The organism is Alistipes communis (genome assembly GCF_006542665.1).
Lineage (GTDB): Bacteria > Bacteroidota > Bacteroidia > Bacteroidales > Rikenellaceae > Alistipes > Alistipes communis.
Window position 1 is genome coordinate 2,765,716 of sequence record NZ_AP019735.1, and the last position, 57,671, is coordinate 2,823,386.

Annotated in this window: 47 protein-coding genes and 3 tRNA genes (2 of these 50 only partly in view); 28 read left to right on the top strand and 22 right to left on the bottom strand. The window is 58.5% G+C overall.

The window, feature by feature from the left end; all coding sequences use genetic code 11:
* Both FMF02_RS11240 and FMF02_RS11245 read right to left on the bottom strand, forming a co-directional pair.
* Positions 1 to 1,053, bottom strand: the 5' portion of a protein-coding gene (locus tag FMF02_RS11240) for a M56 family metallopeptidase (protein ID WP_141413218.1). 666 nt of this gene lie to the left of the window's left edge; the window shows 1,053 of its 1,719 coding nt (coding positions 1-1,053); the start codon lies at positions 1,051 to 1,053; its stop codon lies off the left edge, out of view.
* 4 nt (positions 1,054 to 1,057) lie between these two features.
* Complete coding sequence (locus FMF02_RS11245) at positions 1,058 to 1,441, bottom strand: BlaI/MecI/CopY family transcriptional regulator (protein ID WP_141413219.1); 384 nt, start codon at positions 1,439 to 1,441, stop codon at positions 1,058 to 1,060.
* Positions 1,442 to 1,733: 292 nt separating this feature from the next.
* Between FMF02_RS11245 and FMF02_RS11250 the strand changes: the two genes are divergently transcribed.
* Together FMF02_RS11250 and mscL are read left to right on the top strand one after the other, a co-directional pair.
* Positions 1,734 to 2,324 (top strand): HAD family hydrolase, encoded by a 591-nt coding sequence (locus FMF02_RS11250; RefSeq protein ID WP_026074750.1) that lies wholly within the window; start codon positions 1,734 to 1,736, stop codon positions 2,322 to 2,324.
* Positions 2,325 to 2,360: 36 nt separating this feature from the next.
* Entirely contained in the window at positions 2,361 to 2,846 is a 486-nt protein-coding gene (gene mscL / locus FMF02_RS11255; RefSeq protein ID WP_019129686.1) for a large-conductance mechanosensitive channel protein MscL, read from the top strand.
* A 74-nt stretch (positions 2,847 to 2,920) separates the two neighbouring features.
* Here mscL and FMF02_RS11260 read toward each other — a convergent pair whose 3' ends face one another.
* The 4 genes from FMF02_RS11260 to FMF02_RS11275 form a co-directional block, all read right to left on the bottom strand.
* Complete coding sequence (locus tag FMF02_RS11260; protein ID WP_141413220.1) at positions 2,921 to 4,099, bottom strand: hypothetical protein; 1,179 nt, start codon at positions 4,097 to 4,099, stop codon at positions 2,921 to 2,923.
* Positions 4,100 to 4,329: 230 nt separating this feature from the next.
* The gene (locus FMF02_RS11265; protein ID WP_141413645.1) at positions 4,330 to 5,706 is read right to left on the bottom strand and encodes an efflux transporter outer membrane subunit; all 1,377 of its coding nucleotides are present in this window, start codon (positions 5,704 to 5,706) and stop codon (positions 4,330 to 4,332) included.
* Positions 5,693 to 8,902, bottom strand: a complete 3,210-nt coding sequence (locus FMF02_RS11270) for an efflux RND transporter permease subunit (RefSeq protein WP_141413221.1) — start codon at positions 8,900 to 8,902, stop codon at positions 5,693 to 5,695. The genes FMF02_RS11265 and FMF02_RS11270 overlap by 14 nt, the downstream gene beginning before the upstream one ends.
* A gap of 3 nt (positions 8,903 to 8,905) precedes the next feature.
* Positions 8,906 to 10,069, bottom strand: coding sequence for an efflux RND transporter periplasmic adaptor subunit (locus tag FMF02_RS11275; protein WP_141413222.1), 1,164 nt, complete (start codon positions 10,067 to 10,069; stop codon positions 8,906 to 8,908).
* Positions 10,070 to 10,226: 157 nt separating this feature from the next.
* Between FMF02_RS11275 and FMF02_RS11280 the strand changes: the two genes are divergently transcribed.
* The 4 genes from FMF02_RS11280 (at position 10,227) to FMF02_RS11295 (ending at position 14,116) form a co-directional block, all read left to right on the top strand.
* On the top strand, positions 10,227 to 11,057 hold the full coding sequence (locus FMF02_RS11280) for a helix-turn-helix domain-containing protein (protein WP_034779388.1): 831 nt from the start codon (positions 10,227 to 10,229) through the stop codon (positions 11,055 to 11,057).
* 100 nt (positions 11,058 to 11,157) lie between these two features.
* Positions 11,158 to 12,429 (top strand): cupin domain-containing carboxymuconolactone decarboxylase family protein, encoded by a 1,272-nt coding sequence (locus FMF02_RS11285; protein WP_443608662.1) that lies wholly within the window; start codon positions 11,158 to 11,160, stop codon positions 12,427 to 12,429.
* A gap of 21 nt (positions 12,430 to 12,450) precedes the next feature.
* On the top strand, positions 12,451 to 13,548 hold the full coding sequence (locus tag FMF02_RS11290) for an MBL fold metallo-hydrolase (RefSeq protein ID WP_179952763.1): 1,098 nt from the start codon (positions 12,451 to 12,453) through the stop codon (positions 13,546 to 13,548).
* A gap of 31 nt (positions 13,549 to 13,579) precedes the next feature.
* Positions 13,580 to 14,116: a flavodoxin family protein gene (locus FMF02_RS11295; RefSeq protein ID WP_141413225.1), complete on the top strand. Its 537-nt coding sequence runs from the start codon at positions 13,580 to 13,582 to the stop codon at positions 14,114 to 14,116.
* A 604-nt stretch (positions 14,117 to 14,720) separates the two neighbouring features.
* Here FMF02_RS11295 and FMF02_RS11305 read toward each other — a convergent pair.
* The 8 genes from FMF02_RS11305 to FMF02_RS11340 form a co-directional block, all read right to left on the bottom strand.
* Positions 14,721 to 16,436, bottom strand: coding sequence for a sensor histidine kinase (locus FMF02_RS11305; protein ID WP_141413226.1), 1,716 nt, complete (start codon positions 16,434 to 16,436; stop codon positions 14,721 to 14,723).
* Between the two features lie 2 nt (positions 16,437 to 16,438).
* A complete protein-coding gene (locus FMF02_RS11310) occupies positions 16,439 to 17,569 on the bottom strand; it encodes a histidine kinase (protein WP_019129676.1) in 1,131 nt (376 codons plus the stop codon).
* Positions 17,570 to 17,574: 5 nt separating this feature from the next.
* Positions 17,575 to 18,264 carry a hypothetical protein gene (locus tag FMF02_RS11315; protein WP_019129675.1) on the bottom strand — a complete coding sequence of 230 codons (690 nt, stop codon included), beginning with the start codon at positions 18,262 to 18,264 and terminating at the stop codon, positions 17,575 to 17,577.
* 293 nt (positions 18,265 to 18,557) lie between these two features.
* Complete coding sequence (locus FMF02_RS11320; protein WP_141413227.1) at positions 18,558 to 19,127, bottom strand: K(+)-transporting ATPase subunit C; 570 nt, start codon at positions 19,125 to 19,127, stop codon at positions 18,558 to 18,560.
* A 15-nt stretch (positions 19,128 to 19,142) separates the two neighbouring features.
* Positions 19,143 to 21,185: a potassium-transporting ATPase subunit KdpB gene (gene kdpB, locus FMF02_RS11325; protein WP_026074745.1), complete on the bottom strand. Its 2,043-nt coding sequence runs from the start codon at positions 21,183 to 21,185 to the stop codon at positions 19,143 to 19,145.
* 14 nt (positions 21,186 to 21,199) lie between these two features.
* A complete protein-coding gene (gene kdpA, locus FMF02_RS11330) occupies positions 21,200 to 22,891 on the bottom strand; it encodes a potassium-transporting ATPase subunit KdpA (RefSeq protein WP_019129672.1) in 1,692 nt (563 codons plus the stop codon).
* A gap of 27 nt (positions 22,892 to 22,918) precedes the next feature.
* Positions 22,919 to 22,999: a potassium-transporting ATPase subunit F gene (locus FMF02_RS14025; RefSeq protein WP_034779383.1), complete on the bottom strand. Its 81-nt coding sequence runs from the start codon at positions 22,997 to 22,999 to the stop codon at positions 22,919 to 22,921.
* A gap of 386 nt (positions 23,000 to 23,385) precedes the next feature.
* The gene (locus FMF02_RS11340; protein WP_141413228.1) at positions 23,386 to 24,714 is read right to left on the bottom strand and encodes a sigma-54-dependent transcriptional regulator; all 1,329 of its coding nucleotides are present in this window, start codon (positions 24,712 to 24,714) and stop codon (positions 23,386 to 23,388) included.
* A gap of 301 nt (positions 24,715 to 25,015) precedes the next feature.
* On the opposite strand from FMF02_RS11340, the gene FMF02_RS11345 reads away from it, so the two are divergent.
* From FMF02_RS11345 to FMF02_RS11380, 9 genes are all read left to right on the top strand, one after another.
* The gene (locus tag FMF02_RS11345) at positions 25,016 to 25,648 is read left to right on the top strand and encodes a TetR/AcrR family transcriptional regulator (RefSeq protein ID WP_141413229.1); all 633 of its coding nucleotides are present in this window, start codon (positions 25,016 to 25,018) and stop codon (positions 25,646 to 25,648) included.
* Entirely contained in the window at positions 25,645 to 26,925 is a 1,281-nt protein-coding gene (locus FMF02_RS11350; RefSeq protein ID WP_141413230.1) for a TolC family protein, read from the top strand. The genes FMF02_RS11345 and FMF02_RS11350 overlap by 4 nt, the downstream gene beginning before the upstream one ends.
* Before the next feature lie 4 nt (positions 26,926 to 26,929).
* Positions 26,930 to 27,817, top strand: a complete 888-nt coding sequence (locus FMF02_RS11355) for an HlyD family secretion protein (RefSeq protein ID WP_141413231.1) — start codon at positions 26,930 to 26,932, stop codon at positions 27,815 to 27,817.
* An 11-nt stretch (positions 27,818 to 27,828) separates the two neighbouring features.
* Positions 27,829 to 28,740 carry an ABC transporter ATP-binding protein gene (locus tag FMF02_RS11360; RefSeq protein WP_141413232.1) on the top strand — a complete coding sequence of 304 codons (912 nt, stop codon included), beginning with the start codon at positions 27,829 to 27,831 and terminating at the stop codon, positions 28,738 to 28,740.
* Positions 28,733 to 29,473, top strand: coding sequence for an ABC transporter ATP-binding protein (locus FMF02_RS11365; RefSeq protein ID WP_019129665.1), 741 nt, complete (start codon positions 28,733 to 28,735; stop codon positions 29,471 to 29,473). The genes FMF02_RS11360 and FMF02_RS11365 overlap by 8 nt, the downstream gene beginning before the upstream one ends.
* Before the next feature lies 1 nt (position 29,474).
* Entirely contained in the window at positions 29,475 to 30,563 is a 1,089-nt protein-coding gene (locus FMF02_RS11370; protein ID WP_141413233.1) for an ABC transporter permease, read from the top strand.
* A 2-nt stretch (positions 30,564 to 30,565) separates the two neighbouring features.
* Positions 30,566 to 31,669 (top strand): ABC transporter permease, encoded by a 1,104-nt coding sequence (locus tag FMF02_RS11375; RefSeq protein ID WP_019129663.1) that lies wholly within the window; start codon positions 30,566 to 30,568, stop codon positions 31,667 to 31,669.
* A 266-nt stretch (positions 31,670 to 31,935) separates the two neighbouring features.
* Positions 31,936 to 32,064: a hypothetical protein gene (locus FMF02_RS13965; RefSeq protein ID WP_019129662.1), complete on the top strand. Its 129-nt coding sequence runs from the start codon at positions 31,936 to 31,938 to the stop codon at positions 32,062 to 32,064.
* Between the two features lie 16 nt (positions 32,065 to 32,080).
* Entirely contained in the window at positions 32,081 to 34,318 is a 2,238-nt protein-coding gene (locus FMF02_RS11380; protein WP_141413234.1) for a fimbrillin family protein, read from the top strand.
* A 460-nt stretch (positions 34,319 to 34,778) separates the two neighbouring features.
* Here the strand turns inward: FMF02_RS11380 and FMF02_RS13920 are convergent, their stop codons facing one another.
* Entirely contained in the window at positions 34,779 to 35,036 is a 258-nt protein-coding gene (locus FMF02_RS13920; RefSeq protein WP_244611573.1) for an Arm DNA-binding domain-containing protein, read from the bottom strand.
* Positions 35,037 to 35,215: 179 nt separating this feature from the next.
* Positions 35,216 to 35,288, bottom strand: a tRNA-Gly gene (locus tag FMF02_RS11390).
* 333 nt (positions 35,289 to 35,621) lie between these two features.
* On the opposite strand from FMF02_RS11390, the gene FMF02_RS11395 reads away from it, so the two are divergent.
* From FMF02_RS11395 to miaA, 3 genes are all read left to right on the top strand, one after another.
* Positions 35,622 to 36,599: an aldehyde dehydrogenase family protein gene (locus FMF02_RS11395; protein ID WP_162852318.1), complete on the top strand. Its 978-nt coding sequence runs from the start codon at positions 35,622 to 35,624 to the stop codon at positions 36,597 to 36,599.
* Positions 36,600 to 36,879: 280 nt separating this feature from the next.
* Positions 36,880 to 37,368 carry an IS1096 element passenger TnpR family protein gene (locus FMF02_RS11400; protein WP_244611574.1) on the top strand — a complete coding sequence of 163 codons (489 nt, stop codon included), beginning with the start codon at positions 36,880 to 36,882 and terminating at the stop codon, positions 37,366 to 37,368.
* The gene (gene miaA, locus FMF02_RS11405; protein ID WP_019129657.1) at positions 37,361 to 38,278 is read left to right on the top strand and encodes a tRNA (adenosine(37)-N6)-dimethylallyltransferase MiaA; all 918 of its coding nucleotides are present in this window, start codon (positions 37,361 to 37,363) and stop codon (positions 38,276 to 38,278) included. The genes FMF02_RS11400 and miaA overlap by 8 nt, the downstream gene beginning before the upstream one ends.
* On the opposite strand, the gene FMF02_RS11410 is transcribed toward miaA, so the two are convergent.
* The 3 genes from FMF02_RS11410 to FMF02_RS11420 form a co-directional block, all read right to left on the bottom strand.
* Entirely contained in the window at positions 38,213 to 39,349 is a 1,137-nt protein-coding gene (locus tag FMF02_RS11410) for a C1 family peptidase (RefSeq protein WP_141413235.1), read from the bottom strand. The two genes, miaA and FMF02_RS11410, sit on opposite strands and share 66 nt — an antisense overlap.
* Before the next feature lie 165 nt (positions 39,350 to 39,514).
* Positions 39,515 to 40,930 carry a BACON domain-containing protein gene (locus FMF02_RS11415; protein ID WP_141413236.1) on the bottom strand — a complete coding sequence of 472 codons (1,416 nt, stop codon included), beginning with the start codon at positions 40,928 to 40,930 and terminating at the stop codon, positions 39,515 to 39,517.
* Between the two features lie 30 nt (positions 40,931 to 40,960).
* Positions 40,961 to 42,520 (bottom strand): Ig-like domain-containing protein, encoded by a 1,560-nt coding sequence (locus tag FMF02_RS11420; RefSeq protein ID WP_227043679.1) that lies wholly within the window; start codon positions 42,518 to 42,520, stop codon positions 40,961 to 40,963.
* An 839-nt stretch (positions 42,521 to 43,359) separates the two neighbouring features.
* Here FMF02_RS11420 and FMF02_RS11425 point away from each other — a divergent pair.
* The 4 genes from FMF02_RS11425 to FMF02_RS11440 all read left to right on the top strand — a co-directional run bounded on the left by FMF02_RS11425 (position 43,360) and on the right by FMF02_RS11440 (position 47,067).
* The gene (locus tag FMF02_RS11425) at positions 43,360 to 43,947 is read left to right on the top strand and encodes a nitroreductase family protein (protein WP_141413238.1); all 588 of its coding nucleotides are present in this window, start codon (positions 43,360 to 43,362) and stop codon (positions 43,945 to 43,947) included.
* A 136-nt stretch (positions 43,948 to 44,083) separates the two neighbouring features.
* Positions 44,084 to 44,169: transfer RNA gene (locus FMF02_RS11430), tRNA-Leu, on the top strand.
* Positions 44,170 to 44,689: 520 nt separating this feature from the next.
* Positions 44,690 to 46,285 (top strand): transcription termination factor Rho, encoded by a 1,596-nt coding sequence (gene rho, locus FMF02_RS11435; protein ID WP_141413239.1) that lies wholly within the window; start codon positions 44,690 to 44,692, stop codon positions 46,283 to 46,285.
* 11 nt (positions 46,286 to 46,296) lie between these two features.
* Positions 46,297 to 47,067, top strand: coding sequence for a S1/P1 nuclease (locus FMF02_RS11440; RefSeq protein ID WP_141413240.1), 771 nt, complete (start codon positions 46,297 to 46,299; stop codon positions 47,065 to 47,067).
* Between the two features lie 70 nt (positions 47,068 to 47,137).
* On the opposite strand, the gene FMF02_RS11445 is transcribed toward FMF02_RS11440, so the two are convergent.
* Positions 47,138 to 48,328: a saccharopine dehydrogenase family protein gene (locus tag FMF02_RS11445; RefSeq protein ID WP_026074743.1), complete on the bottom strand. Its 1,191-nt coding sequence runs from the start codon at positions 48,326 to 48,328 to the stop codon at positions 47,138 to 47,140.
* Between the two features lie 136 nt (positions 48,329 to 48,464).
* On the opposite strand from FMF02_RS11445, the gene FMF02_RS11450 reads away from it, so the two are divergent.
* The 4 genes from FMF02_RS11450 (at position 48,465) to FMF02_RS11465 (ending at position 50,649) form a co-directional block, all read left to right on the top strand.
* Positions 48,465 to 48,537, top strand: a tRNA-Lys gene (locus FMF02_RS11450).
* A 223-nt stretch (positions 48,538 to 48,760) separates the two neighbouring features.
* Complete coding sequence (locus FMF02_RS11455; protein ID WP_229090291.1) at positions 48,761 to 49,426, top strand: hemerythrin domain-containing protein; 666 nt, start codon at positions 48,761 to 48,763, stop codon at positions 49,424 to 49,426.
* Entirely contained in the window at positions 49,423 to 50,028 is a 606-nt protein-coding gene (locus FMF02_RS11460) for a response regulator transcription factor (protein ID WP_141413242.1), read from the top strand. Before FMF02_RS11455 ends, FMF02_RS11460 begins: the two co-directional genes overlap by 4 nt.
* A gap of 141 nt (positions 50,029 to 50,169) precedes the next feature.
* The gene (locus FMF02_RS11465; RefSeq protein WP_141413243.1) at positions 50,170 to 50,649 is read left to right on the top strand and encodes a C-GCAxxG-C-C family protein; all 480 of its coding nucleotides are present in this window, start codon (positions 50,170 to 50,172) and stop codon (positions 50,647 to 50,649) included.
* Positions 50,650 to 50,694: 45 nt separating this feature from the next.
* Here FMF02_RS11465 and FMF02_RS11470 read toward each other — a convergent pair whose 3' ends face one another.
* Together FMF02_RS11470 and FMF02_RS11475 are read right to left on the bottom strand one after the other, a co-directional pair.
* Positions 50,695 to 51,312 (bottom strand): WG repeat-containing protein, encoded by a 618-nt coding sequence (locus FMF02_RS11470; protein WP_141413244.1) that lies wholly within the window; start codon positions 51,310 to 51,312, stop codon positions 50,695 to 50,697.
* A gap of 159 nt (positions 51,313 to 51,471) precedes the next feature.
* Entirely contained in the window at positions 51,472 to 53,328 is a 1,857-nt protein-coding gene (locus FMF02_RS11475) for a biotin/lipoyl-containing protein (protein WP_141413245.1), read from the bottom strand.
* 266 nt (positions 53,329 to 53,594) lie between these two features.
* On the opposite strand from FMF02_RS11475, the gene FMF02_RS11480 reads away from it, so the two are divergent.
* Together FMF02_RS11480 and FMF02_RS11485 are read left to right on the top strand one after the other, a co-directional pair.
* Positions 53,595 to 55,040, top strand: coding sequence for a sodium:solute symporter (locus FMF02_RS11480; RefSeq protein ID WP_141413246.1), 1,446 nt, complete (start codon positions 53,595 to 53,597; stop codon positions 55,038 to 55,040).
* A protein-coding gene (locus tag FMF02_RS11485; RefSeq protein WP_141413247.1) for a golvesin C-terminal-like domain-containing protein crosses the window boundary here: on the top strand, positions 55,040 to 57,671 show its 5' portion. It continues 338 nt past the right edge of the window; the window shows 2,632 of its 2,970 coding nt (coding positions 1-2,632); its start codon is at positions 55,040 to 55,042; the stop codon falls past the right edge of the window. The genes FMF02_RS11480 and FMF02_RS11485 overlap by 1 nt, the downstream gene beginning before the upstream one ends.

The window sequence follows — 57,671 nt, forward strand, 5'->3', positions numbered from 1 at the left end:
TGAAGTCATCGAGACATAGACGCTTCCTTCGGATCCGGTTGTTATGCGGACCTGCTTTCGTTCGGTATCGCCGATTCGGTCGGTGGAGGTGGCGATCGTTTGGATGGCGTTCTGGGGATCGTGGAGAATCGTTCCGTCCTGCGCGAGCAGGATCGTGTCGACGGCGGAGGCGGGTGTTACCCGGATTTCGGTGGCACGGGTAGTGAAGGCGAAGCTCACCAGAAGCAGAAGCAGCAGCGGCGGGATTCCCGCCAGACGCAACAGCGCGCGGCTGTCGCCGGAGTGTTTGGTCATCATCTGGAATCGTTTTTTGGTTAGTGAATCCCGCAACCCGTTGGCTATGTCCGGACTATAACCGAACTGGGTTTTGAAGATCGTGGCGATGTATTCGGACGGATCGTACCCTTGCGTCAGTACGTCACGGTCGGCTTCGTACTCCTCGACTTCGGCCAGACGCCGTGCGGCGATCCGGACGAAAGGATTCCACCAGAGCAGGGCCTTTACGCACTCCATGACGATCCGCTCGGCGGAGTGACGGTGGCGGATATGGCTCAGTTCGTGGGCGACGACGGCCGCCATGTCGCTTTCGGGAATCGCATCGTGCAGATAGACCGTGCGGAAGAACGAGAACGAGGAGATGTCGGCCTGCGTCAGTACGATGTCGCAGTCGGCGCGGCGGATCGTCCGTGCGCCGTGCCGGAGACGGCGGATTCGCACGATCTGGGCGATCATCGCGCCGAACGAGAGCAGCACGCCGAGGGCGTACAGGAACAGCGTGACGGCGACAGGCAGCGACGGAGTACCGGCATCGGTGGCGGCCGGTGTGGCGGTTGGTGCGGCGGCCGCGACGGGATCGGCTGCCATATAGAGTGTTTCGCCTGTCCAGACGGGAATGCTGAGCGCAGGGATGAGGGCGGCCAGCAGCATCGCGCCGATCAGATAGAGCCGGCAGTGGAGGAACGCCGTCCGGCGTTCGAGCAGCACCGAGTAGGCCAGCAGCAATGCCGCGCTGCATACGAGAACTTCGAGTGCGTAGATCAGCAGTTCTTTCATGGCGTCAGCGTTTTTTGCGGATCTGTTGCATGACGGAGAGGATCTCGTCCATCTCCTTCATCGAGATGTTCTCGTGTTTCGAGAAGAAGGTGACCATCTGCGCGAACGATCCGTCGAAATAGGTGCGCAACATCGACTGCATCTGCCTGCCGGCGACCTCTTCGCGTGAGACGAGCGGTGTGAAGACATAGCTCTTTCCCTCGCTGCGATGGGCGACGTAGCCTTTATTTTCCAGAATCTTGATGAAGGTGGCCACCGTGGTGTACTTCGGTTTGGGTTCGGGGATGACGGCGAGGATGTCGTTGACCGTTCCCTCGCCGAGCGACCAGAGCATCTGCATGATGCGTTCTTCGCCGTCGGTAAGCGGTTCGATTGCGGGTATTTTCATGGCGAGGCGTTTTTTTTCGTTACGACAAATTTAGTACTAAATTTTTAGATAAACAAGTGTTTCTACGGTTTTTTTAGTAGGAATAAGCTTTTCGGCGGAATACCTTGATTATTAAGCGGCCTCTTCTATGTTTTCCGCTGTCGAAACCGTGCGGGGTGGAGCTGCGGCAGCCTGCTTTTTGGCATGACGCCTCTGGCCGCCGAAGCGTTCCGTCCCGACCGGCATCCGATTATTCGGGAAAAGCGTCGGGGCAGCATAGGGTATTTCAGACTATTTTATTAATTTTGAGGCGATGAAAAACATAGTTTTCGATTTGGGCGGGGTGGTGTTTCACCGCGATGCGAAAAAGGTGCGCAAGGAGTTGATCGATTTTTTCGCGTTTATTTTCGCGGCGAAGATGCCCCTTTTCTGGGAGGAGTACGATCGGGGGACGCTGACCTTCGACGAGGTGTTGGACGAACTGAGCCGGTCGAAAGGCTGCGACCGCGCCGTGGCCGAAGATTATCTGCGCGAAGCGCTGGATCGTCAGGAGGCGGTTCCGCAGACTGCGGCGTTGATCCGCGACCTGAAACGGGCCGGATACCGGCTTTACGTGCTCTCGAACATGTCGCGGGAGTTCATCGATTTTCTGCGCCGGACCGAGATTTACGGGTGCTTCGACGGAGAGGTGGTTTCATGCGAGGAGGGTGTCGTCAAGCCCGAACCGCGCATCTATGAAATTCTGCTCGACCGTTTCGGTCTCGATCCCGCCGAAACGCTCTTCATCGACGACCGCCGCTCGAATCTCGAAGCCGCCGCGGCATTCGGTATTGCGACGTTCCATTTCCGTGAGCCGGAGTCGAGTTGCACGCAGTTGCGCGAAATGTTGTTGCAGAAGGAGTAATCACTTACCTTAATAATACGCTAAAACACGAACAAGATGGGATTTTTTAAGGAATTCAAGGAGTTTGCCATGAAGGGCAACGTGATGGACATGGCCGTCGGCGTTATCATCGGCGGTGCGTTCGGAAAGATCGTCTCGTCGCTGGTCAACGACATCCTGATGCCGCCGATCGGAGCATTGCTCGGCAATGTGAACTTCACCGACCTGCGGCTCGACATTTCGAAGATCCGCGACATGTCGCAGGCCGTAGGCGAAGTCGTTAACGAGGTGACGCCCGACGGTGTGAACATCGCCGGCAAGGCAGCCGAGACACTGGAACCGGTCTATTGGAACTACGGGGCTTTCATCCAGCAGTGCATCGACTTTACGATTCTGGCTCTCTGCGTTTTCCTGATGGTCAAGCTGATGAACCGTCTGATGAAGAAAAAGGAGGAGGCGCCCCAGCCTGCACCGGAACCCGCTCCGACGAAAGAGGAGCTGTTGCTCGCCGAGATCCGCGACCTGTTGAAGGAGAAGAAGTGACCGGGAGCGCCCGATGAAGAAACGATCCCCGCGACCATCCGGTCGCGGGGATCGTTTCTTCATGTCCGGCGGATTTATTCCACCGGTTCGAAGGCTTTGTCGGGATTGCCCGTCCATTTATAAAGCTGTACGGTACTGCTCTGATTGCCCGTCTGCTTGTCCTTGGCGTTGTGCGAGATGTAGAAATAACCGTCGCCGATGGGGCAGAGTCCCGTCGTACCCCATTTGAAATTCCAACCCCACGTATCGCTTTGCGCATCATGCAGTCCTTCGGGCAGCAGCGAGAGCACCTCTGCCTCGACGGCGGGATCGAACCCTTGCAGCTGCTTGCGCTCGGGAGCCTTGCTGCCGTCGATGACGAAGTAGGAGTAGTTGGGATAGTGCGATTTCTTGCCCTTGTAGACAGCGGCGTGCATGTTGCCCGAGGCCTTGTCGTAGGCGAGGTTCTGGATGCCCCACGAGGTGTTGCCCGTGTAGAGGAAATATTTGTGGAGCGGTTTCTCGGGACCGCTCTTGTGCAGGTTCTCTTGCGTGAGCGGCTGCTCGTACTGCTTCCAGTCCCGGGTGTCGTAGGCCAGAATCACCTGATAGTCGTTGTCGGTGCGCAGCGTGTCGCCGTAGATGCCGTAAGCGACGTAGAGGTACTTCTTGCCGTCGCGGCTCTGGCCGAATGCGGGTGCGAATGTCACGCCGTCGATGCCCGAGCAGCCGAAACGGTGTTCCAGCTCCTGTCCGTTGTTGGAGACTTTGGCGTAGTAGTCGTCGACGGCCTCCTTGATGTAGACGGTCTTCATCACGTCGTCCTTTTCGGCATTCATCCCGATGCGGTCGATGCGGTCGACGTCGAAGACTGCGACGTAGAAACCCGTCTGCTCGTCGTTCCGGACGCCTTCCAGTTTGTTGAGAATGCCCTTTCCGATCGCGTCGTGCTTGTACTCGATCGAAGCGTAGAGCCGTCCGTCGTCGGGATTGAGCGTCATGCAGCCCAAGTGCCCGGTCATGCCTTCGACGCTGCCGAGCAGGTTACCCTGCATGTCGGTTTTCAGGAGCGTGGTGGTGAACGAGAAGTACATGTAGCCGCGGTCGAGATCGACGGCGATGCCTTGTACGTGGAACGGGCCCTGTTCGCCCGAATAGATCTGGCGGGGCAGTTTGGAAACATCGACCGGCATCTTGCCGTTCGGATTTCCCGACGGGCAGGCCGCGAGCAGCGGCACGACCAGCAGAATGGGAATCAGTCTTTTGAGAATCATGTGGTTAACGGGTTAATAGTTATGAATTTGAATTGTGTTTCCTTTGTTTTTCGGATTTTCTTTCTTTTGTTTTCGTGACCGATCGAACAAAAATACGAAATTGCAGGTGATAATCCAACGGTCGGTGTGAAAATCGGAAAATTTTGTCGTTCCCGCCGATGCAGGATACGAAAAAACCGGAAAACCCTGTTCGGATTTTCCGGTCGTAAATATCGGTCGGAGGAAAAACGCTACTGCGCCGTTTCCGTTTCGCGTCCGCCGCCGAGGGCGTGGTAGAGCGTGACCACGCTCTGCAATTCGGTGAAACGGTTGGCGACCTGCTGCAACTGCGCCGAGAGGAGCGACTGCCGTGCGGTCAGCACTTCGAGGTAGGTCGTCGAGCCGTGCTGCATCAGCAGCTCGGTGCTCTCGACGGCACGACGGAGCGATGCGACCTGCTGGTCGTAGAGCGTTGCCGACTCGCGTGCCGTCTGGCAGGCGGTCAGCGCATCGTTGACCTCTTGTCCGGCATTGAGAATCGTCTGCTCGTAGGCGAGCATCGCCTCCTGCTGCTGCGCTTTGGCGATCTTCACGCGCGCACGGTTGGCGCCGGCCTGGAAGATCGGCTGCAACAATTGTCCTGCGGCCGACAGAAGCAGCTTGCCGGGGTTGACGATCTGCGACCCTGCGCTGTTCGTCCAACCGGCCGTACCGCTGAGCGTAATCTGCGGATAGAGCGCCGATCGTGCTTCGGCCGTAGCGTAGTAGGCCGACATGAGCGAGTACTCGGCGCTGCGTACGTCGGGACGGCGCGAGAGCAGTTGCACGGGGACGCCGATGAGCAGGTCGGCGGGCATCCGCTGGCTTTCGAGCGAGCCGCGCTCGATCTTGTGCGGAGTCTGCGCCAACAGCGAACATAGGCTGTTTTCGGTCTCGCTGATCGACTGCGCGAGCTGCTTGACCGACGTCTCGACACTGTAATAGGCCGCTTCGTTCTGTGCGACGGCTGCTTCGGTCGCCATGCCCGCGTCCTTCATCGCACGGATGGCGTCGACTGCTTCACGCCATGCCGAGGCGGTCTCGTTGGCGATGGCGTATTGTTCGTCGAGCATGCAGAGCGTGAAGTAGAGGTTGGCCGTCGTGGCGATCAACTGCGTGCGAACGGCCTGGCGATACTCGATGCTCTGGTAGTAGAGCGCCTTGTTGCGGAGTTTGCCGTTGCGCAGCCGCGAGAAAATATCGATCTCCCAGCTGGCCGTCACGGGAAGGTTGTAAGTCCAAGTCCCCTTCGAATTGTCGAAACTGCTTACGCCGCCCTGGGGTGCGAGCGTGAAGGAGGGGAGCAGCGAGAGCCGTGCAGTGCGGAGCGTCGCTTCGGCCTCCTCGACCTGCAACTGTGCCGTGCGCAGATCGGTGTTGCGTACCAGCACCGTATCGATGAGCTGCTGCAACCGCTCGTCGGGGAAGAGCGCCCGCCAGTCGAGGTCGGCCAGCGAGGCCGTGTCGGTCGGAGTTACGGGCTCGCGGTAGATGCCGTCGGTCGTAACTTCGGGACGCGTGTAGGGTTTGTAGATGCCGCAGCCCGTCATAAGCAGGGCGACGGCTGCGAATAAACTATTTCGTATCATCATCGGTTTTTGCTTCTTCGTCAATAGGTTCTTTTTGATTCTCTTCGATCTCGGCCTGGATGCACCAATCGGGAGAGGTGAACTCCACCGGCTTGATCTTCTCCTGCAAGGTCTGGAAGACGATGAAGAGCGTAGGTACCAGGAACAGCAGCGCCAGCGTACCGACGATCATGCCGCCCACGACGCCCGAACCGAGCGTGGAGTTGCCGTTGGCGCCGACACCGTGCGAGAGCATCAGCGGGATCATACCGAACACGCACGTAAGGACGGTCATCAGAATCGGGCGCAGACGGGCTTTGGCGGCCGATACGGCGGCTTGCGTGAGGCTCATGCCTCCGGCGCGGCGGTCGGCGGCGTACTCGGTGATCAGAATGGCCGTTTTCGACAGCAGACCGATCAGCATGATGATACCCGTTTGGAGATAGATGTTGTTTTCGAGTCCCATCGCCTTGGCCATGAGGAACGAGCCTGTCAGACCGCACGGTACGGCGAGGATGACGGCGAACGGAACGAAGAAACTCTCGTAGAGCGCACTCAGGATGAGGTAGATCAGCAGAATACAGATACCGAAGATAATGGCCGTGTTGCTGCCGGTCTGCGCCTCCTCGCGCGTGATGCCGTCGAACTCGAATCCGTAGCCCTTCGGCAGCACCTCGGCGGCGACTTCGCGGATCGCCTGGATGGCGTCGCCCGACGAATAACCGCTGGCGGCCGTACCGTTCACGGCGATCGAGTTGTAGAGGTTGAAGCGGTTGAGCACTTCGGAACTGTATACGCGCGTCAGGTTCACGAACTGGCTCAGCGGCGCCATTTCGCCGCTGTCCGTGCGGACGTAGACGTTGTTGAGTGACTCCGTGTCGAGACGGTACTTCGGATCAGCCTGCAACGTCACGTAGTACATCTTCGAGAAGCGGTTGATGTTCGAAACGTACTGCCCGCCGTAGTAACCCGCCAGCGTCGAGAGTACCGTGCTCGGCGACACGCCGGCGCGTTTGGCTTTCGCGGCGTCGATGTCGACCAGATACTGCGGGAAGTTGATGTTGAACGTCGAGTAGGCGCGTTCGATTTCGGGACGCTGGTTCAGCGCGCCGATGAATTTCAGGTAGATGTTGTAGAAATCGGTCAGCTCTCCGCCCGCCTTGTCCTGCAAGTTCAGCGAGAAGCCGGTCGAGGTTCCGTAACCCGAAATCATCGGCGGTGCGACGGCGAAGATCTGCGCATCCTTGATATCGGCCGTCCGGGCGTAGATCTGTCCGATGACGGCCTGTACGGCATCCGACTTTTCGGGACGCTCGGCCCAGTCTTTGAGCTTGATGATACACATACCGTAGGACGATCCCTGTCCGGCGATCATGCCGTAACCGGCGACTTGCATGAAGTCGCGGATCTGGGGAATGTCCTCGATGCGGTCCGCAACCTGCTCCATGATCAGGTGCGTCTCGGCGAGTCCGGAACCCGGAGCGGCCGTCACGTTGACCATGATCGTACCCTGGTCTTCATCGGGTACCAGACCCGTCTTGGTGGTATCCATCAGTATGACGAGCGCCACGAGGGCGAGTCCGAGCGTCGACCACATCAGCCACTTGTGCTTGATGAAGAGCAGCACGCCGTGCTTGTACTTGTTGACCATCGTACCGAACGTGGTGTTGAACGCCTTGCGGAAGCGGGCGGCGAAGTTGTCGCGCATCTGTCCGTTCTCGTCCATGTAGGGTTTCAGCAGCAGGGCGCAGAGCGCCGGCGAGAGCGTAAGGGCATTGACAGCCGAGATACCGACGGCCACGGCCATCGTGATACCGAACTGGGTGTAGAAGATACCCGACGTTCCGCCCATCATAGCCACGGGAATGAAGACGGCCATGAAGACCAGCGTCGAGGTGACGATGGCCGACGTGATGCCCGACATGGCGTCGATGGTGGCATGGTAGGAAGACTTGTATCCCACGTCGAATCGCGCCTGCACCGCCTCGACGACGATGATGGCATCGTCGACGACTGTACCGATCGCAAGCACCAGTGCGAAGAGCGTCAGCAGGTTGATCGAGAACCCGGCCACCGACAGGAATGCGAAGGTTCCAACGAGTGCTACGAGAATCGAAATCGTGGGGACGAGCGTCGAGCGGATGTCCTGCAAGAAGACGTAGACCACCAGCACCACGAGGATGATGGCTTCGATCAGCGTTTTGAGCACCTCGTTCATCGAGGCGTAAAGGAAGTCGTTCACACTTTGCAGGTGAGCGATTTCGATGCCTTTCGGCAGTTCGGCACGTACCTCTTCGAGCAGCGCTTCGACATCCTCGACGACCTGCGTGGCATTCGAACCGGCGGTCTGGAAGATCATCGTGCTGACGCCCGGGTGGCCGTTGGTATAGCCCTTGTAGGCATAGGATTCGCTGCCCAGCTCGATGTCGGCGACATCTTTCAGACGCAGCACCTCACCGTCGGGAAGCGAGCGGATGACGATCTGGCCGAACTCTTCGGGCGTTTCGTAACGTCCGCGGTATTTCATCGTATACTGGAACGTGTTCTCCGAGTTTTCGCCCAGCGTACCCGTGGCCGACTCGATGTTCTGTTCGGACAGTGCGGCCGTCACGTCCGACGGGATGAGCTTGTACTGCGCCATCACGTCGGGTTTCAGCCAGACGCGCATCGAATAGTCGGCGCCGAGCGTGAAGGCTTCGCCGACGCCCGGAATACGCAGGATACGCGGTTCGATGTTGATTTTCGAATAGTTGGAGAGGAACGTCTCGTCGTAGGAGTCGTCGGGACTGTACAGCGAGAAGATCTTTACCATGGAGGTCTGGCGCTTCATGGTCGAAACGCCGATCTGGGTTACGGCGGAGGGCAATTGTCCGGTGGCGCGGGAAACTTTGTTCTGTACGTTCACGGCCGCCATGTCGGGATCGGTACCCTGACGGAAATAGACGGTGACCGAGGCGCTGCCGACGGCTGCGCTGGAGGTGATGTAGGTCATGTTCTCCACGCCGTTGATGGCCTGTTCGAGCGGTACGATGACCGACTTCTGGATCGTTTCGGCACTGGCGCCGGGGTAGCTGGCGCGGACCATGACCGTCGGAGGCGCGATATCGGGATACTGCTCGATGGGCAGCGTCGCAAGTCCGATGATACCGGCGATGACGATGACGATGGAGATGACCGACGCCAATACGGGTCGTTCGATAAAATGCTTGAGTGTCATGGCCTATTCCTCCTTTGCGGTTTCGGGTTGAGCGGCTGCCTGGTCGGCAGAGGGTGCGGCGGCCTTCTGTGCCTTGGGCTGCACGGGCGTGCCTTCGCGCATCAGACCCACGCCCTCGGCGACGATCACGTCGCCCGGTACCAGACCCGAATTGACGATGTACTCCCTGCCGTTCGAAATCCGGTCTACGGCGATCGCGGCCGACGTGGCTTTGCCGTCGACGACCTTATATACATATACCTTGTCCTGCAATTCGAAGGTCGCGGCCTGAGGGATTACGACGCACTGCTTGCGGACGTACGGCAGGATGATGTTGCCGGCCCCGCCGCTGTGGAGCAGCCCGTTCGGGTTGGGGAACGCCGCGCGGAGCTGCACGCTGCCCGTCGAGGTGTCGATGACGCCGCTGATGGCCTCGATGCGGCCCGCCTCGTCGTAGACCGACCCGTCGTTGAGACGCAACTGCACGTCGGGCATGTTTTTCAGCGTGTTGTCGATCGAACCGTACTCGCGCGTGAGGTTCAGCAGTTGGTTCTCGGTCATCGAGAAATAGACGTACATCTCCGAATTGTCCGATACGGTAGTCAGCGGCTGCGGCGTCGAAGGACCGACCAGCGCGCCCACCTTGTAGGGCAGTGTACCCACGATTCCGTCCGAGGGACTGGTCACGACCGTATAGGAGAGGTTGTTGGCGGCGTTCACGCGCTGTGCTTCGGCCTGTGCGAACTGCGCCTTGGCCGTCAACAGGTTGTTCTCGGCCGTCGAAAGGTCGAACTGCGAAACTACCTTGCGTGCGAAAAGTTCCTTCTTGCTGTCGTAGGTCAGCTGAGCGGTCGCAACACTCGCCTTGGCGGCGGCGACGTTGGCTTCGGCCGTCTGCAACGCTGCCTTATAGGGAACCTGGTCGATGATGAAAAGCGTCTGTCCGCTGCGGACGCGCTGCCCCTCGTTTATGCAGACCTGGGCGATCTTGCCCGATACCTGCGCATAGATTGCGATATCCTGACGACCGCGGATCGTCGCCGAGTAATCCACCGGAATGGTACGGTCGGTCGTAGCCACTGTCAGGACGTCGTACTCCGAACTCTGGGATTGCATCGGCGCCTGACGACAGCCGAGCATGAAAAAGCAGCAGGCGAGTGCTGCTGCACGGATCGAATTTTTCTTCATGTTTCGTTTTTCCTTTTTAATCGCGACAAAGATAGGCAAAAGCCGTAGAACATCCGGTTTCAAAAAATGGGCGGAATTTTTCAAAACGTGAACTATCATGGGCTTTTTTGCCGAATTTTATCTATTTTTGTGACGTATTTATGTCAAAAACGAGGATATGATCGAATTATTGTTATCCGACGAACAATCTTTTTCAGTGGAGGATACGAATTTGTCCGCTTTTCTGAAACGTCCCGTTCGGGTGAATGGCGGCGCCGTGTTCCTGTGCACGGCCGGCCGTGCGGTCGTATCGGTCAATGTCGAGGAACATGCGATCGAGTGCGATACGGAGGTGGTGCTGCTGCCCGACATGGTCTTCATGCTCGTCGAGGCGAGCGCCGACTTCCGCGTGATCTTTTACGCTTCGAGCATCCAAGTGTTCGACGGAGCGATGCAGCGGCTCGATACCGAATGTTTCCACTATCTGGAAACCCATCCGGCGATCCGGCACCGCGGGGAGACGGCCCGCGGGGTGAAAAACCTTTATTCCGTGGTATTGGCCGCCAGCGCGGAGACGGAGAACATCTACCGTTCGCAGATCATGTACCTGCTGATGCGTCATATCCTACTGAACGTTTGCGACAAGGTCCGGCGGAACTACATCCGTTATCAGGAGGAGGGCGCCCATCGCAAGCGGGAACTTTACGATCGCTTCGTGAAGTTGATCGCCGAGCATTTCATCGAGCGGCGCGACGTGGCCTTCTATGCCGGAAAACTCTGTATTTCGATGAGTTACCTGGCCTCCGTGACGCGCACGCTGACCGGCGAGACCCCCAAGGAGATGATCGACAAGTGGATCGTACACGAAATCAAACTGATGCTCATGTTTTCCGATCTTTCGCTGCAACAGATCGCCGATCGGATGCACTTCCCCGACCAGTCCTATCTGGGGCGTTTCTTCAAACGCCATACGGGAAGTTCGCCTCTTGCCTACCGCAATGCGAAGTAGGCCGAATCGGTAAAAGTGGTAACGAAATCCGTAATCCGTGTAGGTCGTGCAGTGCGGAATCTCCGTAATTTTGCATCGTGAACCTAAAAACGAAGAGACGATGAGAAGAATCGCATGTCGGCAGGCAGTCGTTTTTGCACTGCTGATCGGTTCGGCAGGAACAATTCATGCACAGGAAAACACGATGAGAGAGAATCCTATCTTTGGGCAGATCTTCCCGCAGGGCGAGAAGCTGCCGGAGGAATTTTCGGCCTATTTTATCGGTCAGGCCTACCGTGCGCCGCTGGTGCGCGACGAGGCGTTGAACTGTCCGGTGTCGAACGTGACTTTCAGTCCCGGATGCCGCAACAACTGGCATAGCCATACCGGAGGGCAGCTGCTGCTTGTCACGGCCGGCCGGGGCTATTATCAGGAACGGGGTGAACCGGCGCGGCTGTTGTTGCCGGGAGATGTGGTGGAGATCGCTCCCGACGTGGAGCACTGGCACGGAGCGGCACCCGACAGCTGGTTTGCGCATCTGGCCGTCGAGACCAATCCGCAGACCAACAAGAATAGGTGGCTCGAACCGGTGGACGACGCGCAGTATGCAGCGGCGACCGCCGGGACGGAGGAATTCCGCAGCCGGATGTCCCGGACGGCGCTCCGCAATTTCGATGCGTTGTTGCCGGCATGCAAGTCGGAGTTGGAACAGAGCGATCCCGAACTGGCGGAGATCGTCGGCAATTTCGCCTTCGACGAGGTGTTGCGTTACGGAGAACTCGACGAGCGGACGCGCAGAATGACCCTTCTCGCTTCGGCGATCGCCTTGCAGGCGGAGGGGGTCTACCGCTCGCTGCTCGACGCGGCGCTCGACGGCGGCGTGACGCCCGTCGAGGTGAAGGAGATTTTGTATCAGGCCGTGCCTTACGTCGGTTTGGCCAGGACCTTCGATTTCATCGGCATAGCCAACGATGTGCTGCGGCGACGGGGCGTGACGTTGCCGTTGGAGGGGCAGTCGACCGTTTCGCCCGATGACCGCTTCGAAAAGGGACTGGCCGTACAGCGATCGATCTTCGGCGAACGGATCGATCGGATGCACGAGGAAGCACCGGAGAATCAGGTGCATATCCAGCGCTATCTGTCTGCCGATTGTTTCGGCGACTATTACACGCGCGGCGGGTTGGATGTGAAGACTCGTGAACTGCTTACTTTTTCGATGCTCGTGTCGCTGGGCGGTTGCGAATCGCAGGTGAAAGGGCATATTCAGGGCAATGCGAACGTCGGTAACGGCAAGGCGACACTGCTGGCCGTCGTTACGCAGCTGCTTCCCTACATTGGTTACCCGCGCACGCTCAATGCGATCGCCTGTCTGAACGAAGTGATTCCCGAATAGATGAGAAAAACGATTCGCCGTATGTCCGCAATCCTCTTGTCGATCGTCGTGTTGCTCGCTGCGGCGGGGATCGCATTCGTCAATCAGCGGAGTTTCGGCCGCTTGCCGCGCGGCGAGCGGTTGGAGCGTATCCGCCGTTCGCCCAATTACCGCGACGGGCAGTTCCGCAACCTGCATCCTACGCCGCAGATGACTTCCGACAAAGGGTTTGCGGGCAGCATGTGGGGTATTCTCTTCGGGAGTAAAGAGCGCCGCGAACCGGCGTCGGCGCTTCCGGTGCTGAAACCCGATCTGCACCGTTTGGAGCGGGCGGAGGATGCGTTGGTGTGGTTCGGCCATTCGTCCTATCTGCTGCAATTGGACGGGGTGCGTCTTCTGGTCGATCCTGTGCTGACCGACAAGTGGCCGATGTCGCTGTTCTTTTCTCCCTTCAAGGGTACGGACGTCTTTTCTCCGGAGGACATGCCCGATGTCGACTGCCTGATCGTCACGCACGACCATTGGGATCATCTGGATTACCGTACCGTAATGCAGTTGAAAGAGCGTATCGGCAGGGTAGTCTGTCCGCTGGGCGTGGGGGAGCATTTCGAGTATTGGGGATTCAATTCTGACCGGATCGTCGAACTGGATTGGAACGAGAGCTGCGGCTTGTCGGACGGGTTCCGGATCCACTGCCTGCCTGCGCGCCATTTTTCAGGGCGCGGGTTGCAGCGCAACCGTTCGCTCTGGGCCTCGTTTTTAGTGGAGAGCCCTTCGCGGCGGGTCTATCTTGCAGGCGACGGTGGTTACGATGCGCACTTCGCCGAGATCGGCCACCGGTTCGCGCCGATCGACCTGGCGGTGGTGGAGAACGGGCAGTACAACGCCGACTGGCGTTACATTCATCTGATGCCCGAAAAATTGCCGGATGCGATCCGCGACCTGCGCCCGGCACGTGTGCTGACGGTGCATCACTCGAAATTCGCGCTGAGCCGCCATGCGTGGGACGAACCGCTGAAAAACGCCGCCGAAGCGGCGGCAGGCGACGGGTTCGTGCTGTTGCAACCGATGATCGGAGAGATCGTGCCGCTGGCCGATACCGTCAGGCGTTACGAGGCATGGTGGCGAGGGATCGATTGATTGACCGAATCATAGATAATTAGGTAAAAAGATGAAAAAACGAATTTTGCTACTTTCGTCTTCTCCACGCCGGCACGGGAATTCCGACCGGCTGTGCGACGAGTTCCTGCGCGGGGCGCGGGAGGCGGGGCACGACGCGGAGAAGATCTCGCTGCGCGACTGCCGGATCGGTTACTGCACCGGTTGCGGCGTCTGCTACGATACCCGAACCTGTCCGCAACGGGACGATGCGGCGCAGATCGTCGGGAAGATGATCGCGGCCGACGTGATCGTACTGGCTACGCCGGTCTATTTCTATACGATGAGCGCCCAGATGAAGACGCTGATCGATCGTTGCTGCGCACGTTACACCGAGATGACGGGCAAGGAGTTTTATTTTATCGTGGCGGCGGCCGACGACAGCAAGGCTGCCATGGAACGGACGATCGACGGTTTCCGCGGTTTTTTGGACTGTCTCGACGATTCCCGCGAATGCGGTACGATCTACGGCGTCGGGGCGTGGAAAATCGGTGAGATCGAGGGTAGTCCGGCCATGAAACAGGCCTACGATGCGGGGTTGAATTGCTGAATACGCGGGGCCGTCATTCGGACGATGCGACAACGGAGCGGAGCGGCGATCGCCGCTCCGCTCCGTTTGCTCTGCGAAAAGCGCCGGACGCCTGTACGTCTTGGGTTCGGTGGCGCGCGGCGAAATGACGGATTGCGCCGGCTGTTCCCGACGGAGGGCTTTCAAATGTCCGGTGATGCGTGCGGGATACGTCGCGCATCTGAACGATAAGTAAAATATAAGACGCCGTAACACGACACAGGAAAACCAAGCGATATTTCCCGGCCTTCATCCGAAACCGCGGCCGGCCCGACGACGGACTGTACGACGGTACGGAACGATCCCTCCTTGCCGGGAAAATAGTTGCGGATATTGCTCGGTCCGACGTTTGCGGCGTCGGCGATCTCGCGATGCGACGTCCCGCGAATCCTCTGATACGAAAGATCCGTGCGGCTTGTCGCAGAATTTCGGCACCTATCCTCTTTTTACGCTTTGCATGTTTGCACCTTTTCGAGACGCAACGCAGAGGAAATTCCGTCGGATACGCAATACCGAATTATAGCGATTTCGACATCGGCCGAAGGCCCTGGGTGTGGAGTCCGTCCGCGGTACGTGCGTGCGGAATTCACACGGGCAGCAGGATCGAGAAGCGGCTGCCCTTGCCGATCTCGCTTTCGACGCCGATCGTGCCGCCGTGCGCCTCGACGAACTCCTTGGAAATGGCCAGCCCCAATCCGCTGCCCTGTACCTTGGTGCCCGGTACGCGGAAATAGCGTTCGAAAATGCTCTTGTGGTAACGCGGGTCGATGCCCCGTCCGAAATCCCGCACGTAGATTTCGACCGCCTTTTCGTGCTGTACGGCGCCCACGATGATGCGCGATTTTTCGGGCGAGTGGTGGATGGCGTTCGACAGCAGGTTGGTGATGACCCACGCGATCTTTTCGCTGTCGACGAACAGTTTCGAGATTTTTTCGGGGTATTCCACCTCGACGAAACAGCAGAACCGCTCGGCCAATACCTGCGTCGCCTTGACGGCGTAGTCGATCAGTTCGATCGGCTTGGTGATCTTGGGCATGAGTTTGAGCTTGCCGGTCTCGATCTGCGTCATGTTGAGCAATTCGCCCGTGATCGAGAGAAGACGGTCGCTGCTGTCGCGGATACTCCCGACCAGCTGCTTCTGTTCGTCGTTGAGCTTGCCGAGCCGGTCGTCGCCGAGCAGTTGCAGACTCATCAGGATCGACGAGATCGGGGTCTTCATCTCATGCGAGACGGTCGAGATGAAGTTGGTCTTGGCCGAATCCAGTTCCTTGTATTTGGTGACGTTGCTCAGGATAATCAGGTTGCCGACGAACTGTTGTTCGCGTCCGCCGACAGGTGTGATGTAGAGCGGCGTGTTCTCCATTTGGAAGTAGCTCTCCTTGTTGTCGGCGTAGATTTTCAGTGGCTCTCCTCCGGTCGATCGCTTTTCTCCGTAAAGCTCGCGCATCAGACGGCGCAGCAGGTCGTTGGAGAGGGCGACCTCGGCGGCGTTGCGGCCGACGACCTCCGCTTGCAGATTCAGCACCGCGAGCGCTTCGCGGTTCATGAAGAGGATCTTGCGGTCGGGGCCGAGACCGATGATCGGCTCGTGGAGCGTATCGACGATCGCTTCGATGCGTTTCTTGGCCGTCATCAGGTCGTCGAGCGAACTGCGGCGGTATTCGTCGAGCTTGGCCGCCATGTCGTTGAACGATTCGGCTACGGATTCGAATTCACGGTTGCCCGTGAAGTCGAGCCGTTGCTGGTAGTTGTGGTTGGCGATTTCGCGGATGCCCTTTTTCAGTTCGTCGATGGGACGCAGCACCAGCCGCGGAAACCATACCAGAATGGCGCCGGCACTGACGACGCAGAGCGCCGCCACGACGATCAGCCACCACATCACGTAGTCGGCGCGTTCCTCGACGGCCGAACTTTTGGCGCGGATGGCCGCCATGTTGAGTTCCATGATGCGCAGCAGGTCCTGGCGCACCGTTTGCAGTTCGGCCTCGGTGACGGGGTCGCTCAGCGCCGCGATATGGCGGCCGAGCTCCGATGTCATCTCCCGTTCGCTGATCTCGGTGATATTTTGTTGTTGGAGGGCGAGACTCTGCCGCAGGGTGTGCCGCGAAACGGAATCTTCGCCGATGTCGTTGAGCGAACGCAGCATGTCGGCGGCGTATTGCAACGAGTTGTAATTGTCGGCCAGAATGGTTCCCGTGGCGCGCGAAAGCTGCCGCACGTAGCTGACCGACTGGATGCCGAGCAGCACGATCATGGCGAAAAGAATGCCGATGCCCAATGTGAGCCTTCGTTGTATTTTCATGGTTATGACAATATATACAGGTCGATGTTCATGCGCGACAGTCTGCCGATGAGGCGGCGCATCCCGACGACGTTTTTCAACAGCGAAAATAGTGAAAATTCGGGTCGGCCGACGCAGACGATATTGATTTTTTGTTCGCGGCAGATCTCCACGATCGTCTCGACCGGACGGTTGGAGTGTACCTGCCGGATCTGACCGCCGAGTTCGGTGGCCAGATTGAGGTTGTTGATCAGGTAGCGCTGGTTGGCAAGCGGGATGCGGTCGGCGGTCTCGCGGTCGCTCTGGACGTAGAGTACGATGAACGAACTGTTGAGATGCGTGGCCAGACGCGCGGTTTTGCGGATCAGGCGGCGGGCGCGTTTCTCGCTGCTGTCGATCACGGCCAACAGCTTGTCGTGCAGCAGGGCGGGTTTCTCCGTCACTTCGTTTTCCACCTTCTTCTCGACGCGCAGCGCCACCTCCTTCAAGGCGAGTTCGCGCAGTTGCAGGATGTTCTCCTGCCGGAAGAAGTTGCTCAGGGCGGTCGGCACCTTGTCGGGTTTGTAGATTTTACCCGCTTTGAGCCGTTCGATCAGTTCGTCGGCCGTCAGGTCGATGTTCACCACCTCGTCGGCCGTCGCCAGCACGCTGTCGGGCACCCGTTCGTGGACTTCGATGCCGGTGATCTCCTGCACTTGTTCGTTCACCCCTTCGATGTGTTGGATGTTGACGGCCGAGATGACGCTGATACCCGCGTCGAGGATCTGCATCACGTCCTGCCACCGTTTGGGATTTGCGCTGCCCTCGATGTTGGTGTGCGCCAGTTCGTCGACCACGACGATATCGGGGTGGAGGTTGATGATGGCCTGCATATCCATCTCTTCGAGCTCCTTGCCCTTGTAGAAGAGCTTGCGGCGCGGAATGAACGGAAGCCCTTCGGTGAGGGCTTCCGTTTCGGGACGGCCGTGCGTCTCGATGTAACCGATCTGGACGTCCACGCCTGCGTCGAGCAGTTGGTGCGCCTCCTGCAACATGCGGTAGGTCTTGCCCACGCCGGCACTCATGCCGATGTAGACCTTGAATTTCCCGCGGTGCGAGGCTTTGATCAGGGCGAGAAAGTGCTCGGCGCTTCGCCGGGTGTCCTGTGTATCCATAGTTATTACATTCTGAATGAAAATCCTCCGACAAAGTTAACGTCGTCGAGAGCAGGATTCCAAATCAGATTGGTGAAAATTCCGATTTTCATGCCGTCGGCACCCTTGATGTCCCAGGTCTTGCCGGCATTGAGGAAGACGTTCTGCACGTAGAAGTCGCGATCGCCGCAGTTGTAGGTCGTGGCGGCATTCCAGGGCACCATGCCCACGCCGGCCTTCATGTCGACCGTCTTCACCGTGAAAGGATAGGCCACCTCGAAATAGGAAGCATAGGCGCGTTCTCCTTTGTCGTTCCGGTCGGCGGCGCCGAACAGAATCGTGTACCACGACAACGTGAAGGGCAGTTTTTCCGATACGACCCAGCTCGCGCCTACCTCGATGCGGTGGGGGGAATGGCTGTCGAATATGAAATAGCGGTCGTCGTCATGTCCGGTCCAGTAGAGGTCGGCCACCGAAAGCGTCACGGGCCCCAGCTGGTAGGCCAGCGTGAGATCCATCTCCTTGTAGCCGCTGTCGCTGAAATCGATCGACCCCCATGCCGTTACCGAGAAGTTTCCGGCCGTCATGGTCAGCGTGGGCTGCAAGGCCGGGCCCGACTCCTTGACGCCGCGCCAGTAATACGAGCTTACGAGATCGGAACCGCCGCTGAACGATACCCCTTTGTCTTGAGCGGCGACGTGATTCGTTCCAAACATGGCTGCCGTAGCCAATACTCCGAGTAAAATACGTTTCATAGAATTTAAAAGATTTCTTCGTTGATTGTTGATGATTCGGGTTTGTTTTTCCGTCCGTGGCGCCACGGAACCCGTTTCCGGGCCCGGGCGTACGCGACGGGAAATAGAGGGTTTGCGCAGTCTGACTTGCGAAAGCAGGATGACCGACAGGGGTCAGATCAGATCCGTAATCAGAAATACGACCAGAAAAACGATCAGTACGATCAGCCACCGTTTGGTCGGTTTATCCAACTTTTTCATAAGTTCCGCACACGCTATTTGTTCTGTGCGGCGTCCAACGCCACATTCAGTTTCAGAACATTGACCTTATAGGTGCCGAAGAGTCCGAGCCACGGTTTGTGGATATTCTCCTCGACGATCTTCTTCACCTCGGCTTCGGACATGCCGCGGGCTCCGGCGACGCGGCGGATCTGAACTTCGGCGCCGCGGATCGAGATGTCGGGATCGAGGCCCGAACCGCTCGCGGTCACCATCTCGGCGGGAACCTCCTCGCGCGAGAGGTAGGGGTGGGCGGCGAGGAACGCATCGATGCGCTCCTCCACCTGGGCCAGATATTCGGGATTGTTCGTGCCCTTGTTGCTGCCGCCCGAACCTCCGCCGTTGTAATCCACGTTCGACGGACGTCCCCAGAAATAGACGCTGTCCGTAAAGACCTGGCCTACGTTGGCAGCGCCGACCACCTTGCCGTTATAGGTCACCACGGGAGCCTCTCCGTCGTTGGGCGATGCCACCCATGCCACGAGGCGCAGTACCAATACATAACCGACGAACAGCACGACGCACATCGCCAGCGTTATCTTGATTGAAATCCAAAGATTTTTCATGATTCAAGCAATAAATTAAAAGAACACACTTACTAACATGTCGATCAGTTTGATGCCGATGAACGGAACGATGATGCCGCCCAGACCGTAGATGAAGAGGTTGCGGCGCAACAGGGCCGAGGCTCCGATCGGTTTGTAAGCGACGCCGCGCAGGGCCAGCGGAATCAGCAGCGGGATGATGATCGCGTTGAAGATCACCGCCGAGAGAATGGCGCTTTCGGGCGAATGCAGGTGCATGATATTCAGCGTTTGCAGAGCCGGAATCGAGGTGATGAACAGAGCCGGAACAATGGCGAAGTATTTGGCTACGTCGTTGGCGATGGAGAAGGTCGTCAGCGTGCCGCGCGTCATCAGGAGCTGCTTGCCGATCTCGACGATCTCGATCAACTTCGTGGGGTCGTTGTCCAGGTCGACCATGTTGCCCGCCTCCTTGGCGGCCTGCGTACCGCTGTTCATCGCAACGCCCACGTCGGCCTGAGCCAGCGCCGGAGCGTCGTTCGTACCGTCGCCCATCATGGCCACCAGTTTGCCGGCGCGCTGTTCGCGCTTGATGTACTCCATCTTGTCCTCGGGCTTGGCCTCGGCGATGAAGTCGTCCACGCCTGCCTGCTCGGCGATGTATTTCGCCGTCAGCGGATTGTCGCCCGTCACCATCACGGTCTTCACGCCCATCTTGCGCAGACGCTCGAAACGTTCGCGGATACCCGTCTTGATGATGTCCTGCAATTCGATCACACCTTTGATCTGTTCGTTTTCCGAGACCACGAGCGGCGTACCGCCGTTCTCCGAGATCGTGCGCACGATCTTTTCCACCTCCGGCGAGAAGCCGTTGCCCGCTTTCCGGACGATCGCACGGATTGCCTCCGAAGCGCCCTTGCGGATGCGGGTGCCGTCGGGCATGTCTACGCCCGAACACTTGGTCTCGGCCGTGAACTTCACCATGTGTACGCCCACCAAATCGGTCTGGCTGAACCGGAAGCCCTGTTCGCGTCCCAGTTCGACGATGGATTTGCCTTCGGGGGTCTCATCGGCCGCGGAGGAGAGGACGCAGAGCCGGAGAAAATCCTTGGGGCTCACTCCATTGACAGGATAGAACTTGGTGGCTTTGCGATTGCCGATGGTGATCGTACCGGTCTTGTCCAGCAGCAGCGTATCGATGTCGCCGGCGGTTTCGACGGCCTTGCCCGACTTGGTGATGACGTTGGCTTGCAGGGCGCGGTCCATACCGGCGATGCCGATAGCCGACAGCAGACCGCCGATAGTGGTCGGGATCAGGCAGACGAACAGCGAAATAAACGCTGCGACGGTGATGTTGGCACCCACGTAATCGGCGAACGGTTTGAGCGTGGCGCAAACGATCACGAAGACGATCGTGAAGCCTGCGAGCAGGATGGTCAGCGCAATCTCGTTCGGGGTTTTCTGGCGCGAGGAACCTTCCACGAGGGCGATCATCTTGTCAAGGAAACTCTCGCCCGGCTGTACGGTCACTTTTACCAGAATACGGTCGGAAAGAACCTTCGTACCGCCCGTGACCGAACTCTTGTCGCCGCCCGCCTCGCGGATCACCGGGGCCGATTCGCCCGTGATGGCGCTCTCGTCGATCGACGCCAGACCTTCGATAATCTCGCCGTCGGCGGGAATGGTATCTCCGGCGACGCATTCGAACACGTCGCCCTTGCGCAGTGCCGAGCTGCTGACGATATGCGACTGTCCGTCCTTCTCGATCCGTTTGGCAGGGGTCTCCTCACGGGTCTTGCGCAGCGAATCGGCCTGTGCCTTGCCGCGTGCTTCGGCGATGGCCTCGGCGAAATTGGCGAAGAGCACCGTGGCCAGCAGGACCAGGAAGATCACGATATTGTAGCCCAGCGAACCCTGCGACGTGTTTCCTGTCACGGCGATCCAGACAATCAGCAGCAGCATGACGAACGTTACGACCTCGACGGTGAACATGATCGGATTCTTGATCATCACACGCGGATCGAGCTTGCGGAACGACTCAACGAAGCTTGCGTTTACAAGCTGTTTGTTGAACAACGAATTATTTACTCGATTTTTCATTTTTCAAATCCGGATTAGAAACTTAAATAATCGGCGATGGGACCCAGAGCCTGTGCCGGGAAGAACGAGAGGGCGGCCACGATGATGATGACGGCGAAGGTCATCAGCGAGAAGGTGAACGTGTCGGTCTTCAACGTGCCGGCGCTCTCGGGGACGAATTTCTTCGAGGCGAGCAGTCCGGCGATGGCCACCTGTCCCACGATCGGGAAATAACGGCCCATGATCAGGGCGATACCGGTCATGATATTCCAGAACGGCGTGTTGTCGCTGAGTCCCTCGAAGCCCGAACCGTTGTTTGCCGCAGCCGAGGTGTACTCGTAGAGCATTTCGCTCAGGCCGTGGAACGAGGGGTTGTTCAGCCACCCGATTTCGGGGTTCGCGGCGGCCACGGCGGCGGAAATACCCGTACCGACGAGGATCAGGAAGGGGTGCATCAGTACGACCATCGTGGCGATCTTCATTTCGCGCGCTTCGACCTTATGTCCGAGGAATTCGGGCGTGCGGCCCACCATCAGTCCGCTGATGAAGACGGCGATGATGAGGAAGGCGAAGTAGTTCATCCAGCCCACGCCGACACCGCCGAACCAGCAGTTGATCTGCATGTTGAGCATCTGCATCATACCGCTCAGCGGGGTCTGCGAATCGTGCATCGAGTTCACCGAGCCGTTCGAGGTGACGGTCGTCACCATGCCCCACATGGCCGAAGCGGCCGAACCGATGCGGATCTCCTTGCCCTCCATCGAGCCGAGGTCCTGCGCGATGCCCATTTCGTCGATATTGGGGTTGCCGCCCATCTCCTGCGGAACGGAGACGAAGATACCGGCCGTGAAGGCGAAGAGCATCACGCCGAAGATCCAGGCGGCCAGCTTGCGGCGACGGACGTAGAAGCCGAAAGCCCAGGCCATCGCCATCGGGATGATCAGAATCGACCAGCACTCCAACATATTCGTGAAGGCGTTGGGATTTTCGAGCGGGTGCGAAGAGTTGACGCCGAAATAACCGCCGCCGTTGGTACCCAGCTGTTTGATCGGCACGATAGCGGCCGTGGGGCCTTGCGAGATGACCTGCTCCTGGCCTTCGAGCGTCGTGATGGTCTGTTTGCCGTCGAACGACATCGGGGTGCCGTTGATCACCAGCAGGATACCGACCAGAAGCGACAGGGGCATCAGGATACGGGTCGTGCTCTTGACCAGATAGACCCAGAAGTTGCCGATGGCCTTCGTGGTCTTCGCTGCCAGCGCCTTCATGATGCCGGCCATGGCGGCCATGCCGCACGCTGCGGTGATGAACTGGAAGAGCATGATGACGAACAACTGCGTAAAATAGGTGAGACCCGTCTCGCCGCTGTAATGCTGCAAGTTGCAGTTGACCATGAACGAGATGCAGGTGTTGAACGCCAAGTCGGGGGTCTGGTTGGCGTTGCCGTCGGGGTTGAGCGGCAGCCAGCTCTGGCAGCAGAGCAACACCATACCCCAGAAGAACCAGAAGAGGTTGACCATCAGCAGAGCTTTGAGGAACTTCTTCCAGTCCATATCCTCGTCGGGATCGATGCTGCATACCTTGTAAATGCCCCTTTCGAGCGGAGCCATGAAGTCGAGCCACGTGCGCTCGCCTCGGTAGACTTTGGCAATGTAGCGGCCCAGCGGATAACAGAGCACCACCAGAGCCACCCATTGCAGAATTACGCCTAAAATTTCCGTATTCATTTATTTATCGTTTTACGGGTCAGACAATCAGAATTTTTCGGGTTTAACGAGCACATACATCAAGTAGATGAATCCGATGATACTCAGAATAAGCAATCCTGTAAACATTTTCCATTAAATTTTTTCGAACCAATCCACACATTTGAAATAAAACCAATAGCACAACGCCCCTAAGGCGCAGAGCAGGATGAAAAGTACGATTGCATTCATCGCTTCAGCTTTTTTGAGTTAGACAACTTTTTCACGAAACCGCACATCATGCGATCGAACAGGCATCCGATGCCGCAAAAAAACAGAATCATTGGTATCACCTGCATTTCGCATCCTCCGTTTGGTTCGTGCCGACTTCTATACGAAGGCGGTGCCAAAAAAACGCCTTTTTATTCAATCCGCTTTGGAATAGGCGTTTACGCTCTTTCGCGATGCGCCGAAAAAGAAGGGCGTCCTATCAAAATGATAAGACGCCCTTCTCGGAATGAAACGGTGCGTGTCTACTAGACGCCGTAACTTTCCAACTTGCGGTAGAGTGTCGCGATGCCGATTCCCAGCAGGCGGGCGGCTTCGGTTTTGTTGCCCTTGGCGTATTCGAGGACTTTCAGAATATGATGCCGTTCGAGCGCGTCGAGTGCCAGCGAATCGGGAGGTGCGCCGGCGCCGGCGCGGAATTCGGGCGACAGCGTATCGGCGGAGAGCCGTTCGCCGTCGGCCATAATCAGGCTCCGTTCGACGACGTTGCGCAGTTCGCGCACGTTGCCGTGCCATGTATGGCGTTCCAGCGCGGCGATGTATGCGTCGTCGATGGTTTCGATGCGTTTTCCCATCTTGGCGGCGAACTGCCCGACGAAGTAGCGGGCGTATTCCGCGACGTCTTCGCGCCGCTGGCTCAGGGCGGGCAGCTGGATGCGGAAGACCGAGAGCCGGAAATAGAGGTCTTCGCGGAAGTTTCCGGCGGCGATCTCCTTTTCGAGGTCGCGGTTCGTGGCGGCGATGATCCGCAGGTCGACTTTCGTCGGGCGGGTCTCGCCGATCTTGATGAATTCGCCGCTTTCGAGCACGCGCAGCAGCTTGGCCTGCAATTCGACGGGCATTTCTCCGATTTCGTCGAGAAACAGCGTTCCCTTGTCGGCCTCTTCGAACAGCCCCTTTTTGTCCTTCGTCGCACCCGTGAAACTGCCGGCGCGGTGGCCGAAGAGTTCGCTTTCGAGCAGCTCTTTGGAGAAGGCCGAGCAGTTGACCGCTACGAATGCCTCTCTGGCGCGCGGCCCGGCCTGGTGGATCGCCTGCGCGAAGACCTCCTTGCCCGTTCCGGTCTCGCCGGTGAGCAGTACCGACGTGTCCGTCGCAGCGACTTTGCGCGCGAGGTTCACGGCCTGTCGGAGCGCCTCCGACGAACCGATGATGCGGTCGAACGAATGTTCGTCGGAGAGTTTCGCCTCGAAACGCGCCAGTCGGCGCTGCATCCGCGCCTTCTCCGTCGCACGGCTCAGCAGCGGCAGGATCTTGTTGTTGTCGTCGCCTTTGGTGATGTAGTCGAATGCGCCGTTCTTGATCGCCTGCACGCCGTCGGGTATGTTGCCGTAGGCGGTGAGCAGGATGACTTCGGCGGCGGGTGCGATCTCCTTGATCCTGCCGACCAGTTCCACACCGTTGCCGTCGGGGAGTTTGACGTCGCACAGCACGACGTCGGGTTCGTATTGGCTGAGCAGCCGGAGGCCCGTGGTACAGTCCGGAGCCTGCTCCACGTCGTATCCTTCCAGTCCGATGATGCGCGCCAGCAGCGCACGCAGTTGGGGTTCGTCGTCGATAATCAGAATTTTCGCCATTGCGGTTCGCGTTCTTTGCGGCAAAGGTACGACAAAATTCGAAATTGTCGACATGCTCCTGCGGCGGCCGTCGCGGAATCCTGCCGTCCGGTTGTGGTGTGTGTTTCCGGTCGGAATTGCGATGCGTTCCTGCCGGTCAGGCCGCCCCGTCGCATATCCGTCCGCCCGATCCGGACGGCGTAACGGAGGGCAAGGGTGAAATTATTTCGGAAAAAAATTAACAAAATTGTTGAATGTTTCGAAACTCTTCGTATATTTGCACTGACAAAATTATTAAATCAAAATGTTAAACAAAGGTAGAATGGGAGAGAAACCGATGCGGAACAAGGAGCAGGCGATTCTCGAAGCGGCCGAACGCGAATTCATCGTCAAGGGATTCGCGGGGGCGCGGACGACCTCGATCGCCGAAGCGGCCGGCGTGACGCACGCCATGCTGCACTACTATTTCCGGACGAAGGAACAACTGTTCGAACGTATCCTCGACGAGAAGATGCGGTTGATGGGCGAATCGGTGCTGGCAGCCTTCGGGCAGCCGGGATTGCCGCTGGCGGAGCGGCTGCGCGACGGAATCGAGCGGCATTTCGATTTCATCATGGCCAATCCCGACATGCCGCGCTTCATCGTCAACGAAGTCTTTTCGCGGCCGGAACGTTATGAAACGATGCAGGCGCGCATCCGTGAGATCGCAGGCGTCCTGATGTGCGATATCCAGCGGGAGCTCGACGCCTCGGCCGACCGCGGCGAAACGGAAAGGATCGACGTGCGGATGCTGTTGCTCGACATCATCTCGCTCAACGTCTTTCCGTTCATCGCCTATCCTGTCATCGAACCGATTCTGGGGGACCTCACGGCCGACCGCGAACGTTTTTTCGCACGGCGCAGGGCGGAAAACACGGAGGTGATCCTGCGGCGGCTTAAAAAATGCGACTCATGAAACGGATCGTTTTACTGTGCGGGTGTCTGCTGGTCTGGGGTTCGGCCGGCGCCCAACTGACGCTCGACTCGTGCCGTCTGCTGGCGCGGAACCATTACCCCGAAATCCGGCGCTACGACCTGGTGCGGCAGACGGAGGAGTACACGCTTTCGAATGCACGGCGGGAGTGGCTGCCGCAGCTGTCGCTTTCGGCGCAGGCCACGTGGCAGACCGCCGTGCCCGCGTTCCCCGATGCGCTGACCGGTATGCTTACCCAGTACGGCGTAGGGATGCCGGGGATGAATAAGGACCAATATAAAGTGCAGTTGGAAGTGACCCAGACGATTTGGGACGGCGGAAAGTCGGCCGCCGACAAACGCATCGCCGAAGCCGAAGCCGCCGAACAACGGCAGGCGACGGATGTCGATCTCTATGCGTTGGAGGGGCGGGTGGACGACCTCTATTTCGGCATTCTGCTGCTCGACGAACGGGTCGCGCAGACGAAACTGACGCTCGGACTGCTGCGGAACAACCTCGACAAGGTGCGTTCGCTGCAACGCAACGGTGCGGCGATGCAGAGCGATGCCGATGCCGTCGAAGCCGAACTGCTGACCGTCGAGCAGCAGCTCGCGCAGGTCGAAGCCTCGCGTGAGAGCTACCGCCGGATGCTGGAACTTTTCATCGGAGAGGAGCTGGCCGGTCGGGCGCTCGTGCGGCCGGACGTCGCGGAGCCCGCTTCGTTCGAGGCCGCCCGTCCCGAACTGGCGCTGTTCGATGCGCAGGCCGAGAAGCTCGCGGCGCAGCGACGGCTGGTGAAATCGGCGACCCGTCCCCGTTTCGGACTCTTCGCGCAGGGATATTACGGGTATCCGGGCATGGACTACTTCGAGAGCATGATGGCGAACGACTGGTCGTGGAATGCGCTCGTCGGATTCCGGATGTCGTGGAATTTCGGGGCGTTCTACACGAAGAAGAATTCGCTGGGCAAACTCCGCACGGCACAGCGGCAGCTCGATGTGCAGCGCGACGTCTTCCTCTTCAACACACGGTTGCAGACCGTCGAGGAGAGCGGCGACATCGCCCGCCTGCGCCGCGCGCTGGCCGACGACGACCGCATCGTGCAGCTGCGCCGTGCGGTGCGCGAAGCCGCAGAATCGAAGCTCCGCAACGGGGTGATCGATACCAACGACCTGCTGCGCAAGATCACCGAGGAGGCGACGGCCGCCACGGCACGGTCGGCGCGGGAGATCGAGTTGGTGAAGACGATCTATGAATTGAAACATACGATAAACCGATAAGACCATGAAACGATTCATTATTTACGGTGCGATCCCGCTGTTGGCAGCATCCTGCGGGGGCGACGGGGATTTCGATGCCACGGGGACGTTCGAAGCCACGGAGATCGTCGTGTCGGCCGAAGCTGCCGGGCGTATCCTCCGCTTCGACGCCGAAGAGGGTGACGTGCTCCGAGCCGGCAGGCAGGTCGGTGCCATCGACACCGTACAGCTCTATTTGCAGAAATTGCAGCTGGAACGTCAGCGCGCTTCGGTGCGGAGCGGCCGTCCCGACATCGGGAAACAGGCCGCGTCGCTGCGCGAGCAGATCGCCAAACAGCAGACCGAACGCCGCCGCGTGGAGAACCTGTTGAAGGACGGTGCGGCCACGACCAAACAGCTCGACGACATCGACGCGCAGTTGAAGGTGCTCGGCGGGCAGTTGGACGCGCTGTTGTCGACGCTGGAAAACAATGCCGTGTCGATCGACGAGAATTCGTCGGCCATCGAGTTGCAGATCGCGCAGGTCGAAGACCGGCTCGCCAAGTGCCGCATCGCGTCTCCCGTGACGGGAACGGTGCTGGCCAAATATGCCGAGGCGGGCGAACTGGCCTCCGTCGGTCGGCCGTTGATGAAGGTCGCCGACCTCGACCGCATCTACTTGCGGGCCTATTTCACGTCGGATCAGTTGGCCGACCTGCGTCTGGGCCAGGAGGTGACGGTGACGGCCGATTTCGGCGGGGAGCGGCAGCTCGACTATCCGGGACGCATCGTGTGGATCGCCTCCGAGAGCGAATTCACTCCCAAAACCATTCAGACCCGAAATTCGCGGGCCGGACTGGTCTATGCGGCGAAGATCGCCGTCGAGAACGACGGCCGGTTGAAGATCGGCCTTTACGGAGAGGTGAAACTCTAAGTGCGACGACGATGCGGAATGCCATAGAGATTCACGCCCTGACCAAACGTTACGGTATCCTCACGGCGCTCGACGAGGTGTCGTTCGAGGTCGGGCGGGGCGAGCTGTTCGGCCTGATCGGTCCCGACGGAGCCGGCAAGACGACGCTTTTCCGGCTGCTTGCGACGCTCGTCGCACCCGACGGCGGCACAGCCTCGGTCGACGGGCTGGATATCGTGGCCGACTACAAGCGCATCCGCGAGCGGGTAGGCTACATGCCCGGACGGTTTTCGCTCTATCCCGACTTGTCGGTGGGGGAGAACCTCGCTTTCTTCGCGGCGCTGTTCGGGGTGGAGATCGCGGAGAACTACGATCTGGTCGCGCCGATCTATCGCCAGATCGAACCGTTCCGCGCACGCCGTGCGGGAAAGCTTTCCGGCGGTATGAAGCAGAAGCTCGCACTCTGCTGCGCGCTGATCCACCGGCCCGCGGTGCTCCTTCTCGACGAGCCGACGACGGGCGTGGACGCCGTGTCGCGCAGCGAGTTCTGGGATATGCTCTCCGAGTTGAAAGGCAAGGGGATTTCGATGCTCGTTTCGACGCCCTACATGGACGAAGCGGTGCGCTGCGACCGCGTGGCGCTGTGCGATGGCGGGAAGATCCTGGCCGTCGACACGCCGCAGGGCGTCGTCGGGCGGTTCGACGAGCCGCTCTACGCGCTTGCGGGCGACGATATGTACGGCCTGCTGCTCGAAGCGCGCCGCCATGCCGACGTGAAGGAGTGTTACCCCTTCGGCCAGACGCACCACCTGATCGCGGGCGAGGGGTTCGACGCCGGACGCTTCGTCCGCGAGACCACCGCGCGGGGATTCCGCCGTGTGACGCTCCGACCGGTCGGGGCGGGAATCGAGGACGTGTTCATAAAACTGATGCGCCATGCGTGAACCGATCATATCCGTCAGGGAACTGAGCAAGCGGTTCGGCGACTTTACCGCCGTAGACCGCATTTCGTTCGATGTGGCGCGGGGCGAAATCTTCGGATTCCTCGGCGCCAACGGTGCCGGAAAGACCACCGCCATGCGGATGTTGTGCGGATTGAGCTATCCCACGTCGGGAAGCGGTACGGTCGCCGGTTACGACGTGATGCGCGAAGGAGAGCGGATCAAACGCCGCATCGGCTACATGAGCCAGCGCTTCTCGCTCTACGACGACCTCACGGTGCGGGAAAATATCCGGCTTTTTGCCGGAATCTACGGTCTTCGGCGGATGCAGACGCTGCGCCGCACCGTCGAGCTGCTGCATCGCCTCGATTTCCGCTCGGAGGCCGATACGCCGGTAGGTTCCCTGCCGCTGGGCTGGAAGCAGAAGCTCGCCTTCTCGGTGGCGACGCTCCACCGTCCCGAAATAGTCTTCCTCGACGAACCGACGGGCGGTGTCGATCCGCTGACGCGCCGTCAATTCTGGGAGATGATCTACGAGACGGCCGCCGCGGGGACGACGGTCTTCGTTACCACGCACTACATGGACGAGGCGGAGTACTGCTCGCGGGTGTCGATCATGGTCGACGGGCGGATCCGCGCGCTGGGAACTCCGGCCGAATTGAAAGAACAATATGCCGCAGGGTCGATGGACGAGGTATTCCGCATCCTGGCCCGCACGGCCAAACGCTCGGAATAAGATGAAAGGATTCTTCTCGTTCGTCCGAAAGGAGACGCTGCACATCCTGCGCGACTGGCGCACGATGCTCATCGTGCTGCTGATGCCCGTGGTGCAGCTGCTGCTGTTCGGCTTCGCCATTTCGGTCGAGGTCAACAACATCGACTTCGCCGTCGTCGCGTCCCATCCGACCGAAGCGGTGCGCCGGCAGGTGGAGCGCATTGCGGCCAATCCCTATTTCACTTTCGGAGGGTACATCCGCCAGGACGAGGCGGACGAAGTACTGCGCACGGGAGAAGTCGGGGCCGTGGTCGTCTTCGCCGACGACTACGACCGGCGGACGGCCGGTTCCGGCGAGCCGGACGGTGCGGCGATCCAGTTGATTTTCGATGCCTCGAATCCCAACGACGCCTCCTCCGGCGCAGGGTACCTGCGAAGCGTCCTGCTGGCGGAGGGGACGGGCGGCGCGCCGACGCCCGAACTGCATCTGCTTTACAATCCGCAGATGAAGAGCTCCTACAACTTCGTGCCGGGACTCATGGGATTGATATTCATGTTGATCTGCGCCATGATGACCTCCGTGTCGATCGTTCGAGAGAAGGAGACCGGAACCATGGAGGTGTTGCTCGTGTCGCCCGTGCGGCCGCTGCGGATCGTCGTGGCCAAGATGATTCCCTACTTTCTGCTGTCGTGCGTCAACCTGGCGACGATCCTGCTGCTGGCGCGTTTCGTGCTGGGCGTGCCGATGTCGGGCAGCGTCGTGGGACTGGTGGGGCTGTCGCTGCTCTATCTCGTCCTGGCGCTCGCGCTGGGGCTCTTCATCTCGACGATGGCCGACAGCCAGGTGACGGCGATGCTCATTTCGGGCATGTTGCTGATCCTGCCGCTCATCATGCTCTCGGGGATGGTCTTCCCGATCGAGAACATGCCCGGCGTTTTGCAGGGAATCTCCTGTATCGTTCCCGCCCGCTGGTATATCGAGGCCGTGCGCAAACTGATGGTCGAGGGGTTGCCCTTCGCTGCCGTGCTGAAAGAGTTCGCCGTCCTGGCCGTCATGACCGGTGCGCTGATCGGCGTGGCGCTCGGAAAGTTCAACGATAAACTCGAATAACGATGCGAACACTACTCGTTTTACTCGACAAGGAGTTCCGACAGTTCTTCCGCAATCCGTTCTTGCCGAAAATGGCGGTCGCCTTTCCGATGATGGTGATGCTCGTCATTCCGTGGATCACGACGATGGATGTCCGTCATGTCGGCGTCTCGGTGGTCGACAACGACCGCTCGACCGCTTCGCGGCGGCTCGTCGGGAAGATCGGAGCCTCGGACTATTTCCGGCTCTACGGTGTCACGGAACATTACGGCGCTTCGCTGGCAGCGCTGGAGCGGGGCGATGTCGATGTGATCGTCGAGATTCCCGACGATTTCGAACGTTCGATTGCGGAACGGTCGCCCCGCAGGGTGAGCATCACGGCCAACGGCGTGAATGCGTTGAAGGGGAGTCTCGGTTCGCAGTATATGGTGCAGACCGTCATGGGAACCCTCGCCGAACTGCTCGCAGAAGAGGGTGTCGCACCGTCGCCCGACCTGATTACGGTGCAGAACCGCTACAATCCGACGCTCGACTACCGTGCCTACATGATCCCTGCGCTGATGATCATGCTGCTTATCATGCTGTGCGGCTTCCTGCCTGCACTCAATCTGGTGGGAGAGAAGGAGCGCGGGACGATCGAGCAGATCAACGTCACGCCCGTCGGCCGCCTGACCTTCACGCTGGCCAAACTGATTCCCTATTGGATCATCGGTCTGGCCGTGCTGACGGTCGCCATGTCGCTGGCATGGCTCGTCTACGGACTGACGCCCGTCGGCGCGGTCGGTGCGGTCTATCTGGCCGCCGCGCTCTTCATCGTCACGATGTCGGGACTGGGCGTGGCGATCGCCAATCGATCCGATACGATGCAGCAGACGATGTTCGTGATGTTTTTCTTCGTGATGATCTTCGTGCTGATGAGCGGACTGATTACCCCGATCGCGTCGATGCCCGGCTGGGCGCAGGCGATCACGCGGCTTCTCCCGCCCCGTTATTTCATCGGGATCATGCGTGCGGTCTATCTCAAAGGTACGGCGCTCGGGGAACTGTGGGGCGATTATGCGGCGCTGGCCGGTTTCGCCCTTGTCTTTGGTATGTCGGCTATACTGACTTGCAGGAAACGGACGTAGGACCGCAGAGCGCTTGGAAACGGGTATTTCGGTAGGAAAAAACGAATTTGTCCGACAAAATGCATGTATTCGAAAAATAATCCGTATCTTTACAAAAATGCTCCGGTAACCGATCACGAACGATGTGCTGTTCGGAGGGGCCATTGCGGATATTCTGGCCAAAATCTCTGCATGATGTGCGAAACGGAGATTTTGGCTTTTTTATTGCTACTCGAATACCTCGGGGTTTGGACGACCTCGAACTGACTGCTTAAATCGAAATAAACATGGAAGAAAAACGAATTTACGAAACACCGGAACTGTCGCTTTGCGACACGGCCATAGAGCGAGGATTCGCGGCATCGATGGATACCTCGACCGAGGAGATCACCCCCGGAGAAGAGGTGGATTGGTAATTTAAAAAACACAGCTATGAGAAAAATCTTATATCTACTCCCCGTCGCTGCATTTTTCGTCTCCTGCGTCGCCGACAGTATACAAGAGGAACTTTCGACCTCGCAGGGGCAGTACGGCGTTTGTCTGTTCGACGCTTCCATTTCGGAACGGGAGGGGACACGCGTCGTCGGAGAGTGGGGTACCGACGGTATTCTCGCCGAATGGGAATCCTCCGACCGGATCGGCGTCTTCGCCGGCGACGAAACGCAGGCGGCCGTTTTCACCGTCAAGGAACTTGACGGTACGAACGCCGTATTCGAAGGCGAGACGATTGCGGACGCAGCCTCCTATCTCGCTTTCTATCCTTACAGCGAATTGTTGGGACGCGAGGGAACGTCCCTCTCGGGGAAGATGAATTTCCTGCAACGTTATAGTTCGCCCGGATACGGCGAGAACCGGATCGGCATCCAGCCGGATTTCTTCCCTATGCTCGCATACTCTCCGACGGGCGCGCACAGTCTCTCATTCAGACAGATGTGTGCCTACATCCGGGTACGGGTACGCGCCTCCGCAACCCTTGCGGGAGATACCTATCTCAAATCGGTCATTCTGCAAGGCAACGACGGCGAGGTGCTCGCCGGCGAAGGCATCCGGGTTGCGGTCGCCGCGGCGGACGATGCGTCGCTGAATATCCGTACCGGCGACCCTGTTCTGAGCGTCGATGCTTCGGAACAGACCTATTCGGCCGTGGCGCTCGATCTGACCGACCCCGACCAGCCGGAGGGCGAGACGAACGGCAGTCTGCTCTCGCAGAGCGAATTCACGGAGTTCTACATCGCCCTGCCTCCGCAGAATTTCGCGAAGGGGTGCAAACTGACCTTCATAGATACTCGCAACCGGTACATGGGCACCCTGACTTCGAAACCCTTCAACGCGGCGCGGGCGCAGTTCGTAACCTTCCGCGCCGGCGGCGGGGAGAAGGTGTTCGAATACATCGCCGACAACGCCCTGATCTGGCAGGACACGCCGAGGCTGCTCCTGCATGCGAACCGTCAGGCCGAATCCCCGAGCGGGTACGATCTGACGGGCGGCAGCGATGCCAATCTCGCCAATTGCTATGTGATCACTCCGTCGATGCTGGCGGCGCATCCCGACGGACTCTTCTGCTTTCCGGCCAAATCGCCCGTCCAGTCGGGAACGGTCTATTGGGACGACCTGCTGCTCGACACGAACGACTACATGGTTTTCACCGTCGACAAGACGATGGCCCGGACGGGAGGCAACGCGGTCATCGGGTATCTCGATCCGGCGACGGGTCTCGTGAAATGGAGCTGGCATATCTGGGTGGTGACCGACGAACTCTTCGCCAAGGATCAGGACTACGAACGGCAGGAGGGAGAGCAGACGCTTATCTACCGCATGATGGACCGGAATCTGGGGGCGAACGATCCGACGGGTTCCGGCGACAAGTCCCGTTCGTGTCTCTACCAGTGGGGGCGCAAGGACCCCTTCTCGAACGCTACGACCGTGTACGGCCCCGAGGGCAATACGCTGGACATGCACTCGTGGCCCAGTTGCGAGGGGTATACCATCGATCCGGTATGGAATGCTCAGATCGGCCGTAAGTCGGGGGATTATCTCTACAACGGCACCGTGGAGTTCACGCTCTCGCATCCGGCGACCTACATCTCCTATGCCGATGAGAAGGATATATCGAACCCCAATCAGACATGGCTGCGCAGCGATGTTCCGGGGCATCAGAACGACCGTCTCTGGGGCACCTATTTCGAGAAGGAGGCCGTGGGTGCCGCGACCGTTCTGCTCTCGAAAAGCGCCTTCGATCCCTGTCCGGCAGGGTACCGCATCCCCCTGATCGCCCCTTTGAAGTTCACGGGAAACGATGTCGAATCGTATACGACAGAGGGCGTGTGGCTCTACGTCGATTCGCAGCGTTCGGTGAAAGCTTGGTATCCCTATGCGGGATCGCGTTTCTCGAAAATGGACGCTTCGGGTAAACAGATCGGTATTCTGGGATATACGGAGGGGGCTTCGGGGCTTTACCAATTCAGTTATGCGGCATCGATTTGGAGCGCCACGCTGGAATTCGTGCAGGAGATCTCCGTCGGCACCTCCTGCAATTCGGACGATTTGACGGTTACCGGGTACAGTAGCACAGGCTATCGGCCGGAGTTCGTCTATGAAGGACCCTATGCCCGGAGTTTCGCCCTCGCTGTCCGCTGCGTCAGAGAGGATGCGAACGGAATTGTACGGTAGCCGGACGAAGCAAGCATGGTATCTGCGGGAGACGAAAACAATGGAAATACCGTTCGAAAAGTCTGATCCGACGGCCTCGCGGTTGCCGTCTTTTGCGAAGATTCGTAATTTTATTGGAGTATGACCTCTTCGTCGATTTTGAATGTGTACGGCGTGGTGAAATCCCCTCGGTGAACGCTTTGTTGCGAACGGCTTTCAGCACGTCGAATTTCGGGCTGTCGAGTTGCTCTTGTTTCCATTCGGGGGCAGGAGCATTCGAGATCATGCAGGTAGCCGACCGTAATTTCGTCGAAACGGATATTGGTCGAGCGGAATTGTTGCGGGATTGAAAACGAGACTTAGTGTTTCGACGCCGAGCCGATTTTTCCCACCGATTCCGACAGTGCAATCGTGCGGCGGAAATACTCGGCGATCATACAATAAACCCTCCGGCCGTCGGTTTCCGGCACGTTGCCGAGCGTTACGCGGGAACTTCCAACGCTTCGAGCCGTTCGATGCGCTTGCCGTATTTCTCGATTCGTTCGTAGATCCGCAGCTGAACGGCGGGATTCTGTATTTTAAGCGTTGGGATGTCGAAATCCCGATCGTCGGCGGGGATGCTGATTCCCGTACTTACATAGCGGCTGCGGCGATCGACGGTAAAACGCAGGTAGATGTTCGTGGTGCGGTTTTGATTGATGCGGTCTTTTCTGCAAATGGCATTAATGCTGACATTCATAATGTTGCGGCATTATGCAGACAGGCGCGAGCGGTGTTTTACCGCCGTAAAACATGGTTAAACAAATGGTAAAACAATCTTCGGAAAACGGCGCGAAAAAGGCATTACGGAGCGTTTCATTTCGCACCCGCAAAAAGAAAAACGAGCGATAATTCATTGATTATCACTCGTTTATCGAGAGCGGAAAACGGGACTCGGACCCGCGACCTCAACCTTGGCAAGGTTGCGCTCTACCAACTGAGCTATTTCCGCAAAATGTGCGATCTTCTTTCGGAGATTGCGTTTGCAAAGATAGACAAAAAAAACGGATTTCCAAATTCGGAGCGACAGAAGATCCGATTTTTCGTCATACTTGGCTGTGCTTCGGACGTGGTGTGCTGGTAAAATGCAGACAGAGGTTTATTTTTGCTTGCGACTTATTCGCATCTTTGACTTCGTCGAAGATACTCTCGTTCGGCAATGTTCAAATAAATTTGACATTGCACTCGCTTATTCGCATCTTTGGCTGCACCGGAGATGCTCCTGCTCGGCAAAACACAAACTGCGTTTGCTTTTGCTCTCGCTTATCCGTATCTTTGCCGGAGCATGAATCGCATGATCGACATATTCTCCGTGCTGGGGCATCGGCTGGCGGCGTTCGGAAAGACGCCGGATACGGTGGAGGTCGTTCGCCGTGCCGCAGTCGAAAATCCGTGGTTTCTGCCGCAGGAGATCATCCGGGCCGTGAAGGCTATTCGCTGCGAGATGCTCGAACGGCAACGGCTCGAAGCGTGGGCGGGCGCATATCCTCCGGTGCGGACGCCGAAGCGGGTATTGGTGGTTATGGCCGGTAATATTCCGCTGGTCGGTTTTTTCGATCTGTTGTGCGTGCTCGCGAGCGGGCATGCGTGCAGGGTCAAACCTTCGAGTAAAGATACCGTTCTGATCGGTTATGTCGTTGATTTGCTGAGAACGATCGATCCGGCTATTCCTCTTCGGATGGCAGAGCAGGGTGAGCGACCGGATGCAGTCATCGCAACCGGAAGCGACAACGCGAACCGCTATTTTCGGATGCTGTTCGGCGGCATTCCGTCGTTGTTGCGCGGAAGCCGGCAGTCGGTCGCGGTCTTGTCGGGCAGGGAGACGGCGGCGGAGCTGAGCGGCCTGGAAGAGGATATTTTCTCCTATTCGGGGCTGGGATGCCGCAACGTGTCGTTGCTGTTTCTGCCGCGCGGGTATCTGCCGGAGTTGCGTTGCACGGCGCTCAATGAAAAATATCGCCGCAATTATCTTCGGGAACGCGCCCTTCTGCGGATGCGCCGAATGCCGTTCGTCGACCTGGACGGGGCGGTATTGTGCGAAGATCGGTCGTTTCCGGCGGCGCTCAGCCGCATCCACTATACGTTTTACGACTCGCTTGCCGATGTGGAAGCGTGGTTGGCGGCCCATGACGATCGGTTGCAATGCGTCGTTTCGCAGTGTGTGCGGCACTCCCGCCGCGTCGCTTTCGGGCGGGCGCAGCATCCCGGTTTGACCGATTATGCCGACGACGTGGATACGATGCGGTTTCTCGGTACGATCTGATCCGGAAAAACATCGTGAGAGGGCGATTCCGGAATTCCCTAATCTTCGGCTACGCCTTAGATGCTTTCGCTCGGCATAATCAAGCTGACGCTTGTTTCTGCGCTCGACTTTTCGTATCTTTGGCTTTGCCGTAGATACTCCCGCTCGGCAATGTTCAAATAAATTTGACATTGCCCTCGCTTATTCGTATCTTTGCTATGGGATAAATCTTCGCCGAGGGCGGTTCGGTTCCGAGGCGGGCGAAATTCTTCCCGATCTTAAAGATTCAGAGAATATGTCGATGGTATTCAAATTCCGTATGTTGAGCGACGAAAACGATAATTTCGTCCGCGATCTCGAAGTGCCCTACGATATGACGTTGCGCGGTTTTCACGAATTCCTCGTGCGGATTCTCGGTTATGAAGCGTGCATGACTTCGTTCTTTACGGCCGACGGGCAATGGGAGCGATTGCAGGAATATACGCTGCTCGACATGGGAGACCCCGAAAGCATTCCGATGGAGAACGTATCGCTCGGTCAACTGCTTCATCACAACAGGGAACGATTGATCTATCTCTTCGATCAGTTGAACAACAGGGCCCTTTACCTCGAATTGACCGAAGCGAAGAAGCCCGAGCCGACGATGGAGTATCCGCGCGTGGCATTCGAACATGCTCCGGCTCCCGACCAGTACGATCCTGCGGCGAACGAGGACGACGGCTCGATCTTCGAGCAGATGATGGACGATTTCGGCGAATTCGAGGGCGACGACAGTTTGGACGATGAGTAGGTCGCAACTGATCGTGATCGTCGGCCCTACCGGAGCGGGAAAAACGGATCTGAGCGTCCGTATCGCCGGTCACTACGGCGCACCGATTCTTTCGACCGATTCCCGGCAGATTTACCGGGAGTTGCCGATCGGTACCGCACAACCTTCCTCCGATCAACTTCATGCCGTTGAGCATCATTTCATTGCGTCGCATAACATTACGCAGGAGTTCAATTGCGGCGCATTCGAATCGTCGGCATTGCAACTGCTCGAAACCCTCTTCCGGAGAGGTCGGCGGGTCGTCGCCGTCGGCGGGTCGGGACTTTACGTGCGGGCGTTGTGCGAAGGGATGGACGATCTGCCGCAGGCGGACGGGGCGCTTCGCAGGGAGTTGATGCGGCAACTCGAAACCGAAGGGGTGGAGGCGCTGGCCGAACGGTTGAAGAGGCTCGATCCGGTCTATTACGGGGAGGTCGACTTGCGGAATCCCGCACGTGTGCTGCGTGCCGTAGAGGTCTGTCTGCAAACCGGCAGACCCTTTTCGTCGCAGCGTACCGGACTGCGCAAGCAACGCCCGTTCGACATCGTGAAGATCGGCGTGACGCTTCCGCGCGAGGAGCTGTACGCCCGCATCGACCGGCGGGTCGACGCCATGTTGGAGGCAGGGTTGGAGGAGGAGGCGCGGCGGATGTTGCCCTACCGCAGCCTCAATGCACTGCAAACGGTAGGGTATAGGGAGTTCTTCGATTATTTCGACGGAACGGTTACGCGCGACGAAGCCATAACGCTCATCAAACGCAATTCACGTCGGTATGCCAAGCGGCAGCTCACATGGTTTCGCCGCGATGCGGAGATTCGGTGGTTCTCACCGTTCGATACGGAAGGCGTCATCGCCTGGATCGACGCCCAGAGCGGCGCGGGGGAGTACTAATTCGATGGTTTTGCCTGCGACATAGGCGGGCGACGCATACCAGTAGCCGTGGCGTCCCGCCCGCTCGCCCCAAGAGTTTTTCACCTTGTAATAGCTGTTGCCGAGCGAATCGACGGCCGTGCCGACGATGTGCATGACGTGGTCGTCGGTCGTGGCCTGCGTGTCGAACATCCGCTGGCGGAGCGGCTGGTCCACGACGATCTCCGGTGCGGGAAGCGTGATGCGTCCCTCCTGCTGCGGCAGCAGGGCGATGCCGGCCCGTCGACCGAAACCCCGCTCCGAGACATCGGCGTCCCATGCTGCCGTATAACCGGCCGCAAGAGCGCTGTCGAGCAGTCGCATCAGCGAGTCGAGCGGAATATTAAGTGTCGCGTGCGCCGCCCAGTTGTCGGGAATTTCCAGCACGAACCGTTCGAAAAAAGGGTGGTGGGTGAAGGAGGTCAACGCGACGTAGTCGTCCCGCCGGAAGCCGATCGAGTCGGCATAGGAAAACGGCGTGTAGGCAACCCCGTCGATTACGAAGCGGTCGGGACGCGCACCCAGCCGCCGATCGAGTTCTTCGTCGATCATCCGCTGCCAATGCTCCTTTTCATACAGTTTTTTGTCGACGATCCGTTTCGCCAGCCGCCGGATCGCCTTCGCCAGCGAGGCGTGGTCGTAGGTGCCGTCGGCCGCTCCGCCTTCGTAGAGGGATTGAGGCACGATGCCGTAGCGGTCGACCAGCCACAGCACGTCCTGAATTTCGCCGCCCTGGTCGAAAGCGACACGACCGCGTGTGCGGACGTACTTGACGGCTTTTTCGAAGTAGGCATGGCGGACGACCCACATCTCCGAGAGATCGAGCGTGCACCGTCGGGTGCGGATCGCTTCGCTCTCGATGAGCGACACCCCGCCGAAGGCCCAGCAGGTTCCCGACTTCGCCTGATTCCGGACCGGCGTCGCGGGGGCCGTTGCGACGTCTGTGATCGGGTAGCGGGCGGCCGTGCCGGTTGCGGCGGAGGGAGGTGACGGGCAGAGGCCGCAGCCGGTCAGCAATGCGGCGAAAGCCGAACAGAGGAGTGCGCGTTTCATAATCCGAAGGCTTGTATCGGGACAAAGATAACTCTTTTCCCGGGAAAACGTCTTTCGCTGCGGCAGGAGGGTGCGTCGGTCGCAGCGGATCGAAAACGGAGCGGCCTCCTTTGCCGGTTGTCCGACAGGGAGGCCGCTCCTGAATCGAGAACGAGTGGAAGAGCGTTATTTCTCGATGATCTCCACGTTGTTAGCCTCGTCGTAGGTCATGTTGTAGAAATCGTGCGTGTATCCTTTCCAAATATAGATCCGTTTGAGATGCGGATTGTTATCCAGGAAATAGTCGTTGCCGGGATACCGTTCCACTTCGCTCAGGTCGATCTCCTCGAAGGCATTGCCGTTGGCGATGAAACGCCATAGTTTGTTGCAGCCGGCGAGTTTGATTTCGGTCAGGCCGTTGTCGTTGACGTAGAGGCGCTGCATGTTGCTGAATCCCGTGAAATCGAGCGACGGCGTTTCGTCGGCCTTCCGGTTGAAGATTCCCAAGGTGTGGATTTGCGTCTTGATCTTCTCGATCTGCGGACGCACCGAAAGGAAAACATCGTAGTTGCAGCCCAATTCCATGAGGTTGGGACAGGGCGAAAGATCCAGCGTCTTCAAATTGTTGCAGTTCTGTACATGGATACTCATCAGTTCGGTGTTTCCGCTGAGGTCGATCTCGGTCAGGTTGTCGGAGGTGTTGACATCCAAATGCCGCAAGTGCGGGAAGTTCTCGATACCTTTGGTGGAAGCCACCTGCCACCCTCCGGCGTCGAATCCGTAGGGTACGCCGTCCTCCGGCACGAGTTCGGCTTCGTAGGCGGATACCTTGCCGTCTTCGTTGGCATCCATTCCGTACATGATCGCCGAGATTTCGGCGGCCATGCGCAGCATCTCGTCTTCGATCAGGTCGAGCATGTTGGGACTTGCCGTTTGTCCGACGACGAACTTGCCGGTTTCATCCGGCGTGCTGATCTTCAACTCCGCATATCGGTCTTCGAAGAGATCGTTGGCCCCCGCCCTGAGCTTGATGGCCGTATTGCCTTCGCCCGAAATGGAGGTTTTCTTGACCCACTGCTGCGAGGCCGCATCGTAGGATTCGAACCACGTGCCTTCGGGAACCGACACCGTCCATTTCTTCTCCGAAACGACACGCACTTCGCGCTCGCCGCTCCGGTAATCGAAAGTCAGTTCGTCCTTGCCGTCGTCGCTGACCATCAGTTTGACATCCTTTTCGAGGTTGACGGTCACCTGATGCTGTGCATTCAGGCCGCCGGTATCCTCGACGTAAAGAGCGACGGTCAGCGCTCCCTTTTGCAGTTTCTCGGGTGCGATCGTGCATTCGAAAAACGGCAGAGAGAGTTCTTCGTCGACCGTTTCGCCGCCGACGGTCAGTTTCACTGCGGAGACGTTGTTCTCCTTATCGTTGATACGCCCCTTGATCGTAAGCGGGAGGTTCGCATCGTAGGTCTCGCCTTCGAGCGGTTCGGTTATCTTGCAGGTCGGGGCCGTGTTCTCACCCTCGTCCTGCGTATTGTCGTCGCTGCATGCCGTAAAGGCGAACGACAGACACGCGGCTGCCAGAAACAGATATTTTTTCATCTTGCGCTGATGTTCGGGAGATGCGAAGTACTAATTCTGTAAGCAGCGTACCGGATAGGCGCGGTCGCACGATGTCCCTCTGCCGAAATCGGGTTCGTATTTGTAATTGGACACCCCTGTCGTTACGCCGCCCGGACTGGAGGGATAGGTGACACCGTCGTAATGGGGTGTCCAAAACGAGACGTTGCTTCCGACCTCTCCGGGGCCGTAGTAAAAACCGTTTTTCCCCAGCAGGCAACCGCTCGGACGTATCGCGAACCCGTAGGTATCCATGCCGCCCTTGGTCAGTTGCGGGAAATCAGGGTCTTCCTTGATTGGCCAAACGTTCGCACGCAGATGTCCGCTGACATTGTAGACTGTCGAACCGTCCCAGTAGATCGCTGATTCGTTTTCGGGAATTCGATCGCGAACGTATTTGTACAGAATCTCCCATTCGGCCTCGCTCGGCACGTGCCAGCCGTCGGGACAGGGCCCTTGAATGCCGCTGGGAATGGCGTCGTTCTTCGAATCCATATTGCCGCCGGCGGCCGGCCAGTTGTAAAGAACGCCTTCGTTGCGATAGTTCTCGGTCGCTTTGGCGGCGGCTACGTCGTTGCCGTCGTAGTCGTAGACATAATAACAGGGCGTTTCGGCCGAATACTCGGAGGGCTTCATCACCTGCGGCAGGTAGGCGCAGTTCTCGGCGAACCAGATCTGTTCGCCGATCTTGACGGTCTTGTAGGTTTTGCCGTCACGCGTGTCGGTGAATTCGCGGAACTGACCGAGAATCACGACCGTTACCTCGTCCGTAGCGGTCTTGCCGTAGTTGTCGGTTACTTCCAGCGAGATCTTCACGTTCCCCGGCTCCTTCTGCTCGTCGGTGAGCGTGTATTCGAACGGAACCGTAGCGACCGATTCCACGGCCTTGTCGTTGATCTTCAACACGGCTTTGGCGATCGTGCCGTCCTCGTCGCTGCCCGTACCCTTCACGACGATGGCATCGGTCGGCTCGAACGAAGCGCCGTCGGCCGGTTCGTCGATCGAGCAGACGGGGGCTGCGTTTTTGTCGACGAGCGTGACGGTAACCATATCCTTGGCGACCAGACCGCGGCTGTTCTCCACTTCGAGTATAATAACATAGGTGTCGACAGGGTAGGTGGCTGCCGGTACGGTGTATTCGAAGGGAAGTGCGGTCACGTCGGGAATCACGTCGTCGTTGATCTTCAACGCTACTTTGGAGATTTCTCCCGAAACGGCTTCGCCTTCGCCTTTGATCGTAAACGGTCCGAATGCGTTCAGTTCATCGCCGTGGGCCGGTGCTGTAATCTTGCACACGGGCGCTTCGGACTGATCCTGAATCGCCACCGAAATTTCGTCGGTTGCCGTATTGCCGCCGTCGTCTTCGACGGCCAGCTTGATCTTCATGACGCCTTCTTTGAGATCGCTGGCGGGAATCGTGTATTCGAACGGTACTTTGGTGACATCCGCAACAGCTTTTCCGTCGACCGTCAATGCGACTTTTACGATGCTGCCGTCGCTGTCGGAGGCTGTACCTTTGATGACGAGATCTTCATACAGATCGAGAATCGCCCCGTCCTCAGGAGCGGTTATCGAACATTCGGGCGGGTTCGAATTCCCCCCCCCCTTCGTCCGAAGAGCAACTGTAACTGATCGACAGCGCCGTCAACATGAATGGCAGTAAAAATCTTTTCATACGTCTGAAATTTTAAAATTAAACTTACTCGAAAAGAGATTCGATTTATCTGTTAATTGCACGTTTTAATTACAATCTGTAAGCATTAAGTCCGTTTCCCCTCTTTCGGAGGTCTCTTTGTTTCGAAATATGCCATTTAACATGGCAACAAGATAGCGGAAAAAGTTCGAATGACCAAATATTTCGATAGTTTATTTTTCTATTTCGAAAGCGATGCAACCGTTGAATCTCTCCGTTCGATCTGCTTTTTATATTATATATTGTTGTAAATTATAATGTTATATTCTTGGATATGACTCCGGAGTATTCCGGGGCGCCTCGTCGCTGCTTCGTTATCGTATTTTAACGGAATCGAAACTTACGGATCGTAGTATTTAGCCGTTTTAAATTCCCGTTTTCGGAGGAAAAATCCCGAAAAATCGGGATAGATTGCCGTTTTGTAATCCTCGTTATTTTAAATTATAATTTAATTTTCTTATTCCGGCAATTTTGCATGATGTAAATTCCGACGAAACAGGAATGTGGGCGAGGTTCGGATCGTCCGGAAATCGTTTTTCCATCCGAATCGTGTCGAAAAGGGCGTTTCCTCTTGTCGTTTTCGGGAAATCTTTCCGTATCTTTGTGCGGCAGGGCAGTCAGCCGCCGCCGAAACGAGTCGGTCGCAGGATAGGTACGCAACCGCTTCCGCCCGGTTCGTCGGGCGACTTTCCGCCGGACATGAAAATCATTGTTGGAAATGAAGATCGGAATCTATCTCGCCGCAGGTATCGCCGCATTGTCGGTCGCAGCCTGCACCCCGAAGACGACCGGAACGCCGGAAACCAATCCGGCGTTGGAGACCATTTTTTCGCGCACGAGCATCCGCACCTATCAGGACAGGACCGTCGAGCCGCAGAAGATCGAACTGTTGCTGCGCGCCGCCATGTCGGCCCCTTCGGGAAAGGATCAGCGGCCGTGGGAGTTCGTCGTCGTGAACGAACGGCCGATTCTCGATTCGCTGGCCGCAGCGCTGCCTTATGCCAAGATGTTGGCTCAGGCGCCGTGCGCCGTGATCGTGTGCGGAAGTCCGGCCCGTTCCTCTTATTGGTATCTGGACTGCTCGGCTGCGGCCGAGAATATCCTGCTGGCCGCCCATTCGCTCGGGCTGGGCGGCGTATGGACGGCGGCCTATCCCTATGCCGAACGGATGGAGGCCGTCCGTTCGAATCTCGCCCTGCCGGAGGGAATCCTGCCCCTGTGCGTCATTCCGATCGGTTATCCGGCTGCCGTCGGAGAACCGAAACGGAAGTTCGACGCCGGACGGATTCATTACAACGAGTGGTAGGGCTTCCTGTTGCCGCGACCGTCGTCGGAATCCGGTGCAGAACCTCCTGCGTCGAGCCGAACGAGCACGGTGCGTTTTCTTGCAGAATAGAATATTAATTCGTACTTTTGTCCTGCCTTTCGGACGAAAGGCGGCTGCTCGGATGGTGGAATCGGTAGACACGCCGGACTTAAAATCCTGTGGCCAGTAATGGCCGTGCCGGTTCGATCCCGGCTCCGAGTACGAAACAGGCCGTCGACATCGTCGACGGCCTGTTCTTTATTATATGAAATCTCCCTCGTCTCGACGGTTCCGCAATTTGCCGGCCGTACGGCGACACGACCATCTCTTTGCGCCGATCGAAAGCCTCGCGTCGCTTGATTTCGGCGAGAATCGGATCACGAACACGGACCTTTCGAAACCGGCCGATCCTGCATTGAAGAAAGTGATCGTCGATCCGGGCTACGAGTTCGAGCTGGTGACGACGCTGTTTAAGAATCGTCCCGATGTCAGCATCCTAACCGAGTAGGGGATCGTCCGGAATCCGCACGAGAGACGAAGAGGGGTGTCCGCAAAATCGGATGCCCCTTTTCGTTTTGCCTCGAACAGGGAATGAAAGCGTGTCCGACGACGGGAAATCGGTGAAATTGTTCCGATATTTTTTCATATTCTGCAAGAAAGCACTATATTTGCACTGTTGATTCGCGAAACCGGTCATCCGACCGGATTTTTTACCATTTTAGATTTTATTATCAGACAATTTATGCAGGATTTTAATGCACTCGAAGGCAAGAGCCTCGCCGAATTACGCGAGATCGGCAGGGCCTTGGGAGTCGGGAACGTAATGTTGAAGAAAAAGGAGTTGCTCGAACAGATCAGGGCGGTCGCCCTCGTCGCCGGGCAGCATAGCGATACCGAGCCGAACGCCGTGCCGGCGGAAGAACCCAAGCGTCGCGGACGCCGTCCCCGGATGTCGGGGGTGAAGGTCGAGGGCCGTTCGCCGGCCGAAGGCCCCGATGTTCCGGCCGAGACGGAGACGACGGTCGCCGTTGCACCCGTGGCCGAGGAACAGCCGGTCGAGGCGGCGGCCGTCCCCAAGCGCAGAGGCCGTAAGCCGAAAAGCGCCGAGGAACCGGCCGAACCGGTCGCCGGGACGGGCGCTGTCGCCGAACAGTCCGTTACGGAGGTCGCCGCGCCCCGCGTGCGCGAAGAGCGTGCGGAGGTGATTACCAAGGACGATTTCGTCGGCGAAATCGAGGGCGAAGGCGTCCTCGAAATCATGCCCGACGGATACGGATTCCTTCGTTCGGCCGACTACAATTACCTCAATTCGCCCGACGACATCTATGTGTCGCCTTCGCAGATCAAGCTCTTCGGCCTCAAACCGGGCGATACGGTAAGCGGTTCGATCCGCCCGCCCAAGGAGGGAGAGAAATATTTCCCGCTGACGAAGGTGGCCGAGATCAACGGCCTCGATCCCGAATTCATCCGCGACCGCGTGCAGTTCGAGTTCATGACACCGCTCTTTCCGAGCGAGAAGTTCTGCCTGACGGGCAAGGGGCACAACAGCCTTTCGAACCGCGTGATCGATCTCTTCTCGCCGATCGGAAAAGGGCAGCGCGGTCTGATCGTCGCACAGCCCAAGACGGGTAAGACGATGCTCATGCAGCCGCTTATCAACGCCATCGCCGACAACCATCCCGAAGTCTATATCATCGTGCTGCTCATCGACGAGCGTCCCGAGGAGGTGACCGAAATGGCCCGCAACGCCAAGGCCGAAGTCGTGGCTTCGACCTTCGACGAACAGGCTTCGCGCCATGTCAAGGTGGCCGAAATGGTGCTGGAAAAAGCGAAGCGCATGGTCGAATGCGGTCACGACGTGGTGATTTTTCTGGACTCGATCACCCGTCTGGCACGTGCCTACAACTCGGTGCAGCCGGCTTCGGGCAAGGTACTTTCGGGCGGTGTGGACGCCAATGCACTGCACAAGCCCAAGCGTTTTTTCGGTGCGGCGCGCAATACGGAGGAGAAGGGGTCGCTTACGATCGTCGCCACGGCGCTCATCGACACCGGTTCGAAGATGGACGAAGTGATCTTCGAGGAGTTCAAGGGCACGGGTAACATGGAGCTGCAACTCGACCGCAAACTGGCCGACAAGCGTATCTATCCGGCCGTGAACGTGATGGCTTCGGGTACGCGGCGCGAGGATCTGCTGTTGCAGCGCGAAGTGATGTCGCGCACGTGGGTTCTGCGCAAGTACCTGTCGGACATGACCACGGTCGAGGCGATGGAGTTCCTGGAGAAACAGATGAACATGACCGCTTCGAACGAGGAATTTCTGGCTACGATGAACCAATAAACAACGATACGATGAAGAGATTTTGGTTATTCGTCCTCTGCGCCGGCTCTCTGCAAACCGCCTTGGGATGGGGACAGAAGGGACACGACGTGACGGCTTACATCGCCGAATGCAACCTGACACCCGAAGCGGCGCAGGAGATCGACCGGGTATTGGACGGTCATTCGCCGGTCTATTACGCCAATTGGCTGGATTCCGCCAGCCACACGCCCGAGTACGCCTATACGCGAACATGGCACTATGCCAACATCGACGAAGGGTATACCTACGACACGATGCCCAAAGAGCCTGCCGGCGATGTGGTGACGGCCGTGAACGACCTGGTCGCCGAACTCAAAAGCAAGGAGCTTTCCGCCGAGAAAGAGGCCGAAGCGTTGAAGATGCTGATCCATCTGGTCGGGGACATGCACTGCCCGATGCACTCGGGCCACCGCAGCGACCGTGGCGGCAATACGATTCCGGTTACCTTCTTCGGCAAGCCGGCGAATCTGCACTCGATCTGGGATACGTCGCTGCCCGAAGCCGCTCACAAATGGAGTTACACCGAGTGGCAGAATCAGATAGACCGGTTGTCGGACGACGAGGCGACGCTCATCGAGAGCGGTACGCCGAAAGAGTGGTTCATGGAGACGGCCGAGCTGTGCAAGGGAATCTACGAGGCGACGCCCGAAGGGACGAACGTGTCCTATGATTATATAGACCGGTTCACGACGCTTATCGAACAGCAGTTCGTCAAGGGCGGTCACCGGTTGGCCAAACTGCTCAACGAGATTTACGAATAACGGTTTTCTCCGTCAAACGCAGGGCGGCCCGCTGTACAAGCGGGCCGCCCTGTCGTTTCGGAATGCGTGGCTATACTTCCAGATCGACGTCGAACTGCTCGTGCCAGGGCAATCCCTGCTCGCCCAACTCGGCGAGGAACGGATCGGGATCGAACTCCTCGACGTTGAAGACGCCGGCGCCGCGCCACAATCCCTTGGCCCACATCGACGCGCCCAGCGCCGCCGGAACACCCGTCGTGAAGCTCACGGCCTGCGTGCCGGTCTCCTTGAAGGCCTGCTCGTGGTCGCAGTTGTTGTAGATATAATACGTGCGTTCCTTGCCATCCTTCACGCCCCGGATGCGACAGCCGATCGAGGTCTGGCCGTGATAGTTGGCTCCCAGCGATTTGGGATCGGGCAGTACGGCTTTGAGGAACTGGATCGGGACGATCTCCACGCCGTTGTACATGATCGGATCGATACGCGCCATGCCGATGTTCTGAATGACGCGCAGGTGGGTGAGATATTCCTGCCCGAAGGTCATCCAGAAGCGGGCGCGGCGGATCGTGGGGAAGTTCTTGACGAGCGACTCCAACTCCTCGTGGTAGATGACGTAGGATTCGCGCTCGCCGATACCGGGATAATGCAGTCCCTTGTGAATTTCGTGCGGCTCGGTCGTGACCCATTTGCCGTTTTCGTAATAACGTCCTTTCTGCGTTACTTCGCGGATATTGATTTCGGGGTTGAAATTGGTGGCGAAGGCCATGCCGTGGTTTCCGGCGTTGCAGTCCACGATGTCGAGGTAGTGGATCTCGTCGAAATGGTGCTTGGCGGCATAGGCGGTGAAGATCGCCGTCACGCCCGGATCGAACCCGCAGCCGAGAATCGCCGTGAGTCCCTTTTCGCGGAAACGATCCTGATAGGCCCACTGCCACGAATATTCGAAATGCGCTTCGTCCCGTGGCTCGTAGTTGGCCGTATCGAGGTAATTGACGCCGCATTCCAGGCAGGCGTCCATGATCGTGAGATCCTGATAGGGAAGGGCCACGTTGATGACGATATCGGGACGGAAGGCGCGGAAGAGTTCGCACAATTCGGGAACGCTGTCGGCATCGACCTGTGCGGTCTTTACGCGGCCGCCGCCGATCGCCGCCGCAACGGCGTCGCACTTCGACTTGGTGCGGCTGGCCAGCATCACGTCCGAAAAGATTGGATTGGCCGCCACCTTCTGCGTTACGACCGTACCGACGCCGCCTGCGCCGATGATCAAAGCTCTACACATATAATTTATAGGTTTTGAAATGATTTCTTGCTTTCAGCAATACAAAAATATCGTTTTATTTTGGTAAAACAAAAATATTCTCTACATTTGCACCACCAAATCGGAAGAAGACCGTTTCAACCGTTTGGCAAGTGTTGAATCCGTAGCTCAGCTGGTAGAGCACAACACTTTTAATGTTGGGGTCCCGGGTTCGAGCCCCGGCGGGTTCACCGAAAAGCCGTCTCGAAAGAGATGGCTTTTTTTGTCGTTCGGCCTGTCCGGACGTTCCTTCGGTCGAAACGTCGCCCCGTCCCATACGATCTTCGCATCGCAGGAGAGCGGAAAATCCCCATTTGTGGGTATTTGGCGCACGGTGAAAAGTCGCTATCTTTGCAACGAACGAAAGGATATTCCATTATGCACAGGCTCGGGAAATATACGGCTTCGGACAGGATGAGCGATCTGGTATGCGGCAATTACCATATCCTGCTCATCATGAGCCGGTTCGGTATCGCTTTGGGATTCGGCGACCGCACGGTGGACGAAGTGTGTTGCCAGAGCGGCGTCGACACGGCGACGTTCCTTGCCGTGGTCAATCTGCTCTACGACGAAGGCACGACGACCGTCGATTGCCGGAACGTCTCCCTCGAAGCGTTTTTGCGCTATCTGCACAATTCGCACGACTATTTCCTGCAATACCGTCTGCCGGACATCCGCCGCAAACTGAGCGAGGCTGTCGCCTGCGGCCGCGACGGGATTGCGGAGGCGATCATCCGGTTCTTCGACGACTATGCGGCCGAGGTACACAAGCACATGATGTACGAGGAGGAGACGGTTTTTCCCTACGTGCGCCAGTTGCTTACGGGCGAATGTCCCGCGGGATACGACATCGAAACCTTCCACCGCCAGCACGATCAGATCGAAGCCAAACTGACGGAACTGAAAAACATACTGATCAAATACTATCCCGCTTCGGAGAGCTGCGGCAAGGAGATGAACGGCGTGTTGTTCGACATCTTTCTCTGCGAATCCGAGCTGGCCTCCCATAACGACCTTGAAAACAGGCTGTTCATTCCGGCTGTTGCGGAGGTGGAACGTAAAATCCGCGACGCACGATGAGCACTTTCCTGAAAATCGTCCTGGTCGAGCCGTCGCTGATTCTGCGCAGCGGTATGAGTTATGTCCTTCGACGGTTGACGACATTCGACGTGCAGGTCGTCGAGACAGGGGAGCCTGAACAGTTGGAGGAACTGATCGCCGAAGCGGCTCCCGATGTGTTGATTATCAATCCGTCGCTGACAGACGAGGAGATGCTCCGGGAATTGCAGCAGAAGTCGTTGCGGTTGATCGCGTTCCAGAGTGTCTTGGCCGATGCCCGCCTGATGCAGCGTTTCGATGCCGTCGTGTCGATCTACGACACGGCCGAGCAGATCAAGGAAAAACTCCGTTCGGTCTGCAATTCGCGCGACGGGGAGGCTTCGCAGGAGTTGCTGAGCGCACGCGAAAAGGAAATTATCGTCGGGGTGGTGAAGGGTTTGACCAACAAGCAGATCGCCGAGCGCCTGTTTATTTCGGCGCATACGGTCATCACGCACCGGCGCAATATTGCGGCCAAATTGCAGATACATTCGCCGGCGGGCCTGACCATCTATGCGATCGTCAACAAACTGGTCGAGCTGAACGATGTGAAAAATACGATTTACAGCAACGAAGAACAATAACTGCCGTTATTTTTTGAATTTTGTTAAGTGGCGCTTCGCCCGGGTTCGCCCGGGCGTTGTCGTCTCCGGCCATGCGGTTCCGGCATGTGCTACGAAAGAATATTTTGTACTATCTTTGCGGAAAATTTAAGCACGTAACCGATGGATTTCATACTCGAAGAGCGGGTGGAGAAGGCCCGCGATCTGTTTCGGCAGGGATACAATTGCTCGCAGTCCGTGTTTTTGGCCTACAACGACCTGCTGGGGGTAGAATCGACACTCGCTGCGACGATCTCGGGGCCGCTGGGAGGAGGCATGGGACGGCTGCGGGAGGTGTGCGGGGCTGTGAGCGGCATGTCGCTCATCGCCGGTTTCCTCGCACCCTGCCCCGATCCGGCCGTCCGGCAGGCCAAAGCCGCGACCTACGCGCTCGTACAGGAGTTCGCCGAGCGGTTCCGCGCCGAGAACGGTGCGATCGTCTGCCGCGAACTGCTGGGGCTCGCCTGCCGCAAGGAGGAACCCGTGCCTGCGGAACGGACGGCCGAATATTACAAAAAGCGCCCCTGCGTCGAACTCGTCGCTTGTGCGGCCCGTATTGTGGGGGAGTACCTGCAACGGCAGAACGCTGCGCCGGAAGAGTAGCTGCGGGCGCACGACCGACCGCATCGGCCGTAGTTCCGCGATACGTCACGGATTCAGCAGCGATTTCCAGTCTGCCGGCGAGAGCGGCGTGTATTCCGCCGGGAAATCGCGCGATTCAAAACGCCCGTCGCGCCATGTTTCTACCCTTACGCCGAGCAGATAGGTCGAGTCGTTGTCCGAACAATAGGAGAACTCCCGATCTGTCTTTCGACACCGGATCGAATCGTAGTCACACGGAAACAGCTCCTGAAAACCGCGACAATCGGTCATGCCGTATTTCCCGTTCCGCCGCACGATGTATCGCTCGGTGATTTCACAGGGCCATATCGTGTCGTAGACTGCGGGAATAAGCGTCTTGCCGTCGGCCGCGACGAAACCCCACTTCCCGTCCTGACGGGCAAGGTATCCGAACCGGTTCATCGGCGTCAATCCGTCGATATGCACATAGAGACCTGCGTGTTTTTCGAACTCGCCGAACCAATTCGCCCAAATCGTGTCCCGCATGATCAGCGTGTCGTAGCGGGCCGGGACGAATACATTGCGGCGCCCGTCGATTACGCCTTGTTTTCCCTGCTCGTTACGGTAGAGATGGAAATTGCGACATTGCGCCCGTATCCCGAATACGGAGCATAAAATCAAGAAGGCAGCGATCGATCGTTTCATAACGAAAACGTTTGTCCAAAGATACGAATAGGCGAGGGCAATGTCAAATTTATTCGAACGTTGCCTAGCGGGAGTCTCAACGGCGCAAACCAAAAATAATGAATTAAGGAGAGAATCCTCGAAAGATTCTCTCCTTATTCGATGGAGTTTCAAATCCGGTTACTCCACCTCGATCAGCGCGGTGTCGGTCTGTACGTTGTCGCCGGTTTTCACCAGAATCTGCTTCACCGTTCCGGCGTAATCGGATACGATGGAGTTTTCCATCTTCATCGCTTCGAGCACGGCGATCTCCTGACCGGCCTTGACGCTGTCGCCGACTTTGACCTTGATCTCCAGAATACGGCCCGGCAGCGGTGCGTTGACCGTATTGCCCGTGATCGGCTGTCCGGCGGGGGCCTCCTCGGCCTTCGTCTCCGCTTTCGGCGCTTCGGCGGCCTTCTTCGCCTCGTATGCCTTCACCTTCACTCCCGTCAGATAGGTTTTCGCCACCATCGGGAACAATTCGAGCAGCAGCACCTCCTTTTCGTTCTCGGCGAGTTTCACCCCTCCGGCTTCGGGCAGTTCGGGATTGGGCTGCATCTGGTATTTCGAGGTGTCGTAAGGCGTCTCCTCACGCACGCCGGCGATTTTCAGCCGGAATTCGGGGTCGATCGCAACGGGGGTCTTGCCGTATTCGCCCTTGACGAGCCCCACGAACTGCGAACTCTTGGTCGTATACATCGGCCGGCCGGCCTTCTCGTCCATCGCGCAGGCGACGGCCTGAGCACCGACGATCTGCGACGTGGGGGTTACCAGCGGCGGTAGTCCGGCCGCCAGACGCACCGTGGGGATCAGCTCCATGGCTCGGGGCAGAATCTCCTCGGCTTTGAGCTGTTTGAGCTGCGCCACCATGTTGGAGTACATGCCGCCGGGAATTTCGGCGTTCTTCACCAGCTCGTTGGGAGCGGGGAATCCGAAATGGGCTTCGATCCTGTGGCAGGCCGCCAGCAGCGCCGCTTCGTCGCCGGCCTTGGCCGCAGCGATCGCCTTGTCGAATTCGGCGTCGATCTCGGCGGGCAGGGTGTCGGTCAGCGGGTCGAAGGCTTTCGGTGCGGGCTTTTCCGCTCCGAAAACCGAAAGTTCCAGTTCGCGGCGGATCTCTTTCAGTTCGCCGTTGATCTTCGCTACGGCCTCCATGTTGGCCTGCAATTCGATGCCTAACTTCTTGCAGAAGACGTAGATCAACTCGATGGCCGGCGCACCCGTGCCTTCGGCGAAGTACCAGCAGTTGGTGTCGACGATGTCGGCTCCGGCCAAAATGGCGCTCAGGACGGACGCCAGACCGTAACCCGGCGTGCAGTGGGTGTGGAAATCGATCGGTACGTCGACGTGCTGTTTGAGCAGCTTGACCAGCCCGCTCACGCGCATCGGCGGAATCAGGCCCGACATGTCCTTGATCGTAATCATGTCGGCGCCGAGTGCTGCCATCTGTTCCGCCTTGTCGAGGAAGTAGGCGTCGGTAAAGACCGGACGGGGTTTCTTCTTCCCCGTGAGTCGCGCGAAGAATCCCGGTTCGGGGTATTTCGGATCGACCGTATAGCAGACCGCGCAATCGGCGATGCCGCCGTACTGCTTGACGTATTTGATGGTCGATTTCACGTTGTTCACGTCGTTCAGTGCATCGAAGATACGCATGATGCCCAGGCCGCTCTGGATGGCATTGCGGCAGAATCCGTCGATGATCTGGTCGGTATAGGGGGCATACCCGAAGAGGTTGCGGCCGCGCGAGAGCGCGGTCAGTTTCGATACGCCGCCCACGGCTTTGTGGATCGTTTCGAGCCGCGTCCACGGGTTTTCGTTCAGATACCGCATCACCGAATCGGGCACGGCGCCGCCCCATACTTCCATCGCGTAGAAATTCGCGTCCTTGTAGTAGGGTAGGCATCGATCGATTTGCGCCTGCGTCATACGCGTCGCGAACGAAGACTGCTGTCCGTCGCGCAGCGTCAGATCCCGGATCTTGAGAGTTTTTGCCATAATTAAACGATAAAGTTAATTTTGATGAATTTATGTGTCGTGATCGATTTACTGTTATTTTTATAACAAATGTAGCCAATTTCTTTTAATAAACAAATAAAACCTCGAAAAAGATAACACGGTCTCCGATTTTTCCGTATTCCCTCTGCAATCCGTAACCACCGGCAGGTTCCGACTTCGTTCCGGTATGGCGGAAACGCGGATTTTTTTACTAACTTTGCTCTTTTGGAGCGAAGGGTGCTCCGCCCGAACTAAAAAAACGCCTCATGACCCCAGCAGCAGTCATCCTCACGGTCGCCGTCTACATCGCCGTCCTGTTCGTCGTCGCCTACCTTTCGGGCCGCAAGGCCGACAACGCCGGTTTCTTCACGGGCAACCGCCGCACTCCATGGTATATGGCCGCTCTGGCCATGATCGGCGCAGCCATATCGGGCGTGACCTTCATTTCGGTGCCCGGATCGGTGGCCGCTGACTCCTTCTCCTACATGCAGATGGTGTTGGGATTCACGGTAGGGCAGATGGTCGTCGCCTTCGTGCTGATCCCGCTCTTCTATAAGATGAAAGTGGTGTCGCTCTACGAGTATCTCGACGACCGGTTCGGCGTGGGCTCCCACCGCACGGGGGCCTGGTTCTTCTTCATCTCCAAATCGCTCGGCGCCGCACTGCGCGTCTATGTCGTCTGCGCCGTCATGCAGCTGCTCGTCTTCGACCACTACGGACTGCCGTTCTGGGTCAACATGGCCGTCACGATGTTCTTCGTCTGGCTCTATACGCAGCAGGGCGGCGTCAAGTCGCTGATCTGGACCGACACGCTCAAAACGGTCTGCCTGGTCGGAAGCGTCGTGCTCTGCATCGTATTCATCGTGCGGGAACTGGGATTGACGTTCCCTGCGGCGCTCGAAGCCGTGCGGCAAAGCCCCTACTCGCAGGTTTTCTTCTTCGACGATCCCCGTTCGGCGCACTATTTCTGGAAGATGTTCTGGGCCGGCGTCTTCACGCTCATCGCCATGACGGGGCTCGATCAGGACATGATGCAGCGCAATCTGAGCTGCGCCTCGCCGCGCGATTCGCAGAAAAACATCGTGCTGACGGCACTCAGTCAGATGGTGGTCATCTACCTCTTCCTGATGCTGGGCGTCTTCCTCTACCTCTATATGGATGCCAATGCCCTTTCGATGCCCGAAAAGAGCGACCAGGTCTTCTCGCTCGTCGCCGTCGGCGGCGGTCTGCTGGCGGCCGTCGGTATCCTGTTCGTCGTGGGACTGATTTCGAGCACCTATTCGGCGGCGGGTTCGGCGCTCACGGCGCTCACCACCTCCTTTACGGTCGATATCTTGGAGGGTACGCGCCGTTACGACGAACGCCGGCTGACCCGCGTCCGCCGGCGGGTGCACGTGGGCATGGCCGTGCTCATGGGGTTGTTGATCCTCTGTTTCGAGGCCTTCGGCAACGACAGCGTCATCAACCTCGTCTACAAGGTGGCGAGCTACACCTATGGCCCGATTCTGGGAATGTTCGCCTTCGGCATGTTCACCCGTTGTCGGGTGCGCGACCGTTGGGTACCGTTCGCGGCCGTTGCGGCGCCGCTGCTGAGCGCATCGCTGCAATATGCGGCCCGCGTGTGGTGGAGTTACCATATCGGTTTCGAATTGTTGATTTACAACGCCCTGTTCACCATGCTGGGCATGTTGCTGCTGGTTCGTAAAAAATGATGAAAAACAGACTCCTTATCCTCTTTCTGCCGCTGCTGCTGTCGGTCGTTCCGGCTGCGGCCAAAGGCCTCTCGGCCGAAAAGCGGAAGGAGATTTCGCAGATGCTCACCCGCATCCTCGACCGCGAGGTGGCGGGCTGCAAGACGAACGTCACACAGGTCGTCGACGCAGGCAACCGCCTGACGCTCTACGCCTCGATCGGCATGTCCTACTATCCCTTCCGCGAGCGGAGCGTGGCGGCGATCTACGACTCGATCCGCAGCCTGCTGCCCGCCTCGCTCGCCCGTCGGCGCTTGTCGCTCGTGACGGACAAGCACCCGATCGAGGAGCTGATTCCGCAGATCTACCGCAGCGGCAGCCGGGGCAAGACCTTCACCAACCGTTCGGACCGTCCGCTGGTGACCCGCCTGTCGTCGCCCGTGAAACCGACGCACGGACTCGCGGGGCGCCACATAGCGATGTGGCAGAGCCACGGCCGCTATTTCGATCAGGAGGAGAACCGCTGGCGCTGGCAGCGTTCGCGGCTGTGGGAGACCTGCGAAGACCTCTACACGCAAAGTTACGTGCTGCCTTATCTGGTGCCGATGCTCGAACGGGCGGGTGCCAACGTGCTGTTGCCGCGCGAACGCGACGTGCAGACCGAGGAGGCGATCGCCGACAACGATGCGGGCGTGGACGAAGGATCGTCCTACGTCGAATTCACCGGCGACCGCCGCTGGTTCGATGCGGGAACGGGATTCGCACACCGGCGCGAGGTCTACGTCGAGTGCCAGAACCCCTTTGCGGAGGGGACGACACGCGGCGTGCAGACCGTAACCGACGGCCGCGAGAGCCGCGCCGAATGGAGCGCCGACCTGCCCGCGAGCGGCGAATACGCCGTCTACGTCTCCTACAAGACGGTCGAACGCAGTTCGGAGGATGCCCTCTACACGGTGCGCCATCTGGGTGGCGAGAGCCGTTTCGCGGTCAATCAGACCATGGGCGGCGGCACATGGATCTATCTGGGGACATTCCGCTTCGCGGCGGGACAAAATCCTGCGTTGGTCACGCTGAGCAACCGCTCGTCGAAAAAGAACCGCGTCGTGACGGCCGACGCCGTGAAGATCGGCGGCGGCATGGGCAACGTCGCCCGCACGCCTGCTGTGGAGTTCCGCACGCAGGATACCGACTATTTCTGCGAGCCGAGCGGTTATCCCCGTTTCTGCGAGGGCGCCCGCTATTGGCTGCAATGGGCGGGATTTCCCGAAACGGTCTACCGTCAGAAGGAGGGGCTCGACGACTACAAGGAGGATTACATGTCGCGCGCCCACTGGGTCAACGCGCTCATGGGCGGCTCCGAACGGCTGCCCGACGAAGAGGGTCTGAACATTCCCGTCGACATGGCGCTGGCCTTCCACTCCGACGCCGGCGTGCGCCGCAACGACGAGACGATCGGCACGCTGGGTATCTACTTCACACAGGAGAACGGCGGCCGCTTCGAAGGAGGTGCCAGCCGCTACCTGTCGCGTGACCTGACCGATCTGGTGATGAGTCAGATCGTCGGCGACATCCGCGCCACCTACGAACCCGAATGGCGCCGGCGCGGATTGTGGAATCGCTCCTACTACGAAGCGCGCGTTCCTGCGGCGCCGACGATGCTGCTCGAACTGCTGTCGCACCAAAATTTCGCCGACATGCGTTACGGCAGCGATCCGCGCTTCAAATTCCTCGTGTCGCGTGCGATCTACAAGGCGATCCTGCGCCACGTCAGCTTCCAGTACAGCCGTCCCTGCGTCGTCCAGCCGCTGCCCGTCGAAGGATTTTCGGCCGTCTTCGCCGAACGCGACGACGAAGTGCGGCTGCAATGGCACGGCGTGGAGGATCCGCTCGAAGCGAGCGCTTCGCCGACGGGATATGTTCTCTACACCCGTATCGGCGACGGCGATTTCGACAACGGCGTGCCGGTCGACGGGACATCGACCGTCGTGCGACAGGAACCGGGCGTAATTTACAGCTACCGCGTCACGGCGACCAACGCCGGCGGCGAGAGTTTTCCGAGCGAAACGCTCTCGGCGGCATGGGTGCCCGAACCGAAGGGGCGCGTGCTGGTGGTCAACGGCTTCGACCGCGTGAGCGCGCCGCTGAGCATCCAGGGCGATTCGCTGGCGGGTTTCTACCGCAGACTGGACAGCGGGGTAGCCGACCGGCACGACATTTCGTTCATCGGCGAACAGCGGGTGTTCGACCGGCGTTTCACCGAGGCGGAGAACGACGAAGAGGCGCTCGGATCGTGTTACAGCGATTACGCCACGCAGGTCATAGGCGGCAATACGTTCGACTATCCGCGTTTGCACGGCGCATCGATCGTGCGGGCGGGCTACTCCTTCTGTTCCGCTTCGGCCGCGGCGCTGGCTGCGGGGGCGGTGAAGACCGACGACTACTTCTTCATGGATGTGATTTTCGGCAAACAACGCTCTGTCGAAATGGGGCGCGGCACGAGCGGCGTCGAGTTCCGCGTCTTTCCCGAGGGGTTGCGGCGTGCACTTGGCGAGTTCACCGCTTCGGGTCGTTCGCTCTTCGTGTCGGGCAGTTTCATCGCCACCGATCCGTGGCGGTCGCCTGCGTCGACGGATGAAGAGCGGGCATTCGTGA

Bases quoted from the DNA above. Each gene is read 5' to 3' on its own strand.
- FMF02_RS11245 (WP_141413219.1), bottom strand. From the start codon at position 1,441: ATGAAAATACCCGCAATCGAACCGCTTACCGACGGCGAAGAACGCATC.
- FMF02_RS11250 (WP_026074750.1), top strand. From the start codon at position 1,734: ATGAAAAACATAGTTTTCGATTTGGGCGGGGTGGTGTTTCACCGCGAT.
- mscL (WP_019129686.1), top strand. From the start codon at position 2,361: ATGGGATTTTTTAAGGAATTCAAGGAGTTTGCCATGAAGGGCAACGTG.
- FMF02_RS11260 (WP_141413220.1), bottom strand. From the start codon at position 4,099: ATGATTCTCAAAAGACTGATTCCCATTCTGCTGGTCGTGCCGCTGCTC.
- FMF02_RS11265 (WP_141413645.1), bottom strand. From the start codon at position 5,706: ATGATACGAAATAGTTTATTCGCAGCCGTCGCCCTGCTTATGACGGGC.
- FMF02_RS11270 (WP_141413221.1), bottom strand. From the start codon at position 8,902: ATGACACTCAAGCATTTTATCGAACGACCCGTATTGGCGTCGGTCATC.
- FMF02_RS11275 (WP_141413222.1), bottom strand. From the start codon at position 10,069: ATGAAGAAAAATTCGATCCGTGCAGCAGCACTCGCCTGCTGCTTTTTC.
- FMF02_RS11280 (WP_034779388.1), top strand. From the start codon at position 10,227: ATGATCGAATTATTGTTATCCGACGAACAATCTTTTTCAGTGGAGGAT.
- FMF02_RS11285 (WP_443608662.1), top strand. From the start codon at position 11,158: ATGAGAAGAATCGCATGTCGGCAGGCAGTCGTTTTTGCACTGCTGATC.
- FMF02_RS11290 (WP_179952763.1), top strand. From the start codon at position 12,451: ATGTCCGCAATCCTCTTGTCGATCGTCGTGTTGCTCGCTGCGGCGGGG.
- FMF02_RS11295 (WP_141413225.1), top strand. From the start codon at position 13,580: ATGAAAAAACGAATTTTGCTACTTTCGTCTTCTCCACGCCGGCACGGG.
- FMF02_RS11305 (WP_141413226.1), bottom strand. From the start codon at position 16,436: ATGAAAATACAACGAAGGCTCACATTGGGCATCGGCATTCTTTTCGCC.
- FMF02_RS11310 (WP_019129676.1), bottom strand. From the start codon at position 17,569: ATGGATACACAGGACACCCGGCGAAGCGCCGAGCACTTTCTCGCCCTG.
- FMF02_RS11315 (WP_019129675.1), bottom strand. From the start codon at position 18,264: ATGTTTGGAACGAATCACGTCGCCGCTCAAGACAAAGGGGTATCGTTC.
- FMF02_RS11320 (WP_141413227.1), bottom strand. From the start codon at position 19,127: ATGAAAAATCTTTGGATTTCAATCAAGATAACGCTGGCGATGTGCGTC.
- kdpB (WP_026074745.1), bottom strand. From the start codon at position 21,185: ATGAAAAATCGAGTAAATAATTCGTTGTTCAACAAACAGCTTGTAAAC.
- kdpA (WP_019129672.1), bottom strand. From the start codon at position 22,891: ATGAATACGGAAATTTTAGGCGTAATTCTGCAATGGGTGGCTCTGGTG.
- FMF02_RS14025 (WP_034779383.1), bottom strand. From the start codon at position 22,999: ATGTTTACAGGATTGCTTATTCTGAGTATCATCGGATTCATCTACTTG.
- FMF02_RS11340 (WP_141413228.1), bottom strand. From the start codon at position 24,714: ATGGCGAAAATTCTGATTATCGACGACGAACCCCAACTGCGTGCGCTG.
- FMF02_RS11345 (WP_141413229.1), top strand. From the start codon at position 25,016: ATGGGAGAGAAACCGATGCGGAACAAGGAGCAGGCGATTCTCGAAGCG.
- FMF02_RS11350 (WP_141413230.1), top strand. From the start codon at position 25,645: ATGAAACGGATCGTTTTACTGTGCGGGTGTCTGCTGGTCTGGGGTTCG.
- FMF02_RS11355 (WP_141413231.1), top strand. From the start codon at position 26,930: ATGAAACGATTCATTATTTACGGTGCGATCCCGCTGTTGGCAGCATCC.
- FMF02_RS11360 (WP_141413232.1), top strand. From the start codon at position 27,829: ATGCGGAATGCCATAGAGATTCACGCCCTGACCAAACGTTACGGTATC.
- FMF02_RS11365 (WP_019129665.1), top strand. From the start codon at position 28,733: ATGCGTGAACCGATCATATCCGTCAGGGAACTGAGCAAGCGGTTCGGC.
- FMF02_RS11370 (WP_141413233.1), top strand. From the start codon at position 29,475: ATGAAAGGATTCTTCTCGTTCGTCCGAAAGGAGACGCTGCACATCCTG.
- FMF02_RS11375 (WP_019129663.1), top strand. From the start codon at position 30,566: ATGCGAACACTACTCGTTTTACTCGACAAGGAGTTCCGACAGTTCTTC.
- FMF02_RS13965 (WP_019129662.1), top strand. From the start codon at position 31,936: ATGGAAGAAAAACGAATTTACGAAACACCGGAACTGTCGCTTTGCGAC.
- FMF02_RS11380 (WP_141413234.1), top strand. From the start codon at position 32,081: ATGAGAAAAATCTTATATCTACTCCCCGTCGCTGCATTTTTCGTCTCC.
- FMF02_RS13920 (WP_244611573.1), bottom strand. From the start codon at position 35,036: ATGAATGTCAGCATTAATGCCATTTGCAGAAAAGACCGCATCAATCAA.
- FMF02_RS11395 (WP_162852318.1), top strand. From the start codon at position 35,622: ATGAATCGCATGATCGACATATTCTCCGTGCTGGGGCATCGGCTGGCG.
- FMF02_RS11400 (WP_244611574.1), top strand. From the start codon at position 36,880: ATGGTATTCAAATTCCGTATGTTGAGCGACGAAAACGATAATTTCGTC.
- miaA (WP_019129657.1), top strand. From the start codon at position 37,361: ATGAGTAGGTCGCAACTGATCGTGATCGTCGGCCCTACCGGAGCGGGA.
- FMF02_RS11410 (WP_141413235.1), bottom strand. From the start codon at position 39,349: ATGAAACGCGCACTCCTCTGTTCGGCTTTCGCCGCATTGCTGACCGGC.
- FMF02_RS11415 (WP_141413236.1), bottom strand. From the start codon at position 40,930: ATGAAAAAATATCTGTTTCTGGCAGCCGCGTGTCTGTCGTTCGCCTTT.
- FMF02_RS11425 (WP_141413238.1), top strand. From the start codon at position 43,360: ATGAAGATCGGAATCTATCTCGCCGCAGGTATCGCCGCATTGTCGGTC.
- rho (WP_141413239.1), top strand. From the start codon at position 44,690: ATGCAGGATTTTAATGCACTCGAAGGCAAGAGCCTCGCCGAATTACGC.
- FMF02_RS11440 (WP_141413240.1), top strand. From the start codon at position 46,297: ATGAAGAGATTTTGGTTATTCGTCCTCTGCGCCGGCTCTCTGCAAACC.
- FMF02_RS11445 (WP_026074743.1), bottom strand. From the start codon at position 48,328: ATGTGTAGAGCTTTGATCATCGGCGCAGGCGGCGTCGGTACGGTCGTA.
- FMF02_RS11455 (WP_229090291.1), top strand. From the start codon at position 48,761: ATGAGCGATCTGGTATGCGGCAATTACCATATCCTGCTCATCATGAGC.
- FMF02_RS11460 (WP_141413242.1), top strand. From the start codon at position 49,423: ATGAGCACTTTCCTGAAAATCGTCCTGGTCGAGCCGTCGCTGATTCTG.
- FMF02_RS11465 (WP_141413243.1), top strand. From the start codon at position 50,170: ATGGATTTCATACTCGAAGAGCGGGTGGAGAAGGCCCGCGATCTGTTT.
- FMF02_RS11470 (WP_141413244.1), bottom strand. From the start codon at position 51,312: ATGAAACGATCGATCGCTGCCTTCTTGATTTTATGCTCCGTATTCGGG.
- FMF02_RS11475 (WP_141413245.1), bottom strand. From the start codon at position 53,328: ATGGCAAAAACTCTCAAGATCCGGGATCTGACGCTGCGCGACGGACAG.
- FMF02_RS11480 (WP_141413246.1), top strand. From the start codon at position 53,595: ATGACCCCAGCAGCAGTCATCCTCACGGTCGCCGTCTACATCGCCGTC.